Source organism: Epilithonimonas pallida (genome assembly GCF_900182975.1).
Lineage (GTDB): Bacteria > Bacteroidota > Bacteroidia > Flavobacteriales > Weeksellaceae > Epilithonimonas > Epilithonimonas pallida.
In genome coordinates this window covers 576,715-617,344 of sequence record NZ_FXUO01000002.1, presented here as the reverse complement: position 1 = coordinate 617,344, position 40,630 = coordinate 576,715, and the positions used below count along the sequence as shown (strand labels likewise).

General features: G+C 36.2%; 40 protein-coding genes and 1 riboswitch (1 of these 41 cut by a window edge). Of the genes, 16 read left to right on the top strand and 24 right to left on the bottom strand.

Annotated features, from left to right (window positions below; all coding sequences use genetic code 11):
- The first annotated feature begins 123 nt into the window (after window positions 1–123).
- Together QOL71_RS06000 and QOL71_RS05995 are read left to right on the top strand one after the other, a co-directional pair.
- A complete protein-coding gene (locus QOL71_RS06000; RefSeq protein ID WP_283416058.1) occupies window positions 124–342 on the top strand; it encodes a hypothetical protein in 219 nt (72 codons plus the stop codon).
- Window positions 343–403: 61 nt separating this feature from the next.
- Window positions 404–2,689: a TonB-dependent receptor domain-containing protein gene (locus QOL71_RS05995; protein ID WP_283416057.1), complete on the top strand. Its 2,286-nt coding sequence runs from the start codon at window positions 404–406 to the stop codon at window positions 2,687–2,689.
- A gap of 88 nt (window positions 2,690–2,777) precedes the next feature.
- Here the strand turns inward: QOL71_RS05995 and ctlX are convergent, their stop codons facing one another.
- The 5 genes from ctlX to QOL71_RS05970 all read right to left on the bottom strand — a co-directional run bounded on the left by ctlX (window position 2,778) and on the right by QOL71_RS05970 (window position 8,224).
- Window positions 2,778–3,695, bottom strand: coding sequence for a citrulline utilization hydrolase CtlX (gene ctlX / locus QOL71_RS05990; protein ID WP_283416056.1), 918 nt, complete (start codon window positions 3,693–3,695; stop codon window positions 2,778–2,780).
- Window positions 3,696–3,802: 107 nt separating this feature from the next.
- Window positions 3,803–4,717, bottom strand: coding sequence for a dimethylarginine dimethylaminohydrolase family protein (locus QOL71_RS05985; protein ID WP_283416055.1), 915 nt, complete (start codon window positions 4,715–4,717; stop codon window positions 3,803–3,805).
- Between the two features lie 176 nt (window positions 4,718–4,893).
- Complete coding sequence (locus QOL71_RS05980) at window positions 4,894–6,180, bottom strand: citrate synthase (protein WP_283416054.1); 1,287 nt, start codon at window positions 6,178–6,180, stop codon at window positions 4,894–4,896.
- A 220-nt stretch (window positions 6,181–6,400) separates the two neighbouring features.
- Window positions 6,401–7,693, bottom strand: coding sequence for a phosphopyruvate hydratase (gene eno / locus QOL71_RS05975; protein ID WP_283416053.1), 1,293 nt, complete (start codon window positions 7,691–7,693; stop codon window positions 6,401–6,403).
- A gap of 126 nt (window positions 7,694–7,819) precedes the next feature.
- Window positions 7,820–8,224 carry a septal ring lytic transglycosylase RlpA family protein gene (locus QOL71_RS05970; RefSeq protein WP_283416052.1) on the bottom strand — a complete coding sequence of 135 codons (405 nt, stop codon included), beginning with the start codon at window positions 8,222–8,224 and terminating at the stop codon, window positions 7,820–7,822.
- A gap of 126 nt (window positions 8,225–8,350) precedes the next feature.
- Between QOL71_RS05970 and QOL71_RS05965 the strand changes: the two genes are divergently transcribed.
- The 4 genes from QOL71_RS05965 to QOL71_RS05950 are packed head-to-tail and all read left to right on the top strand — an operon-like array spanning window position 8,351 to window position 11,047.
- Window positions 8,351–9,118, top strand: coding sequence for an enoyl-CoA hydratase/isomerase family protein (locus QOL71_RS05965; protein ID WP_283416051.1), 768 nt, complete (start codon window positions 8,351–8,353; stop codon window positions 9,116–9,118).
- A gap of 9 nt (window positions 9,119–9,127) precedes the next feature.
- Complete coding sequence (locus tag QOL71_RS05960; protein ID WP_283416050.1) at window positions 9,128–9,562, top strand: deoxycytidylate deaminase; 435 nt, start codon at window positions 9,128–9,130, stop codon at window positions 9,560–9,562.
- A gap of 35 nt (window positions 9,563–9,597) precedes the next feature.
- Window positions 9,598–10,512, top strand: coding sequence for a site-specific tyrosine recombinase XerD (gene xerD / locus QOL71_RS05955; protein WP_283416049.1), 915 nt, complete (start codon window positions 9,598–9,600; stop codon window positions 10,510–10,512).
- Window positions 10,513–10,531: 19 nt separating this feature from the next.
- Window positions 10,532–11,047, top strand: a complete 516-nt coding sequence (locus tag QOL71_RS05950) for an NUDIX hydrolase (protein ID WP_283416048.1) — start codon at window positions 10,532–10,534, stop codon at window positions 11,045–11,047.
- A 29-nt stretch (window positions 11,048–11,076) separates the two neighbouring features.
- Here the strand turns inward: QOL71_RS05950 and QOL71_RS05945 are convergent, their stop codons facing one another.
- Both QOL71_RS05945 and miaA read right to left on the bottom strand, forming a co-directional pair.
- The gene (locus QOL71_RS05945) at window positions 11,077–11,634 is read right to left on the bottom strand and encodes a thioredoxin family protein (protein WP_283416047.1); all 558 of its coding nucleotides are present in this window, start codon (window positions 11,632–11,634) and stop codon (window positions 11,077–11,079) included.
- Window positions 11,635–11,680: 46 nt separating this feature from the next.
- Window positions 11,681–12,592 carry a tRNA (adenosine(37)-N6)-dimethylallyltransferase MiaA gene (gene miaA, locus QOL71_RS05940; RefSeq protein WP_379953378.1) on the bottom strand — a complete coding sequence of 304 codons (912 nt, stop codon included), beginning with the start codon at window positions 12,590–12,592 and terminating at the stop codon, window positions 11,681–11,683.
- Window positions 12,593–12,667: 75 nt separating this feature from the next.
- Here miaA and QOL71_RS05935 point away from each other — a divergent pair, with 75 nt between their 5' ends.
- Entirely contained in the window at window positions 12,668–13,825 is a 1,158-nt protein-coding gene (locus QOL71_RS05935; protein ID WP_283416045.1) for a methionine aminotransferase, read from the top strand.
- Window position 13,826: 1 nt separating this feature from the next.
- Complete coding sequence (locus QOL71_RS05930) at window positions 13,827–14,393, top strand: DUF2911 domain-containing protein (protein ID WP_283416044.1); 567 nt, start codon at window positions 13,827–13,829, stop codon at window positions 14,391–14,393.
- 58 nt (window positions 14,394–14,451) lie between these two features.
- Here QOL71_RS05930 and QOL71_RS05925 read toward each other — a convergent pair whose 3' ends face one another.
- From QOL71_RS05925 to hutI, 3 genes are read right to left on the bottom strand one after another with little or no spacing between them, the layout of a single operon-like run.
- The gene (locus tag QOL71_RS05925; protein WP_283416043.1) at window positions 14,452–15,078 is read right to left on the bottom strand and encodes an HAD family hydrolase; all 627 of its coding nucleotides are present in this window, start codon (window positions 15,076–15,078) and stop codon (window positions 14,452–14,454) included.
- 7 nt (window positions 15,079–15,085) lie between these two features.
- The gene (hutG, locus tag QOL71_RS05920; protein WP_379953379.1) at window positions 15,086–16,000 is read right to left on the bottom strand and encodes a formimidoylglutamase; all 915 of its coding nucleotides are present in this window, start codon (window positions 15,998–16,000) and stop codon (window positions 15,086–15,088) included.
- A gap of 3 nt (window positions 16,001–16,003) precedes the next feature.
- A complete protein-coding gene (gene hutI / locus QOL71_RS05915; protein WP_283416042.1) occupies window positions 16,004–17,227 on the bottom strand; it encodes an imidazolonepropionase in 1,224 nt (407 codons plus the stop codon).
- 86 nt (window positions 17,228–17,313) lie between these two features.
- On the opposite strand from hutI, the gene QOL71_RS05910 reads away from it, so the two are divergent.
- A complete protein-coding gene (locus QOL71_RS05910; RefSeq protein ID WP_283416041.1) occupies window positions 17,314–17,985 on the top strand; it encodes a hypothetical protein in 672 nt (223 codons plus the stop codon).
- A gap of 34 nt (window positions 17,986–18,019) precedes the next feature.
- On the opposite strand, the gene metF is transcribed toward QOL71_RS05910, so the two are convergent.
- From metF to QOL71_RS05880, 6 genes are all read right to left on the bottom strand, one after another.
- Complete coding sequence (gene metF, locus QOL71_RS05905) at window positions 18,020–18,976, bottom strand: methylenetetrahydrofolate reductase [NAD(P)H] (RefSeq protein ID WP_283416040.1); 957 nt, start codon at window positions 18,974–18,976, stop codon at window positions 18,020–18,022.
- Between the two features lie 19 nt (window positions 18,977–18,995).
- Window positions 18,996–21,677, bottom strand: a complete 2,682-nt coding sequence (gene metH, locus QOL71_RS05900; RefSeq protein ID WP_283416039.1) for a methionine synthase — start codon at window positions 21,675–21,677, stop codon at window positions 18,996–18,998.
- 98 nt (window positions 21,678–21,775) lie between these two features.
- Complete coding sequence (locus QOL71_RS05895) at window positions 21,776–22,786, bottom strand: homocysteine S-methyltransferase family protein (protein ID WP_283416038.1); 1,011 nt, start codon at window positions 22,784–22,786, stop codon at window positions 21,776–21,778.
- Between the two features lie 264 nt (window positions 22,787–23,050).
- Window positions 23,051–24,214 carry an O-succinylhomoserine sulfhydrylase gene (locus QOL71_RS05890; protein ID WP_283416037.1) on the bottom strand — a complete coding sequence of 388 codons (1,164 nt, stop codon included), beginning with the start codon at window positions 24,212–24,214 and terminating at the stop codon, window positions 23,051–23,053.
- A gap of 45 nt (window positions 24,215–24,259) precedes the next feature.
- Complete coding sequence (locus QOL71_RS05885) at window positions 24,260–25,798, bottom strand: ACT domain-containing protein (protein WP_283416036.1); 1,539 nt, start codon at window positions 25,796–25,798, stop codon at window positions 24,260–24,262.
- Window positions 25,798–26,745 (bottom strand): alpha/beta fold hydrolase, encoded by a 948-nt coding sequence (locus tag QOL71_RS05880; RefSeq protein WP_283416035.1) that lies wholly within the window; start codon window positions 26,743–26,745, stop codon window positions 25,798–25,800. Before QOL71_RS05880 ends, QOL71_RS05885 begins: the two co-directional genes overlap by 1 nt.
- A gap of 52 nt (window positions 26,746–26,797) precedes the next feature.
- A riboswitch (SAM riboswitch) is annotated at window positions 26,798–26,902 on the bottom strand.
- Between the two features lie 173 nt (window positions 26,903–27,075).
- On the opposite strand from QOL71_RS05880, the gene QOL71_RS05875 reads away from it, so the two are divergent.
- Both QOL71_RS05875 and QOL71_RS05870 read left to right on the top strand, forming a co-directional pair.
- The gene (locus QOL71_RS05875; protein ID WP_283416034.1) at window positions 27,076–27,882 is read left to right on the top strand and encodes a glucose 1-dehydrogenase; all 807 of its coding nucleotides are present in this window, start codon (window positions 27,076–27,078) and stop codon (window positions 27,880–27,882) included.
- A gap of 253 nt (window positions 27,883–28,135) precedes the next feature.
- Window positions 28,136–30,742 carry an MGH1-like glycoside hydrolase domain-containing protein gene (locus QOL71_RS05870; protein ID WP_283416033.1) on the top strand — a complete coding sequence of 869 codons (2,607 nt, stop codon included), beginning with the start codon at window positions 28,136–28,138 and terminating at the stop codon, window positions 30,740–30,742.
- 44 nt (window positions 30,743–30,786) lie between these two features.
- Here QOL71_RS05870 and QOL71_RS05865 read toward each other — a convergent pair whose 3' ends face one another.
- The 8 genes from QOL71_RS05865 to QOL71_RS05830 all read right to left on the bottom strand — a co-directional run bounded on the left by QOL71_RS05865 (window position 30,787) and on the right by QOL71_RS05830 (window position 38,094).
- The gene (locus QOL71_RS05865; RefSeq protein ID WP_283416032.1) at window positions 30,787–31,209 is read right to left on the bottom strand and encodes an OsmC family protein; all 423 of its coding nucleotides are present in this window, start codon (window positions 31,207–31,209) and stop codon (window positions 30,787–30,789) included.
- Window positions 31,210–31,379: 170 nt separating this feature from the next.
- Window positions 31,380–32,711, bottom strand: coding sequence for a DUF58 domain-containing protein (locus QOL71_RS05860; RefSeq protein ID WP_283416031.1), 1,332 nt, complete (start codon window positions 32,709–32,711; stop codon window positions 31,380–31,382).
- A 28-nt stretch (window positions 32,712–32,739) separates the two neighbouring features.
- Window positions 32,740–33,144: a GxxExxY protein gene (locus QOL71_RS05855; RefSeq protein WP_283416030.1), complete on the bottom strand. Its 405-nt coding sequence runs from the start codon at window positions 33,142–33,144 to the stop codon at window positions 32,740–32,742.
- 44 nt (window positions 33,145–33,188) lie between these two features.
- A complete protein-coding gene (locus QOL71_RS05850) occupies window positions 33,189–34,184 on the bottom strand; it encodes an AAA family ATPase (RefSeq protein ID WP_283416029.1) in 996 nt (331 codons plus the stop codon).
- A 5-nt stretch (window positions 34,185–34,189) separates the two neighbouring features.
- Complete coding sequence (locus QOL71_RS05845; RefSeq protein ID WP_283416028.1) at window positions 34,190–35,359, bottom strand: hypothetical protein; 1,170 nt, start codon at window positions 35,357–35,359, stop codon at window positions 34,190–34,192.
- A 27-nt stretch (window positions 35,360–35,386) separates the two neighbouring features.
- The gene (locus tag QOL71_RS05840; RefSeq protein ID WP_283416027.1) at window positions 35,387–36,175 is read right to left on the bottom strand and encodes a DUF4129 domain-containing protein; all 789 of its coding nucleotides are present in this window, start codon (window positions 36,173–36,175) and stop codon (window positions 35,387–35,389) included.
- Complete coding sequence (locus QOL71_RS05835) at window positions 36,165–37,136, bottom strand: EI24 domain-containing protein (protein WP_283416026.1); 972 nt, start codon at window positions 37,134–37,136, stop codon at window positions 36,165–36,167. Before QOL71_RS05835 ends, QOL71_RS05840 begins: the two co-directional genes overlap by 11 nt.
- Window positions 37,105–38,094, bottom strand: a complete 990-nt coding sequence (locus tag QOL71_RS05830; RefSeq protein ID WP_283416025.1) for a stage II sporulation protein M — start codon at window positions 38,092–38,094, stop codon at window positions 37,105–37,107. The genes QOL71_RS05835 and QOL71_RS05830 overlap by 32 nt, the downstream gene beginning before the upstream one ends.
- Before the next feature lie 20 nt (window positions 38,095–38,114).
- Between QOL71_RS05830 and QOL71_RS05825 the strand changes: the two genes are divergently transcribed.
- The 5 genes from QOL71_RS05825 to miaB form a co-directional block, all read left to right on the top strand.
- Window positions 38,115–38,867, top strand: coding sequence for an RDD family protein (locus QOL71_RS05825; protein ID WP_120212241.1), 753 nt, complete (start codon window positions 38,115–38,117; stop codon window positions 38,865–38,867).
- A gap of 56 nt (window positions 38,868–38,923) precedes the next feature.
- Window positions 38,924–39,334 carry an energy transducer TonB gene (locus tag QOL71_RS05820; RefSeq protein WP_283416024.1) on the top strand — a complete coding sequence of 137 codons (411 nt, stop codon included), beginning with the start codon at window positions 38,924–38,926 and terminating at the stop codon, window positions 39,332–39,334.
- A 10-nt stretch (window positions 39,335–39,344) separates the two neighbouring features.
- Entirely contained in the window at window positions 39,345–39,665 is a 321-nt protein-coding gene (locus QOL71_RS05815; RefSeq protein WP_283416023.1) for a hypothetical protein, read from the top strand.
- A 129-nt stretch (window positions 39,666–39,794) separates the two neighbouring features.
- On the top strand, window positions 39,795–40,073 hold the full coding sequence (locus QOL71_RS05810) for an energy transducer TonB (protein ID WP_283416022.1): 279 nt from the start codon (window positions 39,795–39,797) through the stop codon (window positions 40,071–40,073).
- A 114-nt stretch (window positions 40,074–40,187) separates the two neighbouring features.
- Window positions 40,188–40,630 carry the 5' portion of a tRNA (N6-isopentenyl adenosine(37)-C2)-methylthiotransferase MiaB gene (gene miaB / locus QOL71_RS05805; RefSeq protein WP_283416021.1) on the top strand. It continues 991 nt past the right edge of the window, so the window shows 443 of its 1,434 coding nt (coding positions 1–443); the start codon lies at window positions 40,188–40,190; its stop codon lies off the right edge, out of view.

Below are 40,630 nucleotides of genomic sequence, written 5' to 3'. Positions count from 1 at the left end.
TCTTTTTTTTGTAGCCATTCTATTGATTTTTTAATTAACTTTACAAAGTAACTGATTTATGCGATTGGGAAAGCTACCGAAGGTTTAGTTCAACAGAGTTTTGACGTAAACATCAAGAAAATTATGGGAAATTTCACATTCCTGGTTGAGTTCAATGACATCTTTAATCAGAATATCGATGATATAAGAACAATACAAGCTAAAGGAAGTTACAACACTGTAAGAAATTTCCAATACCGAAGAGAACTGAACATCAACGTAACCTACAACTTCGGGAATCAAAAATTGAAAAAAGCAAGAGAAGTGAAATCGGCTAACGATGCCATCCGCTCAAGAACTTAATTATAAAATAAACTCAAACACCCAATCAACTCTATAACTCTCAAACCCTAAAACTCTCAAAATGAAAACCAAGACTCTCATTGCTGCCATATTTTTCTCAGGATTGATCTATGCTCAGGAAACACCTAAAAAAGATTCTGCTGAAACAAAAAGTATAGAAGCTGTTACCTTAACCAAACAAGTTTTCAAAAAACAAAGCGACCGATTTGTTTATGATGTAGCTGCTTCACCTGTCGCAAAAGGTAATACAGCATTCAGTTTGTTGAAGCAAACGCCGCTTGTTTCTTCGACTGATGACAAAACTCTGAAAATCATTGGGAAAAACAATGCCGTCATCTATATCAACGGCAGAAAAACCAATATGGATGCGGAATCTCTGACTCAGTTTTTGAAAAATACGCCGGCAGAAAATATTCAGAAAATCGAAGTGATTACGCTTCCAGGAAGTGAATATCAGGTAGAATCTTCTGACGGAATTATCAATATTGTTCTAAAGAAAAAAATGACCGACGGGCTGAATGGCAATATGAGAATGGGAAATTCACAAAATTATTACAACTCTACTTATGCTGGCGTTTCGCTCAACTACAGGAAAGATAAATTGGGAATCAGCGCGAATATCAACACCAGCGAAAACATCCAGGAGCAATATTATATCCTGAGAAACGGGAATGATAAAGCTAGCAATCAGTCGGAAGGACGAGTAACCGATCCCAACAAAAACTTAGGTGGTTATCTGAATATCGATTATCAATTAAATGACAATAGTAATCTTGCTTTGACCTGGAATTCCTGGGCGAACAGAAGTTATGGTTCTACATCCAATTTATTCAATACCATTAATTCAAAAAATGATGCAGGTGTAGCATTACCTACTAAATATAATTATACTAAAAACCTGGAAAATGCCCGTTCTTACAATAATTCCCTGAACCTGAATTATGAATGGAAAACTGATACATTGGGAAGCAAATTAAATCTGAATGCAGCCTATCTCAACTACAAACGTTTTCAAAATGCGGACAACAAAACTTTTGACTCCGATATATTTCAAAACTTAAGTCAATATCCAACCATTGAAATCAAACAAAGCACACCCCAGGTTATCAATAATTTTTCTTTCTTGGGCGATTATATCAAGAAATTTAAAAATGATCTCACTGTTTCGGTTGGAGGAAACTTTAACAAAACAAAAACCGACAACGATACGCAAAGCACTACAACTGTTTTTGATGCCAGCGGTAATCCTGCCGAACTGTTCGAAAACGGCTTAAGAATCGACAATCCAAAGGAAAATCCGAATCATTTTATATATGACGAAAATATCTACGGAGTCTATCTGACATTGGAAAAGAAATTTTCAGATAAGTTTTCGGGAAAAATCGGTAGCAGATACGAGATTACGAATAGTGTCGGTAAATCAGACAATACAAAAAACGAATCTCTCAGAAATATTGAAAGAAATTATAACAATTTTCTTCCTTATGTAAGCCTTAATTATGCTATCAATGATAATAATAACATCTCTTACGCTTTTTCCAGCCGAATGAGAAGGCCCAGTTTCTGGGAACTGAATCCCGTTAAAAATATACTGACAGATGTTAATTATACTCAGAATAACCCTTTTGTGAAAGCGTCTTCGGTTTACACCAATGAGTTCACTTATATGTTAAAGAACTCCTATTTCCTGATCATCAATCACTCATTTACGAAAAATGTGATTACACAAGTCCCTTTACAAAGAGAGATTGTGAAAGATGGAATAAATTATAAAGAGCTAAGATACATCAGAACCAACTTCGGAGACAAGCAAGAGATGTCCGCGATGATCGGGATGCAAAAATCGTTCTTCAAACAATATCTGACCTCCAATTTCAATATCGGAATGCAGCGAAATGTAAACAACGGTTTCCTGAATACAGACCCGATCACAGGCGATGTTTTCCCGGATTATGTCAACAAAATCAAATCTAACAGCTTATTGATTCAAACCAACAATACTGTGAGACTAGACAAAAACAAAACCTGGTTTTTAGGCGTGAACTATTGGTATGTTGATAACCAACAAATCGAATTGGGAAGGCTGAAATCTCTCATGAGCCTGGACGCCAACATCAAAAAAGTCTGGAACGACTGGACTTTTGCCCTGGAAATCTATGATATTCTGAAAACGAATAAAGTGGTGATTACCGATTATCAGGACAATGGCAACTTCAACTACATCAATCAAAATCAATATAACCAAGGTCTGAACTTCAGCATCACTTATAATTTCGGGAACAAAAAAGTTCAGAAAATCCGGGATATAAGCAGCGCAGACAAAGACATTAAAAACCGCACCAGATAACATACATTATATTTTCTTATCAAATCATTATTTTCAAAAGAAATCCCGAAGAACGTCTTCGGGATTTTTTATTTCTATTAAAAAGATTTTATTTCTTCGGCAAGAAAACCTCAGCCAACATACATCTGGCACTTCCGCCGCCGTTGGTTTCTATCACTTCCAAATCGGAGTAAATAATTTCACAGTATTTCTCAATGGCAGAAACTTGTTCTGGCTTTAAAGATTTGTAGGCGCTTTGGCTCATTACTAAAAACTTCTCTCCAGAATTATTCTGAACCTGAAGCATATTGCCTGCGAAATGTTGCATCTGGTCTTCGGAGATTTCTATTAATTCTTTTCCCGAGTTTTTAATCGTTTCAATAACTTTTTCCCTTTCCAGTTCGTTATCTATACAATCTAAGCAAATCACTACAAACCTGTCCGCAACGCACATCATCACATTGGTATGATAAATTGGTAATCTTTCTTCACCAGCCGTTTGATAAGAATGAAAAACAACAGGCTTGAATCCAAACTCGCTACAGAATTTTCTAAACAAATCTTCATCCAATCTCAACGAAACCGAACCGTAAGCAATCTTATTATCGTGGTCAAAAATCATACTTCCTGTTCCTTCCAAGAATTTATTGTCTTTTTCAATGTCAGAATAATCGATGATTTCGTTGATAGTAAATTGCTCTTTGATTTGTTTGATGATATCTTCGCGTCTTTCCAAACGTCTGTTTTCAGCAAACATCGGGTAAAGAACTACTTTCCCGTCTCTGTGAAAACTCACCCAGTTATTCGGGAAAATTGAATCCGGCGTTTTGGGGTCAAGCGTATCTTTTATGGTAATGACATTAATGCCTTTTGCTCTCAATTTTTCAACAAAGGCTTTGAATTCTTTCAAAGCTTCATCCTGAACATTCCCTTCCTGCTGAACCTGAAAATAATTATTAACCGCCGTCTGCTCGTTGAACCCGAAAGCAATGGGCTCTATCATTAAAACTGTATCTGTAGTCTGCATATTTACTTTAAATATAAATTTATGGCTCTCGCTGATTTTTCAGATTCAGTAAATTATCTTGAAGAATCAGCATAATTTGCTTTATTTGCTTGAAATGATCTTAATTATTATTCTCTAACTAAAGGCAAAGTTGAACACCTCAACAGACCGCCCATTTTAGAAATTTCGCGGTAAGGAATTTCTTCCACAGTTATTCCCCACTCGTCTCTTAGATGATGATTTAGTCTTGTGAAAGTTTTATCAGAAACCACAACATCCGGAGCAATTGAGAAGATATTCGGGTTCATCTCAAACATTTCTTTATCGTTGACTTCGAAACAATTTTCTTCTCCAAAAATATCCAAAAGCAACTGATAGTCAGACTCATCAACAAATCCGTTTTTATAAATGATACATTTGTCTTCGCCAACAATATTAAACGTACAATCCAAATGAAGAATACCTTCGTAAGGTTTTGTATCGTTTTTTCTCAAATCCAGGTCGATGATTCTCTTTTTTGGGAAATATTCTTTCAGAATTTCGATAGCATATTCATTTGTTCTGGCTGTTTTCAAATTTCTGTAATCCGGACTGTAGCTGGTTCCTATAAACAAAAATCCATTCCAGACGATGACATCTCCACCTTCAATATGGGCTGTTTCCGGCAGGTTGATGATATTTCTCCAGGATACTTTATCAATGATATGCCTGTAAGCTTCCTGCTCATCTGCACGATCGGGAATAATGTTAGAAATAATCATTTTGTCCTCAATTACGAAAGCAACGTCTCTTGCGAAAACCTGATTGTAATCTTTGATGATTTTCGGTCGGAAAACCTCGACATCATATTTCTTCAGCACTTTTTCGAATTCCGTCATTTCCAAGATAATATCTTCCTCTTTTGGATATATATTATTCTCGATAGTATGATAGGATTTTGCATCGTAACTTTCTTCCAAAGTAGGAACAGGGCCATTTGATTTCGGCTGTCCAAGCACTACGGACTTCAGTCTTCCGGTTTCGTTTTTGATATTTAATTTCATAATTTCAGAATCAGGCAAATATAATTAAAGGATTCAAATCAGGGATATTTTATTTTAGTTAATAACACCTGCGAAAGCCCGATTGCTGGAGAAATTTTCAGATTAACTACAATATTCCCGAAAAAAAATCCCCGAAAAATTAATTTCGAGGATTTTATAATTGAATTTTATATTTTTTATCTGTTGGCAATGTCCACGTAATCACGCTTTTCTGCACCTTGATAAACCTGTCTTGGTCTTCCGATCGGGTCACCTTTCAGTCTCATTTCTTTCCACTGAGCAATCCATCCCGGTAATCTTCCTAATGCGAACATCACAGTAAACATTTCTGTTGGGATACCCAACGCTCTGTAAATAATCCCTGAATAGAAATCTACGTTCGGATATAGTTTTCTTTCTACGAAATAATCATCCTCAAGAGCAACTCTTTCCAACTGCATCGCAATGTCAAGTGCTTTGTCCTGGATTCCTAATTTTCCTAAGATATCGTCAGCTGCTTTCTTGATGATCTTTGCTCTTGGGTCAAAGTTTTTGTAAACTCTGTGTCCAAAGCCCATTAATCGGAAGCTGTCTTCTTTATCTTTCGCTTTTGCAACATATTTGGAAACATCGCCACCATCTTTTTCAATTAACTCAAGCATCTCGATAACTGCCTGGTTTGCACCACCGTGGAGTGGTCCCCAAAGTGCAGAAACACCGGAAGATATAGACGCGAACAATCCTGTGTGGGCAGAACCAACCATTCTTACAGTAGAAGTGGAGCAGTTTTGCTCGTGATCCGCGTGTAGAATCAATAATTTGTCTAAGGCTTCTACAACAACAGGATCAATTTCGAAATCCTCGTAAGGAAGTCTGAAAGCCATTTTATAGAAGTTCTCAACATAGTTGAGATTGTTGTCACCGTGATTCAATGGCAGACCTTGAGTTTTTCTGTAAGTCCATGCACACAGATGAGAGAATTTTGCTAACATCAGTTCCGCAGCAAGGTCCATTTCTTCTTTTGATTTTACATCAACAGCTTTTGGATTGAATGCAGTAAGAGCAGATGTCAATGCAGATAAAACTCCCATTGGATGCGCAGAACGAGGAAAAGCATCAATGATTCTTTTCATTTCTTCTGCAATGAAGTTATATTTTTTGATACCTGTTTCAAAATTACTGAACTGATCTTTTGTTGGTAAATTACCATGAAGCAAAAGGTACATTACTTCCGTAAAATTAGACTTCTCAGCAATCTGCTCGATGGGATAACCCCTGTAGAACAATTCTCCTTTATCACCATCCAGGTATGTAATTTCACTGATTGTAGCACCTGTATTTTTGTAACCAAGATCCAAAGTAATCAGCCCTGTCTGATCTCTTAATTTGGAAATATCAATTCCTCTGTCACCGATAGTACTATCTACGATTGGATATTCAAAACTCTTCCCGTCGTAATTTAATATAACTTTATTATCTGACATTTTTTAAAAATTTATGTGCTAAATATAAGAATTAAACCATAAATGCTCAACTGACAAAAGTCATATCTCACAATCGATTCTATTAATAGCAATAATTGAACAAGAAAAATAATTATTTACTAAAAATCTATAAAATTAACAATTTGATTTTCAATCGAATAAAAAATAAAAAGCATCCGAAAAACTCCGGATGCCTTAAATTATAAATTTTTGTTAAAAATTATCTTTTGATTTTGAACGCGTCCAAACCTGGGAAGATTGCAGTTTCTCCAAGAGCTTCTTCAATCCTCAATAATTGGTTGTATTTTGCCATTCTGTCAGATCTGGAAGCAGATCCTGTTTTGATCTGTCCACAGTTTTGAGCTACCGCAAGATCCGCAATTGTAGAATCTTCGGTTTCACCGGATCTGTGGGACATCACTGTTGTATATTTGTTTTGTTGGGCCATTTGTACTGCAGCCATTGTTTCGGAAAGAGAACCGATTTGGTTAACTTTTACAAGGATAGAGTTAGCTGTATTTTCTTTGATACCTCTGGAAAGTCTTTCAACATTAGTCACAAACAAATCATCACCAACTAGCTGAACTCTGTCACCGATTTTTTCAGTCAACAATTTCCAGCCTTCCCAGTCGTTTTCCTGCATACCATCTTCGATAGAGATAATTGGGTATTTGTTTGCTAATTCTGCTAAATAAGAAACCTGCTCACTGCTTGTAAACTGAGCGGCATCCGGAGTCTGGAATTTTCTGTAATCATAGATTCCATCTTTATAGAATTCTGAAGCCGCACAATCAAGAGCGATCATAACATCATCACCCGGCTTGTATCCTGCTTTTTCGATAGCCTGTAACAGGGTATCCAAAGCATCTTCAGTTCCTGTGAAAGTTGGCGCAAATCCACCTTCGTCACCTACAGCAGTAGATAAGCCTCTACCGTGAAGAATTGATTTTAAGCTATGGAAGATCTCAGTTCCTTTTCTCAAAGCATGAGAGAAAGAATCTGCCTTTACTGGCATTACCATAAATTCCTGAAAAGCGATTGGCGCATCTGAGTGAGATCCACCGTTGATTACGTTCATCATTGGAACAGGAAGCGTGTTAGCGTTTACACCACCAACATATTTGTAAAGAGGCATTCTTAATTCAGCTGCTGCAGCTTTTGCAGCGGCTAAAGAAACACCCAGAATTGCATTAGCACCTAATTTTCCTTTATTAGAAGTTCCATCAAGATCGATCATTATAGCATCAATCAGATTTTGTTCGAAAACGGGAAGACCTATTAATTCCGGAGCGATAACTTCTTTTACATTTTCAACGGCTTTCAAAACCCCTTTTCCTAAGAATTCCGGCGCTCCGTCTCTCAGTTCTACCGCTTCGTGCTCACCTGTAGATGCACCGGAAGGTACAGCTGCACGTCCCATTGCTCCGTTTTCTGTGAAAACATCTACTTCTATAGTAGGATTCCCTCTGGAATCTAGAATCTGTCTTGCTTCGATAAATGAAATGTAACTCATTGTCTTGATGTTGTTTTTTTAAGATTTTTATTTGTCTGCTTTTTCAAAAGCATTGCAAATTTAAACATTTTTAAAATATTATGTGATGAATCATTTCTTAACATTTATCACCTATGAAAAAAGCAATTATTTAAGAATTCTGTATTTAATCTTAATGATCCCTTCATTCAGGTTCGCAATTTTTTTAAATGCACCCTGGCTGACATCAAATTCTCTGGAAGGCTTAAGCGGACCTCTGTCATTTATAATAATGATAACCGATTTATCATTTTCTATATTAACAATTTCTACTTTTGTTCCAAAAGGCAGCATTTTGTTAGCACCTGTCATTTTAGAATGTCTGTATATTTCTCCGCTTGCCGTCTTCTTCCCATCAAATTTATCTGCATAATAAGAAACCGTCGTGGATTTGTATCCTGAACTGCTGCCAGATGAACTTCTGCTGCCGCAAGAAATAGCAAATAAAAGAATGGCAAAAATGTATGTTTTAAAGGTTTTTTCAATTAATCTGTTTAAATTTTCAGCCATCATTTTAAGATTGATTTAAAAAATATTTATTAAAATGTTAAATATTCATTAATATTTTGTTTATTTTGCACAAATTTCTAACTTAGATTTTTATATCGCTTAGATACAGAAATATATTTGCTTTTTTAAATGAATTACGAAAGTATAAAATTAACAATAGATAATAAAATTGCAGTTGTAACCATCAACAGGCCAGATAGTCTGAATGCTCTAAATGCACAGGTTTTCAATGATCTTGATAACGTATTTGATTTTTTAGCATCAGAAAAAACGGTAAACTGTGTTATAATAACTGGAAGTGGAGAAAAATCTTTTGTTGCCGGTGCTGATATCAAAGAATTTTCAGCTTTCAGCCAAGAGCAGGCAAAGGAATTGTCAAAAAGAGGACATTTGGTTTTCCAAAAGATAGAAAACCTCAACAAACCGGTCATTGCTGCAATCAACGGTTTTGCATTGGGTGGCGGACTGGAACTGGCCTTGTCCTGTCATATCAGATATGCTTCTGAAAATGCAAAATTAGGTTTACCGGAAGTAATCTTAGGATTAATTCCCGGTTATGGCGGAACTCAGAGATTACCAAAACTGATTGGAAAGGGAATTGCGAATGAGATGATTTTTTCCGCCAAAATGATTTCTGCTGAGAAAGCGAAGTCGATCGGATTGGTCAATGAAGTTTTTTCTTTGGAAGATCTAATTCCAAAATCGATTGAGCTGGCTTCACAAATTGCTAAAAATTCTCCGGCAGGAATTGAAAAAGCAATCAAAGCCGTTAATGCAAGTGAAAATGACAATGGCATGGACAGCGAAATCAATTATTTTGGAGAATTATTTTCTCAGGAGGATTTCAAAGAAGGAGTTTCTGCATTTATTGAAAAAAGAAAACCGGTTTTCAATTAGATTTGCAGAATGAATTATAATAAATTTGACATTGCTTATTTGAAAATGGCAACCGAATGGGCAAATCTTTCTTATTGTAAAAGAAAAAAAGTCGGGGCTCTTATCGTAAAAGACAGAATGATCATTTCTGACGGATATAATGGAACACCTTCCGGCTTTGAAAATAATTGTGAAGATGAAAATGGAAAAACAAACTGGTTTGTCCTACATGCAGAAGCCAATGCGATACTCAAAATAGCCAGCAGCACACAATCTTGTAAAGATGCAACGTTATATATAACAATGTCACCTTGCAAAGAGTGTAGTAAGCTGATTTTGCAATCCGGAATCCGAAAAGTTGTCTATATGACAGGCTATTCTGATGATAGCGGATTAGAATTTCTAACAAATGCCGGGATTGAAATTTTAAATATCACAGAACAAGAATTATATAATTATACATGAAAAAATAAAAATTCTTAAATAATAAAAACACAAATATGGATTGGTCAGAAAAAATTACAGACTTCTCAAATTTTCTAAAATTTGAGAAAAGCTTCTCCGACAATACACTTGATGCGTATATCAGAGACATCAAAAAGTTAGAGAACTTTGCTATTAATGACTTAGGAGAAGTTTCTCCTCAAAACATCACTTATCAGAATCTTCAGGAGTTCATCTATCAGCTTTCCAAAAAGAAAATCAGTGAAAGATCACAAGCCAGAGGTATTTCTTCTATCAAGGCATTTTTTAAATTCCTTCTGGAAGAAGAATACAGGGATGATAATCCTGCAACCCTATTGGAAGGTCCAAAATTAGGGCTTTATCTGCCGGATACTCTTAGTGAAGAAGACATCAACAGAATTATTAACTGCATCGATTCTAATACTGACACAGGAAAAAGAAACCAATGTATCCTGGAAGTGCTTTACGGTTGTGGTCTGCGCGTATCTGAGCTGGTTGACCTGAAAATATCAAATATCAATTTCAAAGAAAATTTTATTATCGTTGAAGGTAAGGGTGAAAAAACAAGATTAGTTCCTCTTGCAAGAACAACAGCTGATTTTATCAAGGATTATATCCAGACTGTTAGAAATAAAACAAAGATTAATAAAAAACACGAGGATGTGCTTTTTCTGAATAGCAGGGGAACCAATATGTCCAGAGTAATTGTTTTTATAATTATCAAAGAATTGACCCAGAAAGCCGGAATCAACAAGAGTATTTCTCCACACACTTTCAGGCATTCCTTTGCAACACATTTGTTACAGAATGGAGCTGATCTGAGATTTATTCAGGAGATGTTGGGGCACAGCAGTATTACAACAACCCAGGTCTATACCCATTTGAAAACAGAAGAATTAAGAGATGTTATTCTGAATTTTCATCCAAGGAACAGAAATGTATCATCATAGTTTTTCTTAAATTTATCCAATGGAAAATTTAAGATTCTGTCCCAAATGCGGTCAGGAAAAATTATTATGGAATAATATCACCAAATGGAGCTGCAGCAATTGTGATTTTGTCCTATATCATAATACTGCTGCAGCTGTTGCAGTCATTATAAAGCATAAAGATGAATTATTTTTCACGGTTCGGAACCAAGAGCCGGGAAAAGGAAAATGGGATTTGCCAGGTGGTTTTACAGATCCGAAAGAAAGTTCTGAAGAAACCTGTGAACGAGAGCTGAATGAAGAATTGGGATTAATTATAAACCCTGACAAATTCACATATCTGGGAAGCCAACCGAACATATATCCTTATAAAAATATTGATTACAATACTTTGGATATGTTCTTTTTATATGAAACTGAGGAAAAATTCGAAATTAAATTGGAGGAATCAGAAATATCCGAAGCCATTTGGATAAAAGCTTCTGAACTTGACTTGGATCAAATTGCTTTCGAATCTCAGAAAAGATTTCTTAAAAATTACATCGATAAACTTTAATAAAAACCGGAAATTAGTTCCGGTTTTTTTTATTTCCATTTGATATTACAACCCAAACTTGGTCTCTGGAACTCTTCCTGCTCCGCACCAGCTAAAAGATTTTCAAAGGCTACAACCAAATCTTCACCTGTAATTTCCTTCTGATTTCCTGGTCGAGAGTCATCCATTTGACCACGATAAATTAAACTTAGATTTTCATCAAAGAAGTAAAAATCCGGCGTACAAGCCGCATCAAAAGCTTTTGCAACATCTTGTGATTCATCATATAAATAAGGAAATTTGATATTTCTTTCATCTACAAAATCAACCATCATCTCCGGAGAATCTGCAGGATATCTTTCAACATCGTTAGAATTAATCCCAATAAACTCGATTCCCTGGGATTTGTAATCTTCATACAGTTCCTCCAATTTATCAATAATATGAAGAACGAACGGACAATGGTTGCACATAAAAACAACCAAAGTTCCTTTTTTCCCTTTCAAAGATTCAAGGCTTTGTAATTCATTATTTTTTGAAGGATTAGGAAGCTTGAAATCTGGAGCTTTTGTTCCCAGAGCCAGCATATTTGAAGGTGTATTTGACATAAGTTTTGATTTAAAAAGATTAAAATATTTTGTGATTAAGAAATTACTAAATCTCCGAATTACTTAATTTTTCCAGCAAAGATAATGCTTCTTGCAGAGAATTATCATAGTTGACCCAATTTACATTGTCCAGTTTTTTGTTCCACGTGATTTGTCGCTTGGCGTACCGACGGGAATTTTTCTTGATTTCCTCGATAGCGAAATCCAAATCCCATTCTCCATCAAAATATCGGAACAATTCTGAATATCCTACCGTTTGTAGAGCCACTCTGTCTCTATCAGCAATCAAACCTCTCGCTTCCTCCAGCAATCCTTTCTCTATCATTTTATCAACACGAAGATTGATTCTTTCATAAATGACTTCTCTTGGCGCATCAATTCCGATTCGGATAGTTTTAAAATTCCTTTTATCTTTTGGTGCACTAAGATTTTCGGTGTAGGTTTTTCCGGTTTGCCAGATGATATCAATAGCTCGTAATAAACGTCTGGGATTGTCTTTATCTACAATTGAAAAATAATTAGGATCTAATTCTTCAAGCAATTTTTGCAAAGCTTCAATTCCTACATTTTCCCAAATTGATAGTAATTTTTGTTGATTTTCAGCATCCGCTTCAGGCAAGTCATTCATCCCTTCCACAACAGCTTTTTCATACATCCCACTACCTCCGACCATTATGGCGACATCTTTTTGAGAGAAAATTTCATCAAGTTTTTTCAGCGCATCAACTTCATATTGACCGATTGAATAATAATCGTTGACACCAAGATTAGCCACAAAATGATGTTTCGCTTCAGCTAACTCTTCATCGGTGGGCATTGCTGTTCCAATTTTCATTTCTTTATAGAACTGGCGCGAGTCACATGAAATAATTTCGGTATCGAGATGTTTTGCCAAGTCGATTGCCAACCGGGTTTTCCCGATTCCTGTAGTTCCGATAATGGAGATGAGACGTTTCAACAAAAAATTTTTGCAAATTTACAAAATCATTATTTTGATTTTTTAATGTAATAATTACTTATTTTTACAATCAGAATGGCTTTCAGATTACCCAACTCCAAACTTCCTGATGTGAAAACTACGATTTTCACAGAGATGAGCTTATTAGCACAACAGGAAAATGCAGTTAATCTTTCTCAGGGATTTCCGGATTATCAGCCTGATGAAAATTTAATCCAATATCTCGGTGATTTTGCAAAACAAGGTCATAATCAATACGCACCTTTGTTTGGAATCAAGGAACTGCGGGAAGAAATCTCAAGAAAATTCAATCTTCAATATCAAGCAGATTACCATCCGGATTCTGAGATTAATGTAACGGCTGGAGCTACTCAGGGGATTTTTACGATTATTTCTGCATTTGTAAAAAAGGATGATGAAGTCATTATTTTCGAGCCTGCTTACGATTGCTACGAGCCTGCAATTATTCTGAATGGCGGTATCGTCAAAAATGTCAAAATGCTTTATCCTGATTACAAAATTAATTGGAACGAAGTCAAAAATCTGGTTTCTGAAAAAACCAAGATGATTATTATCAATAACCCGAATAATCCTTCCGGAAAAATCTTAAAACAAAAAGATATTGATGAACTGATTGCGATTGTAAAAAACACAAACATCATTATTCTGAGCGATGAAGTCTACGAAAGCATCACTTTTGACGAAAAACCTCATCTGACTTTAGCCAAATATCCTGAGCTGAAAGAACGAACTTTCGTAGTTGGCTCTTTTGGGAAATTGCTGCATATCACTGGCTGGAAAATAGGTTATGTTTGCGCGCCTTCGGATCTGATGAAAGAGTTCAGGAAAGTTCATCAGTTCAATGTGTTTTGTGTGAACACGCCGGCACAATTTGCAATTTCTAAATATTTGCAAAATATTGATGACTTCAAATCAATCTCAACATTTTTCCAAACTAAAAGAGATTATCTTAAAAATGCTTTGAAAGAAACGCCTTTCCAATTACTGGATTGTGAAGGAACTTATTTTTTATCTGCTAATTTTGGCGCAATTTCTGATAAGCAAGACAAGGATTTTTGCTACTGGTTAACCAAAGAATATAAAGTAGCAACCATCCCGTTTTCTGCATTTTACAAAGATAAAACCGATGAAAAAGTCATCCGTTTTTGTTTTGCAAAAAAACAGGAAACATTGGATAGAGCTATAGAAAAATTATTAAAAATTAAAATGTAATATGAAAAACCTAATCATTGCCGCTTCTTTGCTAGTAGGAGTTAGCACATTTTCACAAGCAAAATTAGACCCGACAAAATTGAACTATTCTTCTGTAGATGTGAGTCCTATGGATGCGGCTTATTATCCAATTCAGGCAGCTTCATCTAAAACAGAAACTCCGAAAGTAAAAGTGGTTTATTCCCGTCCGCAAAAAAAGAGCAGAGTTGTTTTTGGAAACCTTGTTAAATATGGAGATATCTGGAGATTTGGAGCCAATGAAAATTCTGAAATCAAATTTTACACGCCTGTTGTAATTGGCGGAAAAGAAATCCCTGCCGGAACTTACAGTATTTTTGCCATTCCATTTGAAAAAGAATGGACTATTGTTATCAACTCTGATATAGATAAATGGGGTGCCTATTTCTATGACAAAAGTAAAGATGTAGTGAGATTCAATGTTCCGGTTGAAAAAACGTCTTCCCCGATCGAATATTTTTCTGTGACTTTTGTACAGACAAAATCCGGAGCGGATTTGTACGCTGGCTGGGATAATACGCAGGTTAAATTTCCAATTGAGTTTAAATAATCTTCAAAGATTTGTAATAATTAAAGCCTTGTCAAAATTTGATAAGGCTTTTTTGTTTTTAAAACTCTAAAGTCAACAAATCTTCAAAACTTTGAATCTGAATTTTTGGATTTTCGATTTTTCCAAAACCGTAAGCGGCATAGATAAAGTCAACTCCAGCTTTTTCGGAAGATTCTTTGTCCCAAATAGTGTCGCCAACATAAACTGGATTCTGCAAATTATTTCTTTCTACAATCAGCCTGATGTTCTTGTCTTTTGGCAAACCATAGTTGCCGAAACATTCAAAATCTTCAAACAGACCTTCAAAACTAAAAAACCCGATGAAGTTCTCGATGTAGCCTTTCATACAATTGCTGACAATGAAAAGTCTGTAATCTTGGGCTAATTTTTCTAGTGTTTCTTTGACTTTGGGAAATAATTCACCGCCAGATTCTTTAAGATATTGGTTCTCTTTATGAGCATAAATTCTTTCAAATTCTTTCAGTTTTTCTTTTGGAACAAAACCGAAATATTGCGAGAAAATGTCATCCATCTTCATTCCTGAAAAATCTCTCACGGTCTGAGATGTGACATTGATGTCAAATCCAATCGCATGAATACTGTCGTTAAAAGCTTTGACCACTGTTTCCGAAGCATTCCAAAGTGTTCCGTCCAAGTCAAAAATAATACTGTCTCTTTTCTTCATAATTTATCTAAATCATAAACCATTCGTTCACAAGACTTGCAGCCAGTCTTGCGGTTCTTTCCTGTATATCAAAATTGGGATTCACTTCTGCAACATCCAGCGCATTTGTTTTTTCTGAAGATAAAATATGTCGGTAGATCTGCATAAATTGGCGGTCGGCAAAAATCCCATTATAAGCCGGCGCGCTGACGCCAGGCGCAATAGAGGCATTGAAAACATCCATACAAATGGTGACATAAACAATGTCCACATCTTCCAAAAATGAATTAATGGTAAACATCAGATTTGGAAGATTTTCGGAGTAGATTTCGTCAGCGAGAATATATTTCATTCCGAAATTATCCGCACTTTCGAACAACTTTCTGGTGTTACTATTTTTCTGAATTCCAATATGTAATGAGTGAATCTCGTCTTCCTGAGCAATTTGCCAAAATCCCGTTCCGGAAGTTGCCAAACCGTTTTCCGGCTCGCGGTTATCAAAGTGAGCATCGAAATTGATAATTCCGATCTTTTGATTTGGGAAAGCTTTTCTAATTCCGGAATAATGTGCAAAAGTAACCTCATGTCCGCCACCTAAAACAACGGATTTTCCTTGTTTTAGAAGTACTTTCGAAACTTTTTCGGCTAATAAATCCTGAGTTGCTTCAAGGTCATTATTCTCACATTTGATGTTTCCAAAATCTTTCAGTGAAAATCCAGAATTGACAACAGGAAAATTGGGCATATTTTTTCTAATCAAATCCGGTGCTTCCTGTGCTCCTATTCTACCTTTGTTACGTTTTACACCTTCATCCACAGCAAAGCCGTGTAAAACGAAATCCTTAGGATTAATATTTTCATAAGCCGATTCTGTTGTTACTCTTTGAAAAATCCTGTGGTACAATTCTTCTTCGCCATCAAAACGGCCCGTCCATTCAAACATAATTTAGATTTTTTCTCCGTTGATATAAATATTTTTCGGTTTCAAACTTCCCTGATGATAAAGGATATTCTGGAAATTATCCGTTTCGTATGTGATGAAATCTGCTTTTTTACCTTCAGACAAAACTCCTCTGTCTTCTAAATCTAAAGCATAGGCCGCTCGGAAAGTTATTGCAGCTAAAACCTCAGCTGTAGTCAGCTTCTGATATGTCGCCAAAATCGAGGCTTGAGTAACGAGATTTCCCATTGGCGCTGAACCCGGGTTCCAATCAGTTGCGATTGCTAAAATCCCTCCTTTATCCAGAATTTCTCTTGCCGGAGCAAATGGTTCGCCTAAACCTAAACTTGCACCTGGCAAAGCAATCGCCACCGTATTTGAATTAGCAAGAAACTCAATATCTTCATCGATAGTCGCTTCCAAATGGTCAGCAGATTTTGCACCAACTTCCACAGCAATTCGTGAACTTCCAGCCGTAAACTGATCTGCGTGAACTGTAATTTGAAAGCCTAATTCTTTAGCTTTCAAAAGGAAAGTCTTGCTTTCTTCCGGCTGAAATGCTGATTTTTCAATAAAAATATCAACACGGCTAGCAAGGTTTTCTTCTTTTACTTTTGGTAGAATTTCATCCAAAATATAATTAAGATAATCTTCCGACGAACCTTCGAAATCTCTTGGTTTTAAATGAGCGGAAAGGCAAGTGGGAACCAAGGTTGCTTTGGTTTTTGCCTGAGCTTTTTTTATAGCTCTCAACATTTTCAGTTCTTCTTCCACATTCAATCCATAACCGCTTTTTATTTCAATTGTTGTGATGCCTTGATTTAACAAAATATTGACACGTTCAAGGATTCCATCAACCAAATTATCTTCCGAAGCTTGTCTTGTATGCTGAACGGAACTCCAGATTCCACCACCAGATTCTGCAATCTCGAGATACGATTTCCCAGCATTTCGCATTGCAAAGTCGTTGGCACGATTTCCTCCGAAGCAAATATGAGTGTGTGCATCCACAAAAGCCGGAAGTGCAATTTGCTCACTTTCAATCAAATCAATTTCGGAATTTGGAAATTTTTGTTTTAATAAATCATAATCGTTGACTTCTAAAATTTTTCCATTTTTAGTAAAAATCCCTCCATTGTAAACGATTTGTAAAGATTCATCATTTAATTTTCCCTTTAATGGAAGGTTGTTGAGTGTGACAATTTGTTTGAAAGGACCTGATAATTTCATATAAAATCTTGAATCGTAAAAATAACGATAAACTTTATGTTTCTACCAAAATTAAAATTGTATTTTTACTGAAATTTAAAAAACAAATGAAAACTATAATCATTACAACAAGTTTAATTCTAAGTGGAATATTTTTGAAAGCACAACAGATTGATTTAGCAAGAAATGCACAATTTATTAAATCAATGGATGAAATTAACAATGGAAAAGCAGTTCTTAAATATTCAGATATCCAGGGTAATCCGTTTTACAAGAAAGGGTTTTCAGAAGCTAGAATTGGAGATACAGGAAATTCTTTCCCCGTAAGATATAATATATATAAGGATTCTTTTGAGCTTTTGCATAATAACGATATTTATACACTTCCAAAAGAAAGCTCATTTTCTAAATTTGTTTTTACAGCAACTAATGAAAAATTTATTTTGGAAAATGATAATAATGGATTTGCGGGCTACTTTCTGGTTCTTGCTGATGGGAAAAATAAGCTTTTGAAGAAAATTGCTGTAAAATTCAGTCCAGAAGTTCCTGCTCCGAACACAATGGTTTCTGGTATCCCAGCAAAATTTGAAACCTTAAAACCTGTTTACTTTATAAAAACAGACGATAATTTAATAAAACTTACAAAAAAATCTGATGACTTAATAAATGCTTTACAAGCAGATAGAAAAGAAACAGTTAAAGATTTCATCAAAACAAATAAAATAAAGTTAGCCGAAGAATCCGACCTTATAAAGTTGGTTAATTTTCTAAATAAATAACAAAAGAGATGCTAAATTGCATCTCTTTTGTTATTTAAAAAACTTCTCTTCCAATCTTCAGAATATTATCGCTTTTTCCCATTGAATAAAAATGCAGAACAGGAATTCCAAAATCTAAAAGTTCCTTGCTCTGGTTAATCGCCCATTCTATTCCAACTTCGCGAACATCATTATTAGTTTTGCATTTTAAAACTTCATTAATGAGAGTTTCTGGTAAATCGATTTTAAAAACCTGTGGTAACATCTGCAAATGAGTTTTTGTAGCAATCGGTTTGATTCCAGGAATAATTGGAACATCAATTCCAATTTCTCTTGCTTGTTTTACAAAATCAAAGAATTTTTGATTGTCGAAAAACATTTGAGTGACAATGTAATCCGCTCCCGCTTCCACTTTTTTCTTCAACATTTGAAGGTCGTAATTCATAGAAGGCGCCTCGATATGTTTTTCAGGATAACCCGCAACTCCGATGCAGAAACTGTTATCTGTATCCGACTCTATCTTGCCGTGAAGATATTCTCCGATTCCCAAATCATGAATCTGTTTCACCAAATCCGAAGCATATTTGTGTCCGCCTTTTGAAGGTTCAAAATATTTTTCACCTTTCATCGCATCACCTCGCAAAGCAACAATATTATTAATTCCCAAATACATACAATCAACCAAAAGATATTCGGTTTCTTCTTTTGTAAATCCACCGCAAAGAACGTGTGGAACAGTATCTACATTATATTTATTCTGAATCGCTGAGCAAATTCCTAAAGTCCCAGGGCGCATTCTTGTGATTTTTCGCTCCATCAAACCGTTTCCTCTTTCCAGAAAAATATATTCTTCTCGGGAAGTTGTAACATCTATAAATGGCGGTTTGAATTCCATCAACGGGTCGATATTCTTATATAAATCGGCGATTCCAACACCTTTTTGAGGCGGAACAATTTCAAAAGAAAAAAGCGTTTTGCCATTGGCGTTTTTTATATGGTCAGTAATTTTCATTCAATAATTTTAAATAATATTAATCCGCAAGATTTGGAGCGAGCCATTTTCTGGCGTAATCTAATTCAACATCTTTTCTTTCAGCAAAATCTTTTAATTGGTCTTCATCAATTTTTCCTACTCCGAAATATTTAGATTTTGGATTTCCAAAATAATAACCTGAAACGGCGGCAGTCGGCCACATTGCCAGACTTTCAGTCAAAGTCACTCCAATATTTTCTTCAACTTTCAGTAAATCCCAAATGGTTAGTTTTTCTAAATGATCGGGACAAGCCGGATAACCTGGTGCTGGACGAATTCCTAGATATTTTTCTTTGATTAATTCTTCGTTATCTAAAGTTTCATTTTCAGAATAACCCCAGTATTCGGTTCTCACTTTTTTGTGGAGATATTCTGCGAAGGCTTCTGCAAAACGGTCGGCCAAAGCTTTTACCATAATGGCGTTGTAATCATCATTTTGTTCTTCATATTCTTTTGCCAATTCATTCGCTCCGAAACCTGTACAAACACAGAAAGCACCAATGTAATCCTGTTTTCCGGAATTTTCAGGCGCAATAAAATCACTTAAAGCAAAATACTCTTTCCCTTCGGATTTCTTATGTTGTTGTCGCAGAGTTCTAAAAGTCGAAATCACATTCTGATTGTTATCATAAACCAAAATATCGTCCTGTTCATTTGCATTCGCTGGAAAAATTCCGAAAATTCCTTTTGCTTTAAAACTCTTTTCTTTCAAGATTTTCTTGAGCATTGTCTGTGCTTCATTGAACAAAATCGTCGCTTGTTCACCCACAATATTATCAGTCAAAATTTCAGGGAATTTTCCAAACAATTGCCAGCTTCTAAAAAACGGCGACCAGTCGATAAACTCTACCAATTCATCCAGATTTTGGTCTTCAATAATAGTAATTCCTAATTTTTTAGGTGTTGGAATATTTTCGTTTTCCCAATCGATTTTGAATTTTTGATTTCTCGCTTCTTCAATCGAAACATATTCTTTGTCTATTTGACGGTTCAGGAATTTTTCTCTAAAATCATCATAATCTTTTCTGATTTCCAAAGCATAAGCATTGGATTTATCTCGATTCAAAAGAGAACTCACCACACCAACCGCTCTAGAAGCATCATTCACGTGAACAACGGTGTTGGAATATTTTGGCGAAATTTTTACCGCTGTATGTGCTTTGGAAGTGGTTGCACCTCCAATCAATAAAGGGAAATTAAGATTCTTACGTTCCAGTTCATCTGCAATATGAACCATCTCGTCCAGACTTGGTGTAATCAATCCGCTTAATCCAATCACGTCCACTTTTTCATCAATGGCCGTCTGAATGATTTTTTCTGCCGGAACCATCACACCTAAATCCACGATTTCGTAATTATTACAACCTAAAACCACGCTCACAATATTTTTCCCGATATCGTGAACATCACCTTTTACAGTTGCCATCAGGACTTTTCCGTTGGATTTCTGGGTCTGGTCTTTTTCCGCTTCGATGAAAGGCTGAAGATAAGCCACCGCCTTTTTCATCACTCTCGCTGATTTCACCACCTGAGGCAGGAACATTTTCCCACTTCCGAAAAGGTCGCCGACAACGCCCATTCCTGTCATCAGATTGATTTCGATAACATCAAGCGGACGTTTTGATGCCTTTCGAGCTTCTTCCGCATCTTCTTCTATGAAACGGTCGATTCCTTTGACCAGAGCATGCGTGATTCTCGTTTGCAAATCCTGCTCCCGCCAGCTCAGGTCTTCGGTTTTTTCTTTTTTTGTGGATTTATGTTTTTCGGAATAATCGAGCAATTTTTCTGTCGCATCGTCTTTTCTGTCAAGCATTACATCTTCCACCAATTCCAGCAAATCTTTTGGAATTTCGTCATATACTTCCAACATCGTTGGATTCACGATTCCCATATTCATCCCCGCTTTTATGGCGTGGTAAAGGAAAACAGAATGCATTGCTTCTCTCACAGAATCATTTCCACGAAAGGAAAATGAAACATTGGAAACGCCTCCACTTACTGAAGCGTTTGGAAGATTGGTACGAACCCAGCGTGTTGCTTCGATAAAGTCAATCGCGTTTCTGCGGTGTTCGTCCATTCCTGTCGCAACAGGGAAAATATTAAGGTCGAAAATAATATCCTCAGAAGGAAACCCGACTTGGTTAACCAAAATATCATAAGACCTTTTGGAGATTTCGATTCTTCTTTCGTAATTATCAGCTTGTCCAACTTCATCAAAAGCCATAATGATGGCTGCTGCGCCATATCTTTTAATCGCTTTTGCTTGCTTGATGAATTCTTCTTCACCACCTTTCAAACTGATGGAATTCACAACCGGTTTTCCCTGAACAACCTGCAATCCAGCTTCCAAAATTTCCCACTTTGAAGAGTCAATCATAATCGGGATTCTGGCTATGTCTGGTTCGGAGGCGATCAAATTCAGGAATCTGACCATTGCGGTTTTCCCGTCCAAAAGCCCGTCATCCATATTAACATCAAGAATCTGAGCGCCGCCTTCTACTTGGTTTCTTGCAATATCCAGAGCTTCGGCATATTTTTCTTCTTTAATGAGACGAAGAAATTTTTTGGAACCGGCAACATTGGTTCTTTCCCCAACGTTGATAAAGTTGGATTCGGGTGTTATAATTAAAGGCTCGAGACCTGATAATTTCAGATATTTTCTTTTACAATCTGTTTCCATAATTTAATTTACAATGTAAAAATTACCAACAATAAAATGAGATTCTTCACTTCGTTCAGAATGACACTCTGTCTGATAATCGGTAAATAGATACATTGTTATGCTGTTATATTAAGTTTTCTCGGATGGTAAGCTTGTGCCAAATCCGCAATGGCTTTGATATGGTCCGGCGTTGTTCCGCAGCAACCACCAATAATATTGATTAGACCTTTCTCCAAATATTCCTTCACCTGCTCTGCCATTTGACCGGCTGTTTCGTCGTATTGGCCGAAAGCGTTTGGTAAACCTGCGTTTGGATAAGCCGAGATTCCGAAATCTGTGTGATTGGCAAGAATTTCCAGGTAAGGCGTCAATTGTTTTGCTCCTAAAGCACAGTTGAAACCGACACTTATCAAATCCATATGAGAAACGGAAATCAAAAATGCATCAGCCGTTTGTCCACTCAAAGTTCTTCCGGAAGCATCGGTAATCGTTCCGGAAACCATAATTGGAATAGTGATATTGCGTTCTTCTCTTATTTCATCAATGGCAAAAAGTGCCGCTTTTGCATTCAAAGTATCGAAGATTGTTTCAACCAAAAGAATGTCGGAACCTCCGTCGAGCAAAGCTTCTGCTTGTTGTTTGTAAGCAATTCTGAGTTCGTCAAAAGTGATGGCTCTGTAACCTGGGTCATTGACGTCCGGACTAAGGCTTGCCGTTCTGTTGGTTGGTCCGATGGAACCTGCTACAAATCTCGGTTTATCAGGATTCTGAGCGGTAAATTCATCACAGACTTTTCTGGCGATTTTGGCAGATTCATAGTTTAGTTCGTAAACCAAATCTTCCATATGATAATCCGCCATCGCAATGGTTGTTCCGGAAAATGTATTGGTTTCAATAATATCCGCACCTGCCAAAAGATATTTTCTGTGAATTTCTTCAATAGCTTCAGGCTGTGTTAAAGACAACAAGTCGTTATTCCCTTTAAGTGGAGATTCCAAATCTTTGAATCGTTCACCACGATAATCTTCTTCTGTAAAATTGTAACGCTGAATCATAGTTCCCATTGCTCCGTCGAGAATGAGAATTCTATCATTCAATGCTTTATATAATTGTTCTGAATTGTTCATAATTCACTTATTTTTTTTAATGTTCCATCCGTTTTACCGACGGCTATTCAAATTGAATCCTTCGGATTCTTTCTATCGTTGATTGGAAGACAAAACCTCAACATAGCCCCGATGGTAGCGGCATCCTTTTTTGTTATTGCGATTCTTGAATGGTTCAACAGATTGCCTCACTTCGTTCGCAATGACAAAAAAGATATAGCGGACAGCGGGTTGGAAGGTTGTTCCGAAGCCGAAAACTTATTGCTCCAAATTTTTTCTATTCTGTTAATCCAAAGCTTGTTTCAAATCGCTAATAATATCATCAATATTTTCCAGTCCAACAGAGCAACGTACCAACCCGGCAGTAATTCCAACTTCGTTTCTTTCCTCATCGGAAAGTTTGGAATGCGTTGTGGAAGCCGGATGCGTAACAATCGTTCTCGTATCTCCCAAGTTTGCGGAAAGAGAACACATTTTAATTCTGTTTAGGAAATTTCTACCGCCCTCGATACCGCCTTTGATTTCGAAAGCGACGATGTTTCCGCCTAATTTCATTTGTTTTTTTGCGATTTCGTAGCTTGGATGGGATTTTAAGAACGGATATTTTACCAATTCTACATTGGGATGATTTTCCAGAAACTCAGCCACTTTCAATGCGTTTTCGCAATGTTTCTCTACCCGAATCGCCAAAGTTTCCAGACTTTTGCTCAAAACCCAGGCATTGAATGGCGACATCGCCGGACCTGTGTTCCTTGCAAACAGATAAATCTCACGAATCAAATCTGCTTTTCCAACCGCAACACCGCCTAGAACCCGCCCTTGACCGTCAATCAATTTCGTTGCTGAATGAACCACCAAATCTGCCCCGTATTTAATCGGTTGCTGCAAGTAAGGTGTTGCAAAACAGTTGTCAACGATGAAAATCAGGTTATGTTTTTTTGCAATCTGTCCGAAAAATTCCAAATCCAAAACTTCAATTGCGGGATTTGTTGGTGTTTCCAGGTACAAGATTTTTGTATTCGGTTGGATATATTGTTCTACGTTTTCCGCATCTTCTGCTTTGAAATAAGATGTTTCAATATTCCATTTTGGAAAATATTTTGTGAATAATGTGTGAGTAGAACCAAATACCGACTGACAACTCACAATATGGTCGCCCGCATCAAGCAACGCTGCAAATGTTGAATAAATCGCCGCCATTCCTGTTGCAAAAGCGTAACCGGATTCTGCACCTTCCATTTTTGTGATTTTATCAACAAATTCGGTGACGTTGGGATTACTGAAACGGCTGTAAAGATTTTTGTCTTTTTCTTCTGCAAAACTCGCACGCATATCTTCCGCATCTTCAAATACGAAGCTTGACGTGAGATATAACGGCGTGGAATGTTCGTCAAACTGAGTTCTCTCGGTTTGAGTTCTTATGGCTAGAGTTTCAAAATTTTCACTCATATTATTATCTTTAATTATTATCTTTAATTGTACTCTGTACAAAATTTATTTTGTTTCACTTAATCTTAAAATATCTCCGAAAACGCCTCTGGCAGTCACCTTGGCTCCGGCTCCGGCTCCCATAATGACAATTGGATTCTCGCCATAACTTTCTGTGTAGATTTCGAAAATAGAATCGGAACCTTTAAGTTGTCCTAATGCCGAATTGGCTGGCACGGAAATTAATTTGACATCCAGCTCTCCTTTTTCTTTTTGTAAATCGCCGTGCAAATCGCCGACATATCTTAACACGTGGTCTGGTTGCTGATTTTCTTTGATGCTTTGATATTCATCGTTTAATTCTTCCAATCTTGAAAGGAATTCTTCTTTGGAAACTGACAGCAGAGTTTCCGGAACAAGATTCTGAATATTGATGTCATCAAATTCATTAATCAAATCCAGCTCTCTTGCCAGAATCAACAATTTTCTTGCGACATCATTTCCAGATAAATCTTCGCGTGGGTCCGGTTCGGTAAAACCTTTTTCCAGAGCTTCGTTGATAATGGTTGAGAATTTATCGTTACGAAGCGAAAAATTATTGAAAACATAACTTAATGTTCCGGAAAAAACACCTTTGATTCTCGTGATATTTTCTCCTGAAAGATGCAATAATTTAATTGTATCAATTAGAGGTAAACCAGCACCAACATTGGTTTCATAGAGGTATTTCTTTTTATTTTTTTCTAATAATTTCCTGAAATTTCGATATTCTGAGATGGGTAGTGTGTTATAGATTTTGTTGGAACCCACGACATCAAATCCATTCTCCACAAAAACCGGATAACTTTTCACAAAATCCTTACTCGCTGTATTATCTACCATCACCAAATTTTCCAAATGATGTTCATTTACAAAATCTACCAAAGACTGGACACTGGATTCTGTTTGAGAATATTTAATTTTCTGTCTCCAATCGCTTCCGAAACCTGCTTTGTTGAAAGCTACTTTCCTGGAATTGGCAATTGCAACGATTTTCAAATCCACTCTTTTACGATTCAGAATATCATAAGCTGAATCCAGAATCTGCTCAACCAAAGTTCCGCCAACATTACCGTGACCAATTAACGCAAGATGAACGGTTTTCGGTTTTCCGTAGATTTCGGTTTCGATGATATTTTTTGTGATTTCGGTCTGATTTCCGGTTACTACAATGTTGACTCTTCCGGCAGAAGCGATTTGACTCAACAACAAAGGGAAAATTTTATTTCTCTGAAGCTCTGATAAAATCTTGTTATAATTATCCGAAACAAATCCGATCACACTAAGATTTTCAATACTATAAATATTGCTAACGTGACCTTCGGCTTTTTCTTTTTCAAATTCTTTTTTCAAAACATCCACTGCATCCTGCGCATCATCTTCATCGACCAAGACAGAAATTCCGTTTTCAATCGCTTGCTGGGAAATTACACCAACGCTGATTCCGCCTCCATTCAAAGCATTAAAAATACGTGAATCCACGCCGATTTGTCCAAGGAAATCTTTTCCTTCGAAATTCACTAAAGCTTTGTTTCTATAAATATTAATTGCGTTCTTGTCTGTCATCAGTTCAAAAAAATAGGTTTTAAAATTGTGTTCAGTTGTTGGTATTCCATCAGGAAAGCGTCGTGTCCGTGAATAGATTTTATTTCGTGATACTGAACATTTCTGTTTTTATTTAGTAAAAAATCGTAAGTATTCTTAATTTCAAAAGCGGGATAAAAAAGGTCCGAATCTACTGCTACTAAATGGATCTCTGCATTGATATTTTCCAATTCATTTTGCTTTCCATTAATGTTCATCAGAAGATGATTAACGAGTTTGTAAGCCTTTAAACTAAACCTTTCGTTTAATCGTTTTCCGTGAAAATTGAGCCAGTCGTGAGATTTCAGAATTTTCTTTTCGGAATCGATTTCCCGGTTGAATCTTGAGTTAAGTGATTCCGGTGTTCTGTAGCATAACATGGCGTGAACTCTGGCTTTTTCAAGAGGCTTATCTTCTGATTCTAACAAGAATTTCTGAACCAGACATTGAGAATGCAACCAATCCGACGTTTTGAAATCTGTCGCAACCGGGATGAATTTTTCGACTAAATTATTGTCTAAAGCCAGCATTTCCCAACCGATTGAGCCTCCAATTGAGCCTCCAACCAAAGCGAATAAGTTTTTGACTTTAAGTTTTTGCAATCCTTGCAGAAAAACCGATGCAATATCCTGAACTGTGAAATCTTCATAATTATCAATGAAAAATCCGTCAAAACCATTGCCTGGAATATTGAAACAAATTACTGTGAATCGGTTTGTATCAATTAATTTTCCTTCTCCAACCAAAGATTTCCACCAACCATTTTCGCCGGCAACATCAGAGTTTCCTGTCAAAGCGTGATTGATCAAAACAACGGGAGCCGAATACAGTTCTTTTCCGAAAAGCTGATAGCTTAACGGGATATCGAGAACTTTTCCGTTCTGAGTTTCGAAGTGTTGAATGTTGATATGTTGTAGCTTTTTTTCCAATTTTGTCTTGTAAAAAATTGAAAATGCTACAGGAAATGTAGAATAAATGTCTAGGTTATCTTTTCTGCCATTGCAGATAGAATTTAGCACCTTCTTCGTTCCCGAAGGGTTGCCAAGGTTTCACAGAGTCTAATCTCTCCACCTTTCTCGATAACATTTTCAATATGTGAATGAACAAATCTGGGCGCAAAGATAGATAAGAAATTGTTATTTTTCCAAATAAACTGAAAAAAGTCAGTATAAATTTTTTATTAACAATCCAATTTAAGAAATTTATAACAGCAATTGTGTACAATATTTGCTTAACCAACTTCACCAAAAAAATAAACAATGAACATTAATCTTAATAAACAAGTTGCTATTGTTACAGGTTCCAGCAGCGGAATAGGAAAAGGAATCGCTATCAGTCTGGCAAAATCCGGGGCCATTGTTATCGTGAATCATTCATCGGAACATTCTCGTCCGGAAGCTGAAGATACCCTGAAAACCATTGAGGAAAACGGTGGCGAAGGATTGATTATTCAATGTGATGTGAGTAAGGAAGACCAAGTTTTGGCGATGTTTCAAACGACTATTAATCAATACGGAACCGTTGATATTCTCATTAATAATGCCGGTTTACAGCAAGACGCAGCCTTTGTTGATATGACTCTGGAACAATGGCAAAAAGTGATTGATGTAAATCTTACAGGACAATTTCTTTGTTCGCGGGAAGCGATTAAAGAATTCTTAAAACGCGGAATGACCGATAAATCCAAAGCATTGGGAAAAATCATCAACATCAGCAGTGTTCACGAAACAATCCCTTGGGCCGGACACGCTAATTATGCTTCCAGCAAAGGAGCGCTTAGAATGCTGATGCAAACGCTGGCACAGGAATATGGGAAACAAAAAATCCGTGTGAATAATATTTGTCCCGGTGCTATCCAAACACCAATCAACAAATCGGCTTGGGATAATGAAAAATCTCTTGATGCACTAATGACGCTGATTCCGTATGACAGAATCGGGCAACCGGAAGATATTGGGAATTTAGCCGTATTTTTGGCAAGTGATTATTCGGATTATATTACCGGTGCGAGTATCTATGTGGATGGCGGAATGACAACGCTGGAAAGTTTTGCGGATAACGGATAATTAATTGTTAATGATGAATATAAATTATTAATGGTTTTTAATTCGTTGAAAGAAGTGAGAATCTTCAACATAGCCCCGATGGGAACGGCATCCTTTTTTGTTTTTTTTTAGATTCTTCGATAAGCTCAGAATGACAAATGTTGTAAAAAAACAAAAAAGATATAGTGGAGAGCGGGTTGGGATGTTCTAGCAAAGATACAACCGTGTTGCTCCTAATAAAAAGAATAATTATTGTCAAAAAATAATTAGAAAAATGAATGAAGAAGAAAAATTAAAAAATCCGAATTGGAAAAAGTGGGGACCTTACGTGAGCCACCGCCAATGGGGAAATGTACGCGAAGATTACAGTACCAACGGCGATGCTTGGGGATTTACCGGTCATGATACAGCGGAAGCCTGGACCTACCGATGGGCTGAGGAAGGCATCGCAGGAATCTCTGATGAGAAACAGCAATTGTGCTTTGCGCTTTCTTTTTGGAATAAAAATGATTGCAGAGTCAAGGAACGTTTTTTCGGATTGAGCAATTATCAGGGAAATCACGGTGAAGATATCAAGGAAATCTTTTATTATCTCGATAACACGCCTTCTCATAGCTATATGAAGATGGTTTACAAATACCCCATCAATGCGTTTCCGTACGATGACCTCATCAATACAAATGCACAACGCTCCAACAAAGACCCGGAATATGAAATCATTGACACAGGAATCTTCGACAATGATGAATATTTTGACATCTTTATTGAATATGCAAAAGCCGGCGAAGACGATTTTTTAATAAGGGTCGATGTCCATAACAGAAGTAATAAATCTGCGCCAATCGTGGTTTTGCCAACAGTCTGGTACAGAAATAACTGGATGTGGGGTTATAATGATTACAAAGGGCAACTCGGTTTTTCTAAACAAGGCGAAATAGATGTTCATCATAATAGTCTTAGTATAAAGAAATTATATTCCAGAAACAGAAATGTGGATGCGTTGTTTTGTGAAAATGAAACGAATCGCGCAAGGTTATTCAATCTTCCGAAAACAGAAGGTTTTTTCAAGGATGGAATTAATCAATATATAACGAAAGGGCTTGATACAGTTAATCCGTCCAAAACTGGAACAAAAGCATCTCTTCATTGTGAAGAAATCATAGAAGCGAACAGCAATAAGGTTTTCGAATTCCGATTGTCGCCCCATATTATGGAGGATGCGTTCTGGGATTTTGATGAAATTGTTTCGAGACGAAAACAAGAAGCCGACGAATTTTACGCCAACATCCAAAAAGACATCGATGACGAAGACGAGAAGAATGTTCAAAGACAGGCTTTTGCAGGTTTGCTTTGGAACAAACAATTCTATCATTACAACATCGGAAAATGGCTGAAAGGCGACCCTAATTTCCCGATCCAACGAAAAGGTTTCGTACGAAACAGCGACTGGGAACATCTTCATAACAAAGACATCATCTCGATGCCCGATAAATGGGAATATCCCTGGTATGCAACCTGGGATTTGGCATTCCATTGTGTAAGTTTTTCTGTAATTGATTCGGAATTTGCAAAGAATCAATTGGTTACATTGACCAAAGAATGGTATATGCATCCGAATGGGCAATTACCTGCCTATGAATGGAATTTTGATGATGTGAATCCACCGGTTCACGCCTGGGCAACATTCCGTGTTTTTAAAATCGATGAAAAAAATAGTGGAAAACCGGATTTAGCTTTTCTGGAAAGAGTTTTCCAGAAGTTATTGTTGAATTTCACCTGGTGGGTTAACCGGAAGGATTACAACGGAAATAACCTTTTCGGAGGCGGATTCCTTGGTCTGGATAATATCGGAGCGTTCGATAGAAATATGGAATTGGGCGACGGCGAACATCTTGAACAAGCCGATGGAACCAGTTGGATGGCGATGTATGCCCTGAATATGATGCGTATCGCAATGGAACTGGCAACCTACAATCCGGTTTATGAAGATATGGCCATTAAGTTTTTTGAGCATTATCTTTATATCGCTGAAGCTATGGAAAACATTGGTGATGCCAAGCAAGGACTTTGGAACGAAGAGGACGGATTTTTCTACGACTTACTCCAGCTTTCCAACGGAGACAGTGTGAATCTGAAACTGAGAAGCATTGTTGGATTGATCCCGATGTTTGCTGTGGAAGTTGTGGAACATAGTCTCTTGGAAAAACTTCCCGAATTCAAAAAAAGAATGGAATGGATTCTGAAAAATAAGCAAGAACTGACAAAACTGGTTTCCCAATGGTATGTTGAAGGTGAAGGAAACAAACATCTTTTAAGTATTCTCAGAAAAACAAGATTGACCAAAGTTTTGACAAGACTGGTTGATGAATCTGAATTTCTAAGTGATTACGGAATCCGTGCGATGTCCAAGGTTTATGAGGAAAACCCTTTCCGATTTACTGTTCACGGACAGGAACACGTGGTTTATTATACACCTGCGGAAAGCGACAGCCGAATGTTCGGTGGAAACAGCAATTGGCGCGGACCGATTTGGTTCCCGATCAATTTCCTGATTGTTGAGAGTTTACAGCGTTTTGATTTCTTTTTCGGTGATTCCTTAAAAATCGAATATCCAAAAGGAAGCGGCGAGTACAAAAATCTGGATGAAGTTTCAAAAGATATCAGTAACAGGCTTTGTAAGATCTTTCTGAAAGATGAAAATGGAAATCGTGCTTTCAATGGTGGTGTGGAGAAATTTAATAATGACCCGCATTTCAAAGATTACATTATGTTCTTCGAATATTTCCACGGTGATAATGGTCGCGGTGTTGGTGCTTCCCATCAAACCGGATGGACTTCTACGGTGGCGAAGTTGATTCAGCCGAGGCTTTCTAGTCGATAAACTAAAAACCTTATCAGATTTTTGATAAGGTTTTTTAAATTTTATTATTCTACAATAATTCCATTAACGCTGACTTCATAAGAAATCTCAACATTCGGTTCCAGAGTCTTGGAAACAGAGCAATATTTTTCGAAAGATAATTCTGCTGCTTTTTTAGCTTTTTTCGGGTCGATTTCGCCCTCGAGGAAAAATTTCACTGTGATAGATTTGAAAGGTTTTGCTTCATCAACCTGAACTCTTTCGCCTTCAACTTCGGCTTTGAAATCTGTAATCGTCTGACGTTGTTTTTTTAGGATCGAAACCACATCGATTCCGCTGCAACCGGCAACCGCCATTAACAAAGATTGCATTGGCGAAACACCTTTTGCGCCTGGCAGAGTCGTGTTGTCTAAAAGGATTGAGTTGCCTTGTTCATTGGAACATTCAAACAAAAAATCATCATTGATTCTATTAAGTGTAATTTTCATTTTAAATTATATTATTTTTCTGAACACAAAGCTCGCAAAGTTTTTTTTATTACAATTCAATGTTTTAGGCCCACAATTCGCCTTTGGCGTAATCATCGATTTCTTTAAAATTAATAAATTGTTGAGATAAAGCCACTTCGTTTATATAAGATTTGTAATTAAATTCAAATTTACAAAATTCCTCTTGCTTTTATCTCCAGATATTTATTAATCACTTCTATATTGAGATTTTCCGGAAGTGTGTAAATGCTGTAAATCCCATATTTTCTGAGTTCCTGAATAATCAGTTTTTTTTCAAATTCAAATTTCTCAGCAATGATTTCGTCATAGATTTCCTGCATATTTTCCGGATTGGTATTCAGCAATTTGTGAACCTCAGAATTCTTGAAAAATACGACTACCAAAAGATGATTTTTAGCGATGCCTCGCAGATATTTCATTTGACGATTGAGGGCGTCCAACGTTTCAAAATTGGTAAAAAGCAAAACCAAACTTCTTTGATTCAAATGGTATTTCGTATCCTGATACAACCTTCCGAAATCACTTTCGAAGAAATCGGTTTGAACGTTGTACAAAGCTTCGGAAATCTTTTTTAATTGTCCGGATTTATTATCTGCAGCAACCTTATTTTCTGTCTTTTTAGCGAAAGTCATCATTCCGGCGCGGTCGCCCTTTTTCAGAATAATATGCGACAAAGCCATAGTTGCATTGATCGAATAATCCAGCAAACTTAAGCCATTGAAAGGCATTTTCATTGTCCTGCCTTTATCAATTAACATCATAATCCGTTGTGATTTTTCATCCTGAAACTGATTGACCATTAATCTGTTGGTCTTGGATGTCGCTTTCCAGTTGATACTTCGGATGTCATCGCCCTGAACGTAATCCCGGATTTGCTCAAATTCCATCGTGTGTCCCAGCTTTCGGATTTTCTTGATTCCGCCCAACAAAAATTCGTTTTGAAGCGCCATCAATTCATATTTTCTGAGATGGATAAATGATGGATAACTTGGCAACTTCGCGTCTTTTTGAAATGCAAATCTTCTGGAAACCAATCCGATCGGTGAATTAACATAAATATTCAGATTTCCAAAACTGTATTCACCACGCTCTTTTGGTTCCAGAATATATTCGAACAATGAATGATTTCCACTTTCGATATTTTTCTTGATCAGGAAATCCCGTTTTTGAAACTGGAACGGAATTTCGTCAATGATCTTAGTATTGATATTAAAATTATAGTTGTTCCGGACATCAATTTTCACCGAATTTTCATCGCCATTGGAAAGTTTTTCCGGCAAGATTCTCTGCGCATTGATTCCTTCTTTGTTTTGAAATAAAATTAAAGCATCCAAAATCGTTAACAACAAAACAAAAACCAGTAACGAATTGGCTATCCACATCATCACCGGAAAGAAAAATGCCAAAACATAGCAGATTCCGACGCCGAATAATGCGAAGAAGAATTTGTTATTGAGGTATGTTTGTTTTAATGTTTTCATTTTGATATAAACCACAAAAGACACAAAGCTATTTGTATTGATTAAAATACTTGTTTACAAAAGTTTCTTGACCATTATTAAAAATATTTTTTACATTAAAGTTTATTAAAATACCTTTTGGAACTTTAAGTAGATTCATATAATTCAATACTTGTGCTCTATGAATATCATTCATTTCATTAACTGATTTTATTTCTAAAACAATTAAATCTTCAATTAAAAAATCACATTTGAAATTGCAATTTAGGTCTTTTCCTTTATAATTTATTGGGATAATTAACTCTGATTTATAACTAATATTTCTAATTCTAAACTCTTCTTCAAGACATTTATGATAAACTGATTCCAACAAGCCAGAACCTAAAATTTTATGAACTTCAATACAGGCTCCATTAATTTTATATGTTAAATCCGTTAAATATTCTTTTGTCATTTTTCATTTGTGCGTTTATTTTCTTTTGTTCCTTTTGTGGTTTATCACCTTGGAACTTCGATGCTTTCCAAGATTTGCCTGATGATTTCGTCCGCAGTCAAACCTTCCATTTCACGTTCCGGAGACACAATAATTCTGTGTCTTAAAACCCCAAACGATGCTTCTTTAATATCTTCCGGTGTTACAAAATCACGACCCCGGATTGCAGCAAAAGCTTTACTTGCTGCCAACAAAGCCAAACTTGCTCTTGGTGAAGCGCCGAGATATAAAAACTGATTTTCTCTTGTATTGATAATGATTTTTGCAATGTATTCCAGAAGGTTTTGCTCGACAATGATATCTTTTACCAATTGCTGATATTGCTTCAATTGCTGTCCGGAAATCACGGTTTGAACCACATCCGTTTTGTCTTCTAACTTATTATGATGTTGATTTTTGATGATTTCAATTTCCTGCTCCAGGTTTGGGTAACCCACTTGTATTTTGAAGAGAAAACGGTCGAGTTGCGCTTCCGGCAGTCTGTAAGTACCTTCGTGTTCGATTGGGTTTTGAGTAGCAACCACCAAGAATGGCTCTTCCATTGGATATTTGATGCCGTCCATTGTGATTTGACGTTCTTCCATCACTTCGAACAACGCCGATTGCGTTTTTGCTGGTGAACGGTTAATCTCATCAATCAAAACAAAATTCGAGAAAATGGGACCTTTTTTATATTTGAAATCCGCTTCCTTCACATTAAAAACCGATGTTCCCAAGATATCAGACGGCATCAGATCCGGTGTGAACTGTATTCTGCTGAAATCGACCGAAATTGTTTTCGCCAACAGCTTTGCAGTAATGGTTTTGGCGACGCCCGGAACGCCTTCTATCAAAACGTGGCCGTTCGAGAGCAGTGCTGCGAGCAAATGTTCAATCATATTCTCCTGACCGACAATAACTTTGGCGATTTCTGCTTTTACGCGTTCCAGATTATTTCGTAATTCCGTCATATCCAGCCTGGACTGGAATTCGGGCGCCTGATCTTGATATTGTTCTTCCATAATTATTATTTTAAAATTTGATCCAGAAGCTGATTCATCTTTATCAAATCCTCCTTCATCACACTGGCGTAAGGGTCTTGTCCTTTTTTCACCAATGCAACAGCTTCTTTTATAAGTTCTATGTTTTTTCCGGTTTTCAAATGTAATTTATTAATGAATTGCTCATCCAGATGCTGCGTATCGATCAGCAAATCCATTCTTATTCTGTTCAAAAAGTATTGAGCTTTTTTGGCCATCATCTCGTGAAAATCTCCTTCCTGAAGGTAAAGATTCCCTATGCTTCTGATAAAATCGAGAGATGTGTTTTTCAATGGTTCGATCACCGGCACAATCCGTTGTTTTCTTTTCGCATTGAAGAGCACAAAAATTAACAATCCCAGCAATAACAAATACCAGGCATATCTCAACGGTGGATTGTTGAGAATAAAACGCATTGGCGACATAGACAACGGCGTGTCTGTTTCCACAAACCAAACCGTCTGTCTGTCTGGGAGATATGACAAAACGTTTTCCAGGTATTTATTTTTTGACTTAAGAAAATAGTAATTTGTCAAAATCAATGGCTCCGAATGAACATAAAAATGTCCTTTTCCAAAATTGATTTTAACAAAATCTGCACTTATCGAAGATTCGTTATTACTTTTTTTATGCAAAGTTTTCCCAAGAATTTCAATGTCACTTCTGATGTAAGAAAAGCCTTGATTATCCGGAAGCTTATCAATCAGTAACCAACTGTCTGTTAATTTCTTATCCGTTAGCTGAAGATAATAATTGTCCTCGAAACTCACTGTTTTGAATCGAAAACCCAGGGTATCTCTCAATTTGGCGGTTGTGTCGTTGGTGAACCACATTACATCGGAACCGTTAGCCACTTCATTCATAATATATTCCCAGGAAACATCGTCTAGTTTTTTCTGAATGATTAAAATATTATGTGGTTTTTTATACTGATTTTTTTGATAATAAGCATAAGGTGATATTCTTGCTTTTTCCAATTTGCCTTTGAATAAAGAGGTTGATTCCTGATCAAAAACATAAAGTCCAAAGGGTGTTTTTTTCTCTACATTATAATTTTTCCGCCAGTCCAAAACCGGCTTTTTGTTCATCTCAAACATACCCATCACAATCAGAATGATGATGAAAATGACAGCGTATATTTTGAAAGTTTTACTCATTGATGTCGAATTGATAAAATCGTTTTATCAGAATTTGTTAAAATAAGCTTTATAATGTTGATAGTCTTTTTCTTCGGTTTTAAATTCTCCGTACCAGATGTAATCATAGATGTAAATGATGCGTCTGAAATCTTCCTTCAATTGATTGTTTTTCAATTCCCGCAGATAATCCCGATTGGTTTTTTCAGGATTCCAGGTGATGAGATTTTTATCTGATAATTTTTTCAGGGCCTGTAGAAAATGATAGCGGATTGCCGAACGGTAATCGTGTTGTTTCTCTAATTTCAAAATAGCTTCCGGAAAGTTGATTTCGTGGATATTTTCTTCCAGATCCTGATTCTTGATATTGATTTTCCTATTCTTCTTTCCAAACAAAAAATTCCCATCTTTAGACATCAGATACCGAACTAAAAGAAACAGCAAGGTTCCTATAATAACGATTCCAAAAAAACGCAGGATATTGACTGTATAATCATTCGCCTTGTTGGGATCGATATCTTTAAAAATCTTTGATAATAGTTTAGCAATCTGTCTTTTGACTTTATCCCAAATAGATTCTTTCGGTTTCAGGACTTCATAATTAAATTCGTTTCCTTTGTATTTGCTTTTATAATTAGATTCAAAATTTTTAGGATAAAGCGTATTATCCGTAGAGTAATGGCTTTTGACTAATGAATCCGTCAGAATAAACTCTTGTCCTTGATCTGAATAATTTGCAGAATCGGTCACAACAACCTCTTCCACCTCTTCGTACTGAGAAAAAACAGGCGTTGCTAATGAAAAAGAAAACAGTAAAATAAAAAATCTAAATCTCACCCTGTCCTATTGTATCAATTTCATTGAGATCCAGATTTCTGTGCAGATCCGTACGGCTGTCATAATATTGCAGTCCGGCATTAACATACATCACATTATACAAAACAAAGGTCACCAGTATCGATATCCCATACATCAGGAACATAAATATCCCAAATCCTCCGGAAAAAATCTGCGTCGGATCTTGCTGCGTTCCCATCTGTGGAATTGTAGCAAAACCGAAAATCATTATCATATATGGGATCATCGTGAAAATGGTCAAAACTACATAAACCATCAGAAAAGTGATAACCGTAGATCCCCAATATTTCCAAAACTTGGCTTTACGGGAATCAAACATATCTGCAAAATTGACTCTCATTGCATAGCTCAGAGAATCGAAAAAGCCTCTTTTTGTACTCAAATAATCGAACAATGTATGATTAACGACATTAACAAACGCCGGCATCAACAAAATCAATAAGAAAAATCCAATAATGATAATCATTAGAAAAGACGAAATCGCCATCATAATGAGCATCAAAGGTGTGATAATGAATAGCATTCCCAAAAAGAAAATGATCATTTTCCCCACATTCTTTCGGATATCAGACAGCATTTGATCCGGTTTAACATTTTTATTTCCGGTTTCTGCAACCCGCTTCATATATAGCACAGGAAAAGCGTACATAATAATACTAAGTGCAAGAATTAATATAAAAAAAATCGCGAAACCTAAAATCAATAATAAACTGTTATTCTGGAAATAAGCCTGAAAAAAATAAGTGTCTCCATTGACATTAGCGTTCATCAACTGTAAAAAGAATTCCCGATAACCAAATATGAAAATGATGACGAACAACAGCAGCAAAATACCATTAAGCGCAAAATAGTTCTTAAAATAATTTTTACCATATTCTTTGAAAAAGGTAAAAGTATCACTAATCAAATTACCGAATTTTCTCTCCTGGTACAGCTGCATAGTTTAGTTTTTTGAATACAATATAAGGATATATAAAATAATAAAAAGCAATAACGGATAATGTTCCAAAAATGATAATAATGTTCAGCATCAAAGGCATTGTCTGTGCATATCTTGTCACAAAACCTTCTATCAGCCCTGCAAATATGGTAAATGGAACTGTACTGAGATAGATTTTGAAACTATTTCTGAAACCCTGTTTAAAAGATTCTGATCTTGATAAAGTTCTGGGAAACAAAATGGAAGCTCCCAAAACAAGTCCGGCCATCGCTTCTACAACCATACCGAAAATCTCGAACGCACCGTGAAGCCAAATTCCTTTTGCACTTTCTAATAGAACATTCTGTGTTTTGAAAAAAAACTGAAACGCTCCTAACATAATGCTGTTCTGCATCAATGCATACAAAGTTCCGATTCCTCCGAAAATCCCGTAGATATACAGCTTTGTGCCAACCACAAGGTTATTAATGATAATCATAAGAGAGGTGCTCCAGTTAGCTCCTGTTCCATAGATAGCTGTCGGATCTCCTTTTTTGATATTTTCCAACGTCTGATTTACATAACCTTCACCCAATATAAGCGTAGCAAAATCCTTATCATAAACAGACGAAATAACACCAATTCCTACGAATAAAATAAAGAAAACAAATGCATAATACAGATAACGTCTATATTGGTAAACTGTCAGTGGCACTTCTGTAGTAAAAAAGTATTTGATCTGGTTCTCCTCTATCCTTTTAGTTTTATAGATCTTCTGAAAAATCTGCGAGGAGAGAAAATTGAGGTAAACTGTTGTTTTACTTTTCGGATAATAGGTTTGTGAGAATGAAAGATCATTAATCAGATTGATGTAAAGCGACGAAAGATCATCCGGATTTTTTTTCATTTTTCCGTTGATCACCTGCTCGATTTCCAACCATTTTGCTTTATTTTGCTTTATAAAAGCCACTTCTCTCATAATGCTAAAATAATAAAAATATGAATCAGATTGCCATTAATACTTCGCAAAATGTGAATGTTAATTTCACATTGGCCGGTGTTGGAGAAAGGATCTTAGCTTTTTTTATTGATTTGCTGATCAAGGGACTTTATGTATTTATTATATTTTGGCTGATTCGTAATCTTTTTGATTTCGCAGGTTTTGTTAATGGTATGGATGGATGGTCTATCGGCGCCATCATATTTATTATCACATTACCGGTTCACATTTATACTTTAGTTTTAGAAAGCATAATGGAAGGTCAAACCGTCGGAAAAAAATTAATGAAGATCAAGGTGGTGAAGATTGATGGTTATCAGGCTGGCTTTGGTGATTACCTGATGAGATGGATTTTTCGGTTAGTTGACATCTATACCAATTCCGGAATTGTTGCCATCTTAAGTATGATTATTTCTAAAAATCATCAGCGTCTTGGCGATATCGCAACAGGAACGGCAGTTATTTCTCTTAAAAACAATGTGAATATTTCGCACACTATTCTGGAGCAATTGAAAGAAGATTATGTCCCGACTTTCCCACAGGTTATTTTGTTAAGTGATAATGATGTAAGAATCATCAAAGAAAATTTCCAAAAAGCAGTCAGGGCAGATGACCGTCAAATAATTAATCGATTAACCCTTAAAATTGTAGAAATCCTCAAACTAGATCCAGATTCTATCAAGCTTACCCAAAGGCAATTCATCAGCATTGTCATCAAAGATTACAATTTCTATACAGGGAAAGATTTTTAGTAGATTTTGAATCCAATAACTATATTTGCAGTAATAACCAACTTAAATTGAATCACGTGAAGAAATATCTTTTTCTCATTTTTTGCTTATGTTCCGGCTTTCATTTTTCCCAGACTAAAGAACAGACTGAAGCTGCACAACTAAATCAACAGGCGGAATTTCCAGGTGGTGAAAAAGCTTTCCGAGATGAGTTCATGAAAATGGTTCATGCTTATTTTGATATAACAGCTTACGCCGTCAACGGAAAATTTTCATTTATCATAACTATTGACGAAAAAGGAAAACCGAGTGATCTGCAAATCTACCCGAAAGTAAAATACGACGAAGAATTTCGTCAGGATATGACTTTCGCAATGAAGCGAATCAAGAAAAAATGGAAACCAGCAATGAAAGATGGTGTTCCTATCAGTTCCAACCGGATTATCGAAATCAACTTTTCATCTGACCATGCAGATCATGGGGAATAAAACCATTAACATGAAAAATTTAATATTTATACTAATCAGTATCTCTCTGTATTCACAAAATAATATTTTACAAAACTTCCCTTCTAATCAAATACCATATAAAGATGGTTATGTCGGATTTTATAAGGATTTTCACGATATTGTTATTGAGAAAAATATGCAGCCATGCCAAAATCCACAAGAAATGTACCAATTTAATGTACTCATAACTCAGGATTCTGAAATAAAATTTATTAAAGATTTTGGGGGGAAGCAGATAGCAGAGAACAAATGTGCTTATGACTTAGCAAGAACTGTTGCTAAATATCAAAAAGGATGGATTGCTGCTTAAGTCAACGGAACTAAGCAAAGTGCAATCGCTACATTTATTATTTATCCTGATGATATATTCAATAGATATTCTACAGGATATTTACCCTCAATTACGTATCCGATTTATAATGGGTATAAAGAAAATACTATGACACACTTTTGGAAAGAACTCAGAAATAATTTAGAGCTAAAAAGATTTAATTGGAATAATATTTTTACTGTAGACACAGAATTCACTATCACTAAAGAAGGTAGATTAGAAGAGCCTTTACTTACAAAACCTACTGGCCTAGCTGAATTTGACAGGATGGTAATCTACGGGTTAAAAAGGATGAAAAAAAAATGGGAATCAGCAAAAGTAAATGGTTTACCCGTAAATTACAGAGTAAAGTTTACATTTAGCGGTGTGACAGATATAGTAGATTAGAATAAAACAAATATACTATTAATCATATTTAATCTCTGCCATTTTGTCACAATATTTTGTATCTTTGCAAATTAAATTAACTCAGAAGTTGTTCTGAAAATTAAGTTTACAAAAGTGCAGGAAAAATATATAGACGAAACGAAACAAGGAGAGGCATTTGCCATTGCAGAAAAACCCGAAAACAGCAAAAAATTGTTTTTGGAAAGTTATGGTTGTCAGATGAACTTTTCCGATTCCGAAATCGTTGCATCCATTCTTAACGAACAGGGCTATAATACGACGTTGAAACAGGAAGAAGCTGATTTGATTTTGCTTAACACTTGTTCCATCCGTGAAAAAGCAGAGCAAACAGTTCGTATGCGTTTGTCTCAGTTCAAAAATCTTAAAAAAGAAAAACCAAATCTTACCGTTGGTGTTCTTGGCTGTATGGCTGAACGTCTTAAAACCAAATTCCTGGAAGAGGAACAATTGGTTGATTTGGTTGTTGGTCCGGATGCTTACAGAGATCTTCCAAATCTCCTTAAAGAAACCGAAGACGGCAGAGACGCCATCAACGT

Excerpts from the sequence above, each read along its gene's own strand:
- QOL71_RS06000 (WP_283416058.1), top strand. The coding sequence starts at position 124 with ATGGGAAATTTCACATTCCTGGTTGAGTTCAATGACATCTTTAATCAG.
- QOL71_RS05995 (WP_283416057.1), top strand. The coding sequence starts at position 404 with ATGAAAACCAAGACTCTCATTGCTGCCATATTTTTCTCAGGATTGATC.
- ctlX (WP_283416056.1), bottom strand. The coding sequence starts at position 3,695 with ATGCAGACTACAGATACAGTTTTAATGATAGAGCCCATTGCTTTCGGG.
- QOL71_RS05985 (WP_283416055.1), bottom strand. The coding sequence starts at position 4,717 with ATGAAATTAAATATCAAAAACGAAACCGGAAGACTGAAGTCCGTAGTG.
- QOL71_RS05980 (WP_283416054.1), bottom strand. The coding sequence starts at position 6,180 with ATGTCAGATAATAAAGTTATATTAAATTACGACGGGAAGAGTTTTGAA.
- eno (WP_283416053.1), bottom strand. The coding sequence starts at position 7,693 with ATGAGTTACATTTCATTTATCGAAGCAAGACAGATTCTAGATTCCAGA.
- QOL71_RS05970 (WP_283416052.1), bottom strand. The coding sequence starts at position 8,224 with ATGATGGCTGAAAATTTAAACAGATTAATTGAAAAAACCTTTAAAACA.
- QOL71_RS05965 (WP_283416051.1), top strand. The coding sequence starts at position 8,351 with ATGAATTACGAAAGTATAAAATTAACAATAGATAATAAAATTGCAGTT.
- QOL71_RS05960 (WP_283416050.1), top strand. The coding sequence starts at position 9,128 with ATGAATTATAATAAATTTGACATTGCTTATTTGAAAATGGCAACCGAA.
- xerD (WP_283416049.1), top strand. The coding sequence starts at position 9,598 with ATGGATTGGTCAGAAAAAATTACAGACTTCTCAAATTTTCTAAAATTT.
- QOL71_RS05950 (WP_283416048.1), top strand. The coding sequence starts at position 10,532 with ATGGAAAATTTAAGATTCTGTCCCAAATGCGGTCAGGAAAAATTATTA.
- QOL71_RS05945 (WP_283416047.1), bottom strand. The coding sequence starts at position 11,634 with ATGTCAAATACACCTTCAAATATGCTGGCTCTGGGAACAAAAGCTCCA.
- QOL71_RS05935 (WP_283416045.1), top strand. The coding sequence starts at position 12,668 with ATGGCTTTCAGATTACCCAACTCCAAACTTCCTGATGTGAAAACTACG.
- QOL71_RS05930 (WP_283416044.1), top strand. The coding sequence starts at position 13,827 with ATGAAAAACCTAATCATTGCCGCTTCTTTGCTAGTAGGAGTTAGCACA.
- QOL71_RS05925 (WP_283416043.1), bottom strand. The coding sequence starts at position 15,078 with ATGAAGAAAAGAGACAGTATTATTTTTGACTTGGACGGAACACTTTGG.
- hutG (WP_379953379.1), bottom strand. The coding sequence starts at position 16,000 with ATGTTTGAATGGACGGGCCGTTTTGATGGCGAAGAAGAATTGTACCAC.
- hutI (WP_283416042.1), bottom strand. The coding sequence starts at position 17,227 with ATGAAATTATCAGGTCCTTTCAAACAAATTGTCACACTCAACAACCTT.
- QOL71_RS05910 (WP_283416041.1), top strand. The coding sequence starts at position 17,314 with ATGAAAACTATAATCATTACAACAAGTTTAATTCTAAGTGGAATATTT.
- metF (WP_283416040.1), bottom strand. The coding sequence starts at position 18,976 with ATGAAAATTACTGACCATATAAAAAACGCCAATGGCAAAACGCTTTTT.
- metH (WP_283416039.1), bottom strand. The coding sequence starts at position 21,677 with ATGGAAACAGATTGTAAAAGAAAATATCTGAAATTATCAGGTCTCGAG.
- QOL71_RS05895 (WP_283416038.1), bottom strand. The coding sequence starts at position 22,786 with ATGAACAATTCAGAACAATTATATAAAGCATTGAATGATAGAATTCTC.
- QOL71_RS05890 (WP_283416037.1), bottom strand. The coding sequence starts at position 24,214 with ATGAGTGAAAATTTTGAAACTCTAGCCATAAGAACTCAAACCGAGAGA.
- QOL71_RS05885 (WP_283416036.1), bottom strand. The coding sequence starts at position 25,798 with ATGACAGACAAGAACGCAATTAATATTTATAGAAACAAAGCTTTAGTG.
- QOL71_RS05875 (WP_283416034.1), top strand. The coding sequence starts at position 27,076 with ATGAACATTAATCTTAATAAACAAGTTGCTATTGTTACAGGTTCCAGC.
- QOL71_RS05870 (WP_283416033.1), top strand. The coding sequence starts at position 28,136 with ATGAATGAAGAAGAAAAATTAAAAAATCCGAATTGGAAAAAGTGGGGA.
- QOL71_RS05865 (WP_283416032.1), bottom strand. The coding sequence starts at position 31,209 with ATGAAAATTACACTTAATAGAATCAATGATGATTTTTTGTTTGAATGT.
- QOL71_RS05860 (WP_283416031.1), bottom strand. The coding sequence starts at position 32,711 with ATGAAAACATTAAAACAAACATACCTCAATAACAAATTCTTCTTCGCA.
- QOL71_RS05855 (WP_283416030.1), bottom strand. The coding sequence starts at position 33,144 with ATGACAAAAGAATATTTAACGGATTTAACATATAAAATTAATGGAGCC.
- QOL71_RS05850 (WP_283416029.1), bottom strand. The coding sequence starts at position 34,184 with ATGGAAGAACAATATCAAGATCAGGCGCCCGAATTCCAGTCCAGGCTG.
- QOL71_RS05845 (WP_283416028.1), bottom strand. The coding sequence starts at position 35,359 with ATGAGTAAAACTTTCAAAATATACGCTGTCATTTTCATCATCATTCTG.
- QOL71_RS05835 (WP_283416026.1), bottom strand. The coding sequence starts at position 37,136 with ATGCAGCTGTACCAGGAGAGAAAATTCGGTAATTTGATTAGTGATACT.
- QOL71_RS05830 (WP_283416025.1), bottom strand. The coding sequence starts at position 38,094 with ATGAGAGAAGTGGCTTTTATAAAGCAAAATAAAGCAAAATGGTTGGAA.
- QOL71_RS05825 (WP_120212241.1), top strand. The coding sequence starts at position 38,115 with ATGAATCAGATTGCCATTAATACTTCGCAAAATGTGAATGTTAATTTC.
- QOL71_RS05815 (WP_283416023.1), top strand. The coding sequence starts at position 39,345 with ATGAAAAATTTAATATTTATACTAATCAGTATCTCTCTGTATTCACAA.
- QOL71_RS05810 (WP_283416022.1), top strand. The coding sequence starts at position 39,795 with ATGACACACTTTTGGAAAGAACTCAGAAATAATTTAGAGCTAAAAAGA.